Raw genomic sequence first — 57,671 nt, forward strand, 5'->3', positions numbered from 1 at the left:
ACTGGTCAGAGAAGCTCGTGAAGGACAACGTGGTGTCTGAGCTCAAGTCCAACCGGAGGCTCCTCAGGGTCGAGTCGGCCCGGGGGACCCTCGAGGAGGTGGAGGGACACCTCCGAGTGGGAGACCTACCCCCCGGAGTCTACTACGCCGACCTGACCCTGGGAGGCCGAGTGGTTACTGTAAAATTGCTAGTCCAAGAATATAAAGGTGACTCCGGGACACACGTCAGATACCTCTACACGACCGATCTCTCGCTCGGCGAGGAGGAGATCGAGGAGGCATGGAGGATGAGGTGGGAGATCGAGAAGCTTCACAGGGACGCCAAGGCCCTTGGACTGGAGGACTCTTCGTTCTGGAGGAGAGAGAGGCTTCAGGGTTACCTCACGATCTTCACCATCATGGTCAACGTCGTCAGGGAGCTGATAGGGGAGCTGAACCTGAGGAGCGTGGAGGCGTTCCTCAGGTTCGTTGAACGTTATTTAGGTGGACCGCCGGGGCTGATGAAAATCTTTAAGTTACGTTAAAGTCCCATAACTGCTGTAAAGAAGTACATGAAGAGTTACACGCTGGTCTTACTGGCGTGAGTGTTGGTAAGTTTTCTCCCCTCTTGTCACTAAGGCATGTGGGTTTAGGCAGTTAGAGCGTGCTCAGGGTTTTACTCGGTTACGGCTTCTACCGCGGTTAGGAGTGCCAAATAGCAGTGGATTACGTCTTCCTCATTCAAATTACCATGTTTTCACTCCATTAATGCATCCGTTGAGGTATTTCTCTATTGATTCGCCGTCTCAAACGACTTACCAAGCCCACTAGGTTTGGCATTCATTATTACGGGTTCGTGTACGCGTGGTGTACAACCTAACATACGTAAAGGCAAAACGCCACTCCTGCCCGATTAAGGCACTCCTAAAATAGTTAATGCAGTGGTCTCAAGCTTTACTCCAGAGCCTAGCCCATCATCTATGTAATCCAAAGGCAGTGCTATTAGTCAGTCCAACACGTCATCAATTACTTGACGTTAATTTCTCACTATTCCTAAATCAAATCCCATTCTGTTAACCTCATTTAAAGTATCTTTTACGGTCTTTATAAGTGAGTTAAATGATGTTTCGTACTCATTCACTAGGCTTAATAATAATTCTTCGAATCTACTTCCCTTTATATCAAGAATAAGAGTCCCTACTATTTTTGTTGTTTTTTCTACTTCCTTTTCGGTGCTATTAATATATTCAAGGCTTGACCTTAAAGTCTTAATGTAATCACTCGCTATCTGTCTCTTAGTCTCGTCATCAAGACCTGAAGAAGATATGAGGGAGTAATAAAGTGTTTCTACTAACTTCTGAAACTTTTTGAAGTCTGAGATCTCCCTTAAGAGTTTTAATCCTAATCTATAGACAGATATTTCATCAGAAGTAGTAAGCTGGTTCACTATAATTACTCTTCTCTTTAAGGTATCTATGTTATTTACGGTTTCGGTTACTGAAATAGCTTCGTCAATCATGTGTTTGATTATCTTCATTAAACTCTTTAGTGAGGAATACATAGGGAAAACATTACCTATATCCTCTATTTTAAGTGTGTTCTTTACTGAATTTACGATCATTTCTATTTCATTCTCTAATTTTTCGTATTGTTGTTTTATCTTTAATATCTCCTCCTTTATATTCTCTATTGTGTGATAAAGTTTAACCAGAGTTTCGATGCTTCCCGAAAACTCGGGATACTGCATAAAAACTATAATACTGTAAAGCCTGCCTAGCAAAATTCCAGTAGAGGATAAGGTCTTATTATAGCTCACAAAAAGTTGTGTTAGTCTTTCGTTTATCTCTCTAACGAACTTAGTGTCGTCATCTCTCCAGCTCATAATATTAAATTATTAATCACGGAGATAATATTTGATAATTAGTGTTTTATCAATAGAGATTGTTGAAAATTATATTTAATTCTAGTAGATTATTAAGATTAAATTTTATTTATTTTACTGGAGTTATTAAAAATATTTTAATTCTATATCAATAATTAGTGAACATTTTATCAGCTGTAATTATATACACTCTATTTCCTGTTTCAGATATCTTCTTTATTTCATCGAGAATTTCTGCCTTTTTCTCCTCGGTTTGATACTCCTCCGGGTATTCAATGATCACTATAGCATTCTTAGCCTTGGAAATCAAAGCCTTCAGGACAGCAAACGATAACGTAGAAGGTTCCTTTACCTCCGTGTTGTTCTTCAGTACTCTACCCTCCTTAGTTAACTTTAATCCATCACCTAGGTCTCTATCACCTAGCTTCTTCAATTTATGTATTGTCATCCTACATTTCTCTGAGAACAGTTGAGCTTCTTCCTCGTTATTGAGAGCGGAAAAAGAGGCTGAAAGAATAAAAGGTCTAGCATAAGGCACATAAATCAGTTCACTCACTCCCTCTTTCTTTATGAACTCCTCTCTGACGTCATATAGGATCGGTTCTAGAATACTTTCAATGAGGGATTGGGATATGTCGGTGAGTTGTTGATGAATACCAATGGCTTTTTGATTTGTCTCCCTAGCTGTGACTACCAGTACTTTATTCAGTTCGTCCGCACTTATCTCTCTGTTGAAGCCCTTATTTTCCAATGGCAGTTTTATGTTTACTTCTGTATGTAAATTGCCACTGCTCACTTCCATTTTTGCGTCGAGGAAGAAGTTCTTTACACTTGTATACCGTGATAAATCAATGGAAATCGAGTTACTTGAGACATTTTCCAATTCGAAACCAGCGAACCGTCTGATCACATCCGATACTCTAATATCAAACAGTAAAGACTCTTTTAGCCTGATTACTCCATCTACAACAGTTAACTTTAAGGTCGTGTTTAATGAAGGTATTACAGACGGTAAGATGTAGGAAGGATTAGCATTTCTGAACGCTAATTCTCTGTAAACTGATGCTACCTCAAATATCGTAAAGTAAAGCTTCCTTATTAAGTCTTCATACGCTCTTTCAAGTCTGAAATTCAACTCCCACGATACTTTCTTTTTGATATTCTCTAAGCCTTCATCATCAAGTATTTTATACTTCTCGATTAAATCACTTAAGTCCTTATATCCGTAGAATATATGACATGTCATAAAAGCTAGTTGTAATCATTAAAAATAAAAAAGTGTTATGAAGTTTCTAACTCTTTGAAATAAGAATAAAACTGTCAAATAGAATTGAGTAAGTATGTGGTGGTGGAAATATTACTTTATGTCTTTCATGGTTATCCTACTGACTGAAACGCTGATATCGTTGATAGTTCCTTCAACAGTTGTTAATACTCTCGCTGAACTAGTTTTAGCATTTTTAATATGGTATCTGCTATCTCCCTATATAATGATATCGGCACTCAGAATTAAAGAGGTAAAGGATGAAAACTTGTTAAGGTTAGCAAGCTATTCAGCCGCTCTCTTAGGTGTTAAACGCGTAAAGGTTTACGAAATTCAGTCAAGTTATCTGAACGCTCTGGCTTTTGGTAACGTGTTCTTCAACGCCGTAGCATTGACTAAACCTTTAATTGAGGGTTTAAATGATAAAGAACTTGTTGCCGTTCTAGCTCATGAGTTCGCACATATAAAGAACAAAGATACGGAGATCCAGTGGTTTTACATCCTAGCAGTTAACATTGTGTACGCTTTACTATCATTTTATATGCTTCCCTTAGGGCTATTTGCACTCGCTTTAGGTATAATAAGTATGTTCTATTTTCATAGATATTTGGAGAAAAAAGCTGATATCACCGCTGCGAGTACAACCCAGTGGATATCGGAGTACTTATCATATGCTTTAATTAAGATCGCGTATCTCTCCAATACTCTACCGACGTCGATGCTTAAATATTTTCCCGAATTTCAGTTACTCTTTATTAAACAAAGCCTGCTCGGAAGTAAGGAGAGGGAGAAATTCTTTTCCACTCATCCCAGTTTGAATGAAAGGTTAAGATATCTAGAGGACATATCGCGACGTTGGGGTAAAAACTATTTTATGTGAGCGTATCTACTCCAGTAAAGCTTACCCTCCTTTCTGATCTCTATAACCCTGTGTAATGGTATGACGTCCTCAGTGTCCCTTAGGTAAATGTATGTGTTGTCAACCCTCTGTATTCTTTCAAAAGGTATTTCAGAACTTCCTTTAGCCCTATCCCTTATTACTAGGATGAACTTCGACTTTTCCTTCTCGCTCCATAGTACTCTGTTTATAGCGTCCTTTATTCTCAAGCTAGACCACTAGAGAGTTCTTTACTTATGCTTATAGCTTCAAGCTTAGAGTCGTGTAGGACAGTTATAAAGTCCTTTAACACGTTAAATGATATGTAGAATAGACCTTTCGTCACTCTTTTTGAGTAGTTATCTACTATCGAAATGTATGTTGGTAATATATCGCTTGTAATGCTACTAAATATCACTCCTATCGAAGTATCTAAAACCGTTAGACTCGTGCTCTCAACCCTGAAAAAGCTCTGCACTTCACCAGGTATTTTGAGAATAGCATAATACGCATACCTTGTAGGTAGGTCTTTTGGTGCCAGTACTACTTGGTCGATATCTTCTCTCTTGACGTCAATTTCGCTCTTTATCTCTAAAGGTCCTATAAGGCAGAGACCTATTACGGAACCGCAGTGCGTTTCTGAGATGAGTTCTAGTATTTCTGCGTCAGATAAGTCAGGGACACCGGTAGATCCTATTAATTTTGTTAAGCAAGGAATCCTCCTTAACTTTCTAGAATTCTCCAACCTCTTGACTACTCCTACTACGTCTTTTCCCTTTGTCAAGTCCAGTCTTTCTTTAATTAGTGTTGCATATGCCCATCTGTGGGTTATTCTCCCCCAGTGCTTGATCTTGTCCTTTTCTTCTGGTACTCCGAACTGGAATGAATAGCTCAACTCTATAGGAGTCGGGAAAAGGGGACCATCTAAGACTAGTAATTTCTCTTTACTGACTTGCCGTATGAGTATGTTTTCAGCCTCAAGCCTTAATTCATCTGCAACGTCGTCCAAGTGGTACAAGCTTTCCCTCTTAACCCCTTCTTTTGTCTCCACGTTGACTTCATCTAGTGCAAACTCGTAACCTACTACATTATGAAAAGCTAAACTTGGAGAATGTAGGGAGTTCTTCAGTGTCCTAATAAGCTCAAGGTAAGATGCGATACCCAAATATCTCCCGCCCGTGTCGAATGGAAAGACTATCTTGTCCCTTTCCGTGGAGTAAAGGGCACCTCCTACAACGACCAGATCTAGGAAAGTAGTCCTAAGAATTTTACTAGAAGTGTCAATTGAAGCAACCGAGTATTCTGAACCACTAGGAGAGAATACGTCCACCCTCTTTATCTTGTCATCTATAAGCTGTAAACTCTCTTTACTGTCTCCCAGTGATTCCTTAGGAGTATAATTGGGCATAATGTTCTTTATTTTTCCCTTGAACTTACTTACTTCAATTCCCAACCTCAGTAACTCTAATTGAATGTCGGCCTCACTTTTAGACATTATTTCTACTATCTCGAGTAGGTTTTTAATTAATATTACGACATGTTGGTCTGAGAAGCTGAGGATAATTTAAGCTTTCCGCAAACGTCCATCTCCCTTATGTCGTTTGCACTGAGCTTTCCTATTTCTTCGCTCTTTCTTATTTCTGGTCTACTCCCCGTATATTCGGACTTGAGAATAACCCACGCGTTTATCAGAGTTCTGTTTATCCAGTTGTCCAAGTTTATATCAAACGGGAAATGGGTTTGCTCTAGAAATACTAACAAACTTTCTATTTCCTCGTTGTTAGCACTCCTTACGTGCCACTTTATTTTCCTACTTCCCACGTACTTTTCCCCTTTTCCGGGGATCAGTATCATTCCCATGGCCCCTTTTACCCTATAAGTCGACGTATCTACACTGTCTGCGTTGTAGAACACTCTCCTCATAAAGGGTGATCCGGCTCCCATAACGTGTAAGTTCTTTATCTTATTCCTAAGGTAATGGTAAATTGCTATTACTGTAGCCCTACCAATTCCCCTATGGAGGAGGGGTGGAACTACACCACCATAGGCGATTAGCTTCGGGGGATGGGAACTGTAAAAGTCTAAGGCTTTGTCAATATGATCGAAAGGATAAGCGTGAATAACGGGGATCACATCAAGTTCAGCCTCGTAAAGTTTAAGGTAATAGTCGAAGGTCTCCTTCGCAGGCGGTGAACAAACTGGTGTAGGGATGTCAAGAGATATAAAGTAGTCTCCTTTTACTTGTTTATACTTGTTAATTACTTCTTTCACGTCAATTTTGATCCCCTTCTTCATTATTTGATATCCACCGCTGTCAACCCAAGTTTCATTCTCCCAAGTCCTCTCAATCGTCCGTAACTGGTTAATCATAATTGGTGAGCCTAATTTCCAGATAGGGATTCTATCGTCAGGCATGCCCAGTATTACTTTCATTAAGAGAAATAATAGTAATACCAGGTTATAAAGTACTACTGAAGGTATTATAAAACCAAATAACTTAGTATTATTTTAAAACCTCTATATAGTACGACGACGTCTCAACCATAGAAGTATACGACTGAGTGTTAAATTCACTGGTATTATAATAAAACTAAACTGAGTAGCCTAACTATTCCTCTAGTCATAATCCCTCAGATAGTTTAAGAGCCTTTAGAGACGCCTCCTTTATACTCCTGAAAGCTAGTCTTCCGTAAGGCAGTAGTTCGATCTTAACTCCAGATAATTTAGACGCTTCGCTTAAAACGCTAAAGTGGTGTTTGGGCAAAACTGCTATTATATGTTGGTGGTATGACTCTAATACTTTTAATGCAGTAGTCAACAGTCGAACGAATTCTTCCCTCTCCTCTCTAGTCATCTTCGAAGGAGGGTAATCATAATCACTAAATGGGTAACAGTCTTCAAATTCCCTGGGTACTAAAAGCATGGGTTCCGAAACACTGTACAACTGTACTTTGTCCTTGACTATACTCTCAGCTATTATATGCGTAGGGGAATTATGGTAAGGTTTTTTCTCAGTACATGGTAGGAGTAAAGCTACTCTCTTTTTCGACCTCCACTTTGTGAACAAGTAGTTATGCCATTCTATGACAGAAGGGTGTTTAAAAGGGTCGATGCCGTCCTCCTTAACTACTCTCCCGCGATAGGTTATCGGCGGACAGATCACATTCTAGTCATTATACAAATAAGGTTAAAAAATGATAGTCTAGGTAGAGAACATCTGGATCTCGTCAAAACTAGCACTCTCTAGCAGTATCCCGGAGTGGAACTTCGCCAATAAATACCTCATAAACTCCAATGAGCCGTAAGGTATTATAAACTCCTCTCCTCCCCTAACGAAAATTCTTATGGTCTTCTTTACGTGATCTACAAAGAGAATGAAATCTCTCCAGTCCAATTTGCTGACTAACTCCCTTAGCTTCATTGTACCTAGTAACAACGTTCCATAATTATCCACTAATTCCGATAGGGTGAACCCTTCTACGTCGTAAACTATCATAGGTTTTGCAAAACGTAACTCTGCATTTTCAGGGATATCCTTGTCCTTTTTAACTTCCTTAATTCTCTTACCGTCGTAAAGGAATTTCTTATCTGGAGTGATGAACAGTATTGTGACCATAGGATAACATTTTAAAAATATGAAATTTAAGCATTACTTATGAAAAATAGTGAATATAGATTATCTACATATTCTATTTTACTATATAATGTCTATATAGTTATATATAGTATATATAATGAAGTGTGTAATAATCATCGCTTAAATACAAAAAGTATGATTAGAAGTGACATATTTTCACATATACTATTCATTCATGAAGGGTAAGAAATTATTTCTGTTTAATTTGTTACTGCGTTTTATAACGCTTCGATTTTTATTCTCACATTTATCGTTTGATTTGCAACTAGATTTACTTAATTATGTTGAATCAACTTTAATTGTAATGAGCCTAAAATCATTCTATGAAGATATTAGAACCGTTGAGAGTGCGTGATGTCACCTTAAACAACAGAGTAGTAATGGCTCCTATGATTACAAATCTGGCTACACCAGAAGGTTATCCCAGTGAAGAAATGATCGCTTATTTTGTGAGGAGGAGAAGCGTAGGTCTAATGATTACAGAGTACACTTACGTTAACAAGATGGACGCTAGAGGTTCTCCTAATCAATTAGGTTTATATCATGACGAACTTATCCTAAAGTTCGCAAGGCTGACAGAGGCAGTGCATAATGTAGGATCCAAGATATTCGTCCAGTTAGTTCATGTAGGAAGAAAAACGAGGAGGAACTTAATATGGGGGAATGAAGTTATAGCACCTTCAGATATTCCTTTGATAGATCCCGTTAAGGTGATGACAAAGGACGATATAAATAGGGTTATAGATGACTTCGTTAAAGCTTCAGAGAGGGCCGAGAAAAGTGGGTTTGACGGTATTGAACTGCATGGTGCTCACGGTTATTTGATAGCACAATTCCTCTCTCCAGCAACAAACAAGAGAGACGACGAGTATAGGGACGGTGTTCTCTTTCTAGAGGAAATTCTTACCGAGATTAGAAGGGTAGTCAGCATTCCGGTAGGGTTAAGAATATCTGCTACAGAATTCGACCCTTTAGGACTGACTCCAGATCTTGTAGGCAAGGTTATAAGCAGGGTCAAAGACAAGTTAGATTATGTTCATATATCGGCTGGGAGGGATGGACCACTTGGCGGGTCTTCAAGCTTTTACTATAAGAGGCCAAGCTACTTAAAGGAAGCTAGGATAATAAGAGATTACGTTAAGGACTTACCCTTATTCCTCGTAGGATCTGTTACGACTGTTGAAGAAGCAGACAAGGTATTGGAAATAGCCGACGCTGTGGTCTTAGGGAGACAGATCCTCGCAGACCCAGATTGGGTGGTAAAGGTAAAAGAGGGGAAGCCCATTAGGTATTGTATAAGATGTAATCAACTGTGTAGGTTACTTTCTACAAGAGAGGTTCGTTGTGATGTAAACCCAGAATTAGGTTGGGAAATTTTACCTCCTATGGAGAAAGGAGAAGGACTTGTGAGGGTAGTAGGCGGGGGGTTAGCAGGACTTGAGGCTTCAAGAGTTTTGTCCCTGAGAGGTTTCGAGGTCGAGCTTTATGAAATAAGCGATAAACTGGGTGGGGAGGTGAACGAGTATAGAGACCCTTATAAAAAGATGGAGTTCGGTAGAATTCTTCAATATTACGAAAGGGAATTGAAAAGACTAGGAGTCAAGGTTAGGTTATCTTCTACTACAGAGGATGCAGATTTGGTCATGATTCCCACTGAGTCGCAACCGAAGTTTACGCAATATAAAGGAGTCAGGATTCTTGTCGACTCCAACGTGTACGCTTATCAAGACTATGTATTCGAATGGGTCAAGTATAACGAGGTATACGTAACTGATAATATATTTAAGGGTCTAGACAGAAATAGAGCCTACTTACTTAGAGAGAAATACAAGGAATTAGGAGTTAGGTTTGAGAAACCTGACAAAGTAGAAGTAATAATTAGGGATATAAGAAGAGAACAACCTTCAATAGGTAAAGCTATATCAAAAGGGTATTGGAATGCGAGGTCGTTTAAGAAATAGGGGAAGACTAGGCTTTACAAAGAAAGGGGGGTTAAGGGGATGGAAAGCCTCGCCAGCGGGGATGGATAGCCCCCTTATATTTAAATACTTCTTTGTTAAAATTTCTCTTAGTGATGCTAACGACGCTCTTCCCCAGCTTGATTGAGGGCTTAATGGGACTGTGGGAGGAGCAATCATCATTTTCCTTCTCCTTCAAGGGACTAGAGCTCGGCAATGAAAGTCCCATCTTCAAATGGGAGTGGTTCTCTGAGCCATTCGACTGCCCACCAAATGAGAGATGTAAACCCGAATCGATGGTGGGAACGATGAGCCCTCTGGAAGGGAGCCCTCGACCCTTCCAGAAAGGAGAGGAAGTCAGAAGAGTGTTGATAATCCTTCCGAATACCTGATATACAGTGAATGGGATAGTCTCGAGGCCTTTAGAAAATTCATAGATAGTCAAGCTTATAGAGAGACTGTAAATTACGGAAAGAGTATAATTGAAGGTAGGCCTCATCACAAGGTCTTCCAAGAAGTAAATAGCTAATTTTTAAAACATTTTTTCGAAAGTAATTTATCTTATGACTCAAGTTATACACTAGCATTTTAATACCTTTAGTTTAAAACTTCTTTTTACTTAATTCAATTTAAATTGTGAGTTTGTGGATAATTTGAAATTTTTTAATAATAATAATGATAAACTCTTTAGAGTTCTCTTGCTATCTAGTTGAAAGATTTTCAATCTTCTAACTAAAAGATTTTACGAAAGTTGAAGTTATAAAAAAAGTTTACCTTGAGATAATAATTAAATCTGTGATCTCATTATTTCTTTTGGCTACCAGACTGACCTGATTGGCCTGATTGACCTTGTGTCTTCTTCTCTTTCTTAGCCATATGGGTCTATTATATTTCTTGATAGACCAGTTATTAAGCTAATCTACCGTTAAACTTGGTAAATGTTTACGCAAAGAATAACATAAATTATAAGATATTGATGTAAATTCTATTCATTAAGAATTAAACATTTGATGAAATATATCCGTTCAATAAATGTAAAATGTTTTCATATCCCTTAAAATTCGAGGTAGGTGTTACCGAATCATCCCTAGCATCTACCTTGTTCTCTATATAAAGAAACAATTTTGCAAAATCTACATTTATTTTTTTGATTAGTAGTATTTAGAACCTATCTTTATTAGTCTAATGTCGCAGTATATGTTTTAAATAATTTTTAATGAGAATTTTTAACAATGAGATGTTTTTAAATATTTTGTTTAATATTATTCATAAAATACGACTATAATTTTAGAATAAAAACAGAGAAAGTAGGAAAAACCTTTATCTCTATAAACTAATATAGGCTTTGCAGCGGCTATTGCAAACCTAATACTATCATCTATACTTTTAACTTCTACGACTCTGTCTACACTGGGTTTCTTGTTAACTTCAACAACTAATTTTCTTACTTTCTTAAGCTTTGAAAGTGTTTTTTCTATCTCAGAAGGTATTTTGGATCTTGTAAATAATAGTATAAGAAATGTTATGGATAGTGGAATTTCCAAATAAGTGAGGTTAAAAGGTTTATATAAGGTGATATAGCCAATGTAAACTGGAGATGTAATCGTATTAATATAAATGGAGTTTATAAATAACGGTATTAGATCAACGTGTATTTTCTCTTCCTTTTATTATTAAAAAAGTTATTCTCATAGAATATATATAGAATAGAACTATAACTATAGAGAGTGTTAATTCTAAGTATTTAAAAAAGGTAATAGAGGTCAATTGATATAAAAGAAAATCAGAAAATGAGGAGATAGCTAAAGGAAAAATATAAGCCCATACAGCCAGGTTAGGTTTCAAATTTCTTCTAGATATAGCTATTATTAACCCTACTGTTAAATTCCAAAGTTCAAATCCGAACAGAATAATACCAAGTGTAATAGATACTTTTTCAGGGAAATATAAGAAGTCTAGGAAATTATAAGAAGGGAAAGTAAGAATATTCATTGCTAAGATACTTGATGCACCCACTGGGATCATTACCACGGAAGGATGTCCTTTAAATGTTAAGTGAGAAACTAGTGCAATTGAACCTAAAAACATAAATTGAAAGAATGCTATTCCAAAACTTATTAACATAATGAAATAAACCACCTTAGTATAGAATAAGGATATGTAAGGAAGATGAGGTGGGAGAAGACGTGCACTAAGTAAAACATTAGCAGAGAGAGCTAAAGAAGGAACTAAAATGGTGTAGTTCAAGTCTTCTTGCCTTAAGGTCCGAGTAAATAATATATACCCAGTGAATACGTTCACCGCGAAGACTTCCGAGTAACCTATAAAATATAGGATTAGCAAGACATAAGCCGTGTTCGCGTTAACTCCTATATAGACCGTAAAAAAGGCACCAAAGATGAAAAGGATTACTCCTAGAAATGCTGAAAGTGCTATGCGTGTAAGGTTTTTCAGGTCTTCTTGTACAGATTGTCTGTTCTCGATATAACCCTTAACCCATAGTATTAGGATCGATAAAAAGGCAAAAATAGCAAGAAAGTATATTACTTTCCCTATTTCGAAAAGTAGCACGTTATTAAATAATATTGAGTTCATCCATGAGATAAGAGATAAGGCGAAAATTCCTATCACGAACGGAAACCATTCCAAGCTCACACGCATAGCATAGTGGTCATTATTAGATTATTTAGATTTTACGTAGTTATAAATTAAGCAATAAAGTTAATAGTTTGAAATCCAAATGTTTGGCTTAAAATTTTCCTCTTGTAAATAATTTATTATAAAATAAAATTAACTTTTACTTGTTAGTTAAATTTTGAACGTTAAAGTTGCTGCAAACATCGGCTTTGCAACTAACTTCCTCCCTGCCCTGAAAGGGTCGAGGGTTCCCTCCCGAAGGGCTCATCATTCCTCTCATCGATTCGGGACTACATTTCTCATATGGTGGACAGCCGGGTGGCTCAGAGATCTCCACTCCCATTTGAAAAGGGGGACTTTCATCCAAATTACGTCTAGTCCTTGAAGGAAAGGAGATAACGGTTACTCCTCCTACAGTCCCATTAAACTGGGGAGAAGCGCCGTTAGCATCACTAAGAGAAATTTTAGAGAAATGAGGTATTTAAACACGGGGCTATCCATCTGGCGAGGCTTTCCGCCCCCTTAACCCCCAACTTTGTAATTGATTTGCCGTTTTCGTTTCAGGGGTTGTGTGTTTTTAAATATTATTTTTAGTTTAGATTCTTTGGTGGTAGTGGTGAAATTAGTAGATCTTCATGAGGATTTAGCTTATTCAAATCAGAGGGAAGTTGATGTAGCCAATGGTAATGATCAGTTCAGCATTAAGAAGCTCAAGGAATTTGACTCTTTAGTTTTTACTTCTATTTTTCCTTATGTAGAAGCTTTAGATGAGAGAAGTGAGTTATTGACTTCACTTTACGGTACTCCTACGCGCAGTACATATTTCTCATTTGACTTAATTTATTGATCAGGTTAAGTTTTATTATTATTTGGACAGAAGAGGCTTCACTAAAGTTATTAGGGGTGAGAACGATTTATCTATAAGGATATCAACTTTTACTATCTCTCGAGGGTGCTGATGCCTTAAGAGATTACACTGATATTTACTTATTAAAGGAGCTTCATGTTTATAATTTAGGTTTAACTTGAATTGTGATAATAAATTTGCTTCCTCTTGTATGTCTAAGAAGGATTATGGTTCAACGTCAGAGGGTGAGGAATTAGTTAAACTGGCTAATTCTTTGGGTATTATAATTGATTTAGCTCACGCAGGTAAGAAAGCAATTATCGACGTATGTAATTTGAGTAAAAAGCCAGTTATAGCATCTCATGCTAATGTGAAGAGATTAAAAGATCATAGGAGGAACTTAGATGATGAGGAAATAGAGGCTATTGTTAGAACTAATGGAGTTATAGGAATTACTGCTACAGTTTCCACTTTAAGGGAAGGCAATTTAAATTCCATCATAGATAACATAAAATGTCTTGGGGAATCTTACGGTTGGGAACACGTGACAATAGGAACGGACTCCCTGGGGATTCGTGAAGTTCCTAGAGGCTTTGAGAATATATTAAAAGTTAAGGATTTAGTTAGGGCTATCGAAGGTCATGAGGAAGAAGTTATGTGGAAGAACTCTTATAGAGTCATAATGGATAATTTAGGCGCATAATGTATATAGCTGTATCAGAAAAATTATTGGTAGAGGAAATATAATAAAGAAAAAATTTGTCTTTCTTGTCTTAATTACTTATTGAAAATAAGTTACTGTATAAAACAATCTAAGGTCGTATACCATTCCATATGCATTATAAGTCCCTGGACCAGTGACAAAATTCCATCCGTAATGAGCTGGCAACGGATTATTACCTGAGGTTATAGGTATCCATGCATTCATTCCCGTAATTTCCCCTTTAGGTGTTAATATAGTTCCTGAGTAAGATATGTGATAGAGTATAGTGTTTAGATCTCCTAGTTTGACTCCGGTCAATGCTATCATGGCAGCAGTCATAGGTGCTGCTCCACTAGTTCCGTACCACATTAACAGTTGTCCTTGATATATTAACGGTAATCCGAAACCATACTCTACTATATTGTATCCGCCCGCTGATACGAAAGCTATATCGGGATAAGTCCTTTGATTAATCGGAGTGAAAGGTATGAAGGATGTTAGTTCGAAGTTCTGGACAGGGAATACTACACTACTTCCTCCAGTACTATAATCCCAGCCAGAAATGGATAGCACTTGACCGGTAGGTGTAACATTAACGAAAATTCCACCCACAGACGTGACATACGGATCGCTCTCAGGATACCATATAGTATTGTAGAGTCCTATAATGAAATTAGGCGGGGGATTATCACTTTCAAATCCCCAGTCTCCTGATGCAGCTACTACAGAAATCCCTTCATCAATTGCTTGAATCATAATATTATGTATCATCCATAACATAGCAGGATAATAAGCGGCTAAAAATGACTCTGGTACTGATACAGAGATTGAGATCACGTTAGGGTCAATATAGTTAACCATATAGTAATATTCATAGTAGTAGTTAAGTAAATTACCGACTAGGGCTGATCCTCCCACGTATCCGTTACTGAACACAACGTATACGTTAGATGCCGGGGCAAACACACCAGACCACTCTGCATCTAGTTCGTTTTCTCCGGATGGACCTGAGGTGACTACATTCCCTAAGTATATTACGTTTAACCCTCCAGTTCTCGGTACTATATAAAATTCTTTCCAGAAGGTATAAATGTCGTCCGCATTGACAAATGATTCAGGGACTCCTTCTATTGCTATCTTTGTACCTTGTCCAAGGTATCCTTTATAATATACCTCAGTGAAATTAAAGTAATCCGCTATTGCTTTGGGCGTCACCAAAACGCTGGAGACTAGAGATAAGTTTTGTAAATTTGCACTATTAATTTCTAAGTTCCAAGCCTCTTTAATTACTGGATAAACCTTGGGGTCTATACTGTCAATGCCTACAATACCTACTATGTATTTACCTACATTATAAGGTAGAGACGGGGTCACATTATTAGAGAAATAATAGAAGGGTCCCACATTTACAATTCCCGGTAATCCGAACCAGTAGATATTCTTTAGAGGATAGTAATATATGTTTATGTAAGTGTTAAACGCTTTCTCTATTTCCCCTACAGTTCCTTGGAAGGTGAGAATTAGCCCGTAATCGCCGGTAAAATTAATTCCGTAAGACTCTAAATAATTTATTAGTTCTTCTTTATACGACTGAGGAGGATAAAATTCATTTCTAAACTGTGAAGGTGATAGGTAACCTGCTTCATGGTTAGAGATTTCGTTAGTAATAGAAGTTAATTTCTGATAATTAGTGAAGTTTAACAAGATTGCGATAGGGAGTGTGTAATTCTGTGGTACTGGTTGAACATATATTGAACCTGGTAGTATCGAATATTGTGGAGAATTGTTATAGATATAATAGACAGAACCACCATTGTCTGCAGTTGATAACAGTGGCGTTACAAGTAAAATTACAGCTAAAAAAGATAGAAAATATTTCCTCCTTAGAGTAGTAATATTTACTTTCATCACTAGCCATATTGGAATTCTCTTTTTTAATACTTTACGTATTAATTAATAATCTTAGAATATAAAATATTTATGAAGGACTTAAGAAAATTAAAAATCGTTTAGGTAAAATAGTATCGATAAAATTTCCACCATAAATAAAAATTCACAATTGTCATTTAAAACTTAATTAAGGAAAAGTTGAGCAATTGAGAAAATTATTTAAGGTTTTAACACATTAATTACATAAATAAGGTTTGGCAAAAGGAATTAGGAATATTAAAGGCATTAAATTTAGCTTCAAGTGGTTAAAATAAAAACAAGCTTTAGTTTTTTTGATTTATTCTAATAAAAATATCAGCTAACGACAGCCTTTACAAGACCTAGTGGAGTATCTATCGGCGAAGAAATTGAGGTATCTACACACTGAGCCTTTTGACCTTAAACATTTTTCAAAAAAGCGTTGCAATGGTTACATAGCTAGTTATACGGGATTATAACTCGTTAAACGAATATAAATAGCATAATGACGATACTATGGATATACTCTAGACACCTTACGTATTAGGCTGAAACAAGGAAGGAGCTGAAATCTTAATTTAAGTATAACAAGGACGCGTAAAACTTTTATGATAATTTTTATTAATGTCTACGGGAAGTAGACATATATGTCAACGGTCATTAGTATAAGGATAAGGAAGGAGATAAAGGAGGAATTAGAAAAGCAAGGTATAGATATTGACCAAGAAGTAAGAAAATTTTTGGAGGAACTTTATATAAAGGTTAAGGCTAAAGAGTATGTAAATAAATGGGTTGAAGACCTAAAGGACGTTAAACCTAGTGAAGAAGGCTTCTCTGTAGAATCTGTGAGGGAAGACCGTGAGAGTCATTGACTCATCTTCCTTGGTAAAATTTTTCTCAAAGGAGAAGGGTTGGGAAAAGGTTGCGGAAATAATAACTGAAGGAGTAATGACGCTTGACTTATCGATTAAAGAAGTTGCCAACGCCTTGTGGAAAAAGACCCTTACAAGTGAAACAAAGGAGGACGTTGCGATTAAAGTACTTTCCGACTTAGTAAAACATGAGGCTATGTTGGTTGTAAACCAAGATAAGTACTTGATTGAAGCATTTAAGATATCTATTAGGAATAAAATAACTATTTATGACTCCTTATTCATCGCATTAGCTAAGTTAAACAACCTTGAGTTAGTAACGTCTGATAGAAAGCAATATGAAATAGCTATGAAAGAAGGAGTTAATGCACAATTAATATAAATTGAAAAGAAATAACGTTTCTTTCCTCACTTATTTCATTCATCTCAGAACCAATTTCTTCTCGTTTTAAATGGCAACAGTTGCACCTCATCGATTTATGTTTGCACATCTCCCATTAGAGTACTGTTAAGGATTCAGAGAACCTCTTTCATCGAGATTTACAGAAAAGGGAAGTAAAGGGGCATAAAGGCTCGCCCCTTCTAAGGCGGGGAGACGTCAGTATTGTCCCAAACTAGATAGTTAACGTGGATATAAAAACGTACTTAAGCGAAGGCTCATAATGGTTCTTAAAGGTAATTGTCGGCTTGATATCAAACACTCAGATCTAAGGATCTTACACTAGCAATAACAGTATGGCAACTGCGTTAAGAATGGATACAGCCAGCTCAACACCTATTTTAAAATTAAATAGCGCTATCGCAATTGTAGGTCCCACTGAAATCCCCACAACACCTTCAAGAGACTTAATCGCAGACCCTACCACCCTATCTTTTAGACCTAAGTTTTGCATAGTGTAGACAGTGTTAGACACTGTAGCTATTCCAGTCCCTATACCTAATATTACCGTTCCAATCACTTTGTTAAAGAGCAATAACCAACTTAGTAACATTATCGAGAAACCTAATATTGCAATAGTCCTACTTCTTTCTCCAATTACTTTTCCCAGCGGTGCTGATATAAGCGCCATTGGTAATGGGAAGAGTAATACTAGTATTATAGCGAGAAGAGGTTCTACGTGGAAAAGCTGAGTGTAGCTCAAGACTAGAAATTCCACAACAGCATATCTAGAGAGGGAGTGTAAGAAACCTGCAACTAATGGTTTGAGAAACCTCTTTTCTAAGCTCCATTTACTTAGGGAATACAAGCCGGCTAAAGCTGTTACTATTCCTATGTAAAAAGAATAGATTGATATTAAGACTCCATTGAATAGTAGCATAGGCCCTACTGCTGACCTTGGGTTTCCGAAATTCCCTTTGAGGTCTGACAGATGTGACGTTAAAAAGAGTGATGTAAATACCATTAAAGACGGTAGGAGGAACAAATACTTCCAGTCGATCTTGCCGAGAGCATAGCCTAATGGGACTCCGATAATGTAAGCTAAGGCTAACATGGAGTAATTGAAACCTATGTTCCTACCTTCACTTCCTTTGTAAGAGGAAGCATATGCAAGTTGTGCTGGGTACATCATGGACGCACCGAGACCTTGTAAAGACCTTAGAACAAGGGCCACGGTGAAGGAGTTCGTTATGAGGATTGCTATACCGGATAGGGAAAAAATGAGTGCACCCAAAAAAAGTAATTTCTTAATTCCCCTCTTTTCCCCGACAAGGTAGAACGGGACGAAAAGGAGGGAAGAAATGACGGCGAAAAGCGTAAGGAATAGCGAAGAGTCAAGATAACTTACGCTCAGTTGAGAGGAAATGTACGGGATAGATGCTGTTATCATAGCACCTTCTAAGGACGCAGCTGAACCTATAACTGATGTTATCATTACTTCTTTCTTCGTGTTATCCACCTCTTTTAATAAGCTGTTGTTTTATTGAACAGATATCGTATCATTCTTATTAAATTATCTTCTCCAAGTTCTAACACATCGACTCCTTCGGAATCGACTTTAGTACCATCGTTCGTTATATTGTATCTTTGGCCGGAAAAGACTGAAGTAACTTTCCACTCTACCATTATAGTCTTATTGTTGAATGCAAATGATACCAGAAACAGCTTATGATAAGGATATGTATCAAATAGTTTCTGCAAATATTTTCTGAAATTATCTTTTCCCTTAATTATCTTCGGTTCTTCTCCGGGATGAATATAAATAGTATCATCTGAATAAAGTGCTAATATGTTATCAATACTATAATCATTCCACACTTTCATATATTTCTCAATAAATTTTTCACAATCAAATTTCTCAGTTCTTTCAGAGTTCATAAGATACACTGCTTTTTTTTTAAAAAAACTATTTTATATAAATACTACAGCTTAACTTAAACTTATAATAATCATATTATATACCTTATTAAGACCTATTAAATAGATAAGATTTCATAAAAGTGAAAATTAATTTTTTAATAAAAATTTATATTGTAAAATGAAGAGAAATCTTTATAACTAGTAAGCAAACTAAGTTATTTTATCGAGAAATCATTCATCAATATCATTATCTAGGCATGAACATAGGCGTTATTATGAAAATGGAGATATAAAGCCTTGCCAGCGGTAATAGCTAGCACCTTACATTTAAATACTTCTTTTCCTAAAAATTAACAGTAATATTAGCGACGCTCTCCTCCAACTAAACTAGGGCTTAATGGGACTGTAGGACGGGCTAAAAAATATGTCATTCCTCTTAAGGGGCTAGAACGTAATGCGTGAAAGTTCTCTCAAAATAGGAGGGTTCTCTGAACCTCTCGACAGCTATCAAATGTAGTCTCAAATTGCTGGTGGGAACGATATCTGGAAGGAAACTCTCGTCCTTTCAAGGTGGGTAAACGTCGATAAAAAGGTAGAAGAACTGTAAATGGAAATTAAATACTGTTTAAAATTCACGTCACTTTAACGCTTATTATTTGATAGTTACGGTAATCAAATTTCAGCTTCTCTCCTTCAACTCTGATGTCTTCCAGGATATTATTTTCGAGTATATTGACAAGCTGAGCTTCTCTGGGTTTAAACCACAAACTCACCTCTCCTTTTCCTCTTTTATTTAGTACGTTATGAAGCCTCAACACTAAACCTTTACCGTCCTCAGATTTCTTCATTGCCTCTAATATCAGGTTATCTGGACTAACCTTAATAAAGCTCTTTTCACCACCTTTACCTTTTACAGCCCTCAATGGATAATTAAGTTCGTAAGCTCTCTGATATACCTTAGCTTCTTTCCAATCTCCCTTATGAGGATAGACAGAGTAAATAAAAGTGTTGATTTCAGTGTCGGTAGCGTAGCCATGGTAAATAGAAGTCTTAGCTAATGAAATTCCCACATTAGCACCTTCTACCGCTGTACCGTATTTTCCGTTGTTTAAAATGGCTACACCGAAGCCGTCCTCAGATAGGTCTAACCACTTCATGAAGGGTACTTCGAACTTTGCTCTCTCTCAGCTGATGTTTTTAGTTGTGGGTCTCTTTAGTATCCCATAAGGTATTTCGAAGGTGGCTTCTGTTACGTTTAAATCGAAGAAGAACCAGTATTTCAGTATTAACTCCCTATCGAGCATTTGAACAGTAGTCTTAAAGTCCACTCTCCTGCTTTTTGCGTATAGGCAAGTATCTTGCGTTACTGTGGAGTTTCTGAAAGTATAATAAAATCTTATACACGCTCTTAAGGGCCCCTTTTCCCTGACTTTATATTTCTCGGCATTAAGTTCGAATTGTGTATCTTTATAAGAAGGTTCAATATCCCATGCGTCAGCCCAACCCGGTATATTTTCGTAGATCATGAGTCTATTAGAAGATGCTTTCAGTACCTCTCTTTGTCATAAAGCGAGACAACTTTACCTTTTTCGTCTAAGACCACTCTAAGGTATTCGTTTTCCATCGTAAGTCCATCCACTTTTACTGGGTTTGCAATAATAATCTTTATCTCCGAATAACCTACAGAGGGTACCTTAACCCTCACAAGATAACCATCGTTTGTCTTTTGTGATCCTTCTATGTAAGTGTTTAAAAACACATAATCTTCTCTATCCCACGATATGGAATTGAAGATAGTTTATTTTTCTCCCTCATCGATGAGTCTTTTTATAGAGCTAAAGGATATTTCCTCCACTTCCCTGATCAACCCTTCAAGTTCGGTAATCTTAAAAAAATAGAATTGAATTATAATTGCATGCCGTTTGCAAGATGCTACATGTGTAAGAACGCTTGCGGAATTATAACATCAATTGAAGGAAAGACAGTGAGAGTTGCTCCAAACAAAAACCATCCACAGCCTGGAATTTGTGGTAGGGGTGCCGCTGGACCTTTCCTTCTAACGCATCCTGATAGGCTTAAATCACCTTTGATAAGACAAGGTGACACCTTAGTCCCAACAACATGGGATAAGGCACTGGATATCGTGGTTAATTATCTGAAGGAATTATTAGATGAAGATCATCCTGAATATCTTGCTATAACTTTTCATGATTATGGGAAAGAACTCTTAGAAAGATTTGCAGCTCTTTATGGGACTCCTAATTTAATTGGACATGAGTCCGTATGCCATGGCCCAAGAACTGTAGCTTCAGAATTAGTACTCGGCACCGAAGGACCTAGGAGTGTTGACCCCGATTACCCTAACGCCAAGTTCATAGTCTTTATCGGGAGAAATCCGTTGGAAGGTATAGTACCGGACATTGTTAGAAGAATAGACGAAGGTAGGAAGAAAGGGTTAAGAATAGCTGTATTAGATCCCAGAAAGTCTGCTATAGTAGAAAGGTATGCTGAGAGGTGGATACCCATCAGACCCGGAACTGATACAGCTTTTTTACTAAGTGTAATATATTACATGGTCAAAAACGATATGTATGATAAGGACTTTTTGTTAAAGTACACTAATGCGTCCTTGTTAGTATATGAAGACGATCTGACTTCTACCGGCGTTTACTCCGAGAGACTTCTCGACGAAAAAGTGATAAATGGGAAAAAGGCAGTTACAGTATTCTCCTTACTTGAAAGGGAAGGTGAGAAAGTGTATCCGAGGCTTCAGCAGATTACTGGAGTGAGTTACGACGACGTTAAGTATGTGGCAGAAAATCTATGGTTAAATAGACCTGCTGCAGCTATAGACGACGGTTGGCACACCTCATTCTCTAATGACTCGACTTATACGTGGATGGCGGCTTTTACAATTAATGCTATGATTGGTAATATTGATAAGAAGGGGGGATTAATTATAGCTAAGAAAGCCAAGGTCAAGGTTTACGAGAAGAGTAACGTTAAAGCTCCTAGAATAGATAGGATCAGGTACCCACTAACTTATGCGGCGTTTCAGGAAGTGTATAGGGCAATTCTTACTGGTAGTCCTTATCCTATTAAAGCACTAATGGTAGTCGGAACCAACCTAGACGGTAGAGATCCCAACTCGGAGTTCGTAAGGAGAGCGTTAAAAGCTGTGGACTTTTTAGTCGTTGTCGATGTAATGCCATCTGACGTTACTGAATACGCGGATGTAGTATTGGCGGAGTCAACGTATTTTGAGCGGGATGAATTGCCTTTACCGGTAGGTTGGACTTTAGATAATTGGATCGATATCCATCAAAAGACAGTAGATCCTTTATATGACACTAAACCACTATGGTGGATTCTACTCGAATTAGAACACAGATTAGGCTTGTCAAATGCAACTTTTGAGGATCTAGAGGAGATGATTCTAAAACAGTTAAACGTGGATCGGAAGGAGTTGAGTGAAAAAGGATGTGTGAGGATTCCAGAAGAGATATACGAGGTTTATCCTTACAAAAAACCGTTGAGAACGCCTTCAGGTAAAATCGAGATCTTCTCTGAGACTCTCAGGAAATATGGTTATTATCCTATACCCACCTATATTGAAAAGAATATTATGCCTAGAGCTACTGATGAGTTCTTCTTAACTACTGGTCATACATTATACCACACGCAGGATAGTATAACTTTTGACATTCCAACGCTTATTAAACTAGCTCCCGATAATCCAGTAATGATAAGTAAGAATAAAGCCCTACAGCTAGGAATTAGAGATGGAGATGAAGTAGAGGTGATATCCTTAACTACAGGGGAAAGGGTTAGGTGTAAGGTGAAAGTAAGTGATGGCATAAGGGACGATACTGTGTTTACTTATTTTGGTTTCGGTAGGCACTCAAAAGGGGAAAGAATTGCTTACGGTCACGGCTTCGATGTTAACAGTTTGATAAGTGAGCAGATCACAGACCCTGTTTCAGGGAGTGTTGCCCAGTCGTTGAATATCGTGAAAATAAGGCCTTTAAGGTAATTCGTTATTACGAGAAATTTTCTCCTCCTTTAACTTGCTTATTACTTCTTCGAATAGTTTTAACATCTGTTTCTCGTTTTTCCCGTGTACGTGAAATAAACAATTTCTGTGTTCTTTTGGTGTTGATAAAGTAGGGAACACGAAAGTCGTAAACCCCGGTAGTGAATATAAGGACGGAATCCTTGACTACGCTCTGATCGTAATAAAAAGAGACATAAAAAGATTCGGAAAGTTTTACGCTAAGAAATACGACGTGAAGACTGTTCATCTCGGAAGGGGATATAACAAGATCTTGTATATTATACATTTTATTAATAATTTTTTATTACAAGAATTAATTAAACATAATTGGATGGTACCTTATGATTACAGTAAATAATCGATGTGAATCAATATGAACTATCTTTATCACTTTTTAATTCAATAGCGTAAAATGATAAATCGATCTTTTTAAGACACAAGGTAAAATTAAACTCTTAATTAAATTTTTCATTAGAATTTTGTGTATTTTCTATGTGTATAACTTTTGGATAAAAAGTTTAAGCGTGGTTAAACATTATGTAAACAGTTTACGATACTCGTCATTATTGAAATGTCTTTACGTGTTCAATTCAAAGTTTTTAGTTATTATTCTTGCCTCCAGCGGTTAGGTCGAAAATTAGAAGGTCAGTTGAGAATTAGCCTTTTTTAAATGTTAGTTGGCTTAACCCCGTGAACTTATTCTATCTAGTATTGAGATATCTAAATCGGTATATTCAAATAAGGAATTTAAAACTGATAGCTCTTAACAGCTATTTGATCAAAACCGAACGTTTACTTAAGCGAATTCTCAAATATATCAATTTAAACTTAAAAATACGAAATAATTTAGGGAAAAGTTTTTATCTGTAACGAGTATTTAAGGTTATGGATCTGAAAGTAACATTAAATAAAGTTACTGCACGTGCCTTACTATTCCTAATTTTCGCATCTCTAAGATTGCTTAGCCTTGAGAAACTAGCAATACTATTCTTACCATTTACTCTTATTAATGATTCGACATCATTTCTCCTTAACATAGGTCTCATACCCATTGCATTCTTATTACTTGTGATGGTTTCCCTAATAAAGTTCTGGATATTCGTAAGGGACAAGATCTATTATCTCTTCGAAAGGCCGAGAAGTAGAGATTATAATGCATAGAGATGAGGTGTTGGAAAAAAGTAGACCCATTGTTAAGGATAATCAGTTTTTAATGAAAGTTGACGGTGATTTATGAGTTTGGTGAAAAACTCTTATCCAAGGCAGACTTTATTCATAGTGCTTAACTTTAACAACTGAATTCCTCTTGCCATAAAGGTCGAGGCTTTCAATCGGTTAATGAATAGGCAACAACTTAGGAAAAAATTCAGGAGTGCTGTAAGGAATAATCATATTAAAAAAGAGTAAGGAATAATGCTGCTATAACTTCAGGTTCCCTTCATACATCAGCTTGAGCTTTTCCCACATCTCGTTTACATATTCTTCGAGCTCTCTTATCTTCTGTTGGTCTACATGTTTAAATCTACCTTGTATTTTCAAGAACTCCTCTATAGGTTTTCTAGTCCTCTTATCTAGGCAATGTAAGCTTTCGTCGGAGATCTTCAATATACCGTTCTCACATTCGAATAGCGGCCAATAGCAGGTTTGTACGGCGAGCTTTGCTACTTCAGCGGTCTTTGAAGGTTCAAACATCCATCCGTAAGGATCAGGGCATAAAACTTGCACGTAGGAAAAACCGCGGATCTCCTTAGCCTTCCTTATCTTCTCCATTAAGTCGTGGGGATATCCTACACTCGCAGTCGCTACGTAAGGTACTCGATGTGCCATCATAATAAACGGTATGTTCTTTTTATTGTGCCGTTTACCCATAGGTGTGGTAGTTGTCGAAGCTCCTATTGGCGTCGAACCGCTCCTCTGCCCACCGGTATTCATGTAAGCCTCATTGTCTACACATACATATAGAATGTCCTCATTCCTCTCTGCAGCACCGCTTAGAGACGCCATCCCTATATCTGCAGTACCGCCATCCCCAGCCCATACAACTGCCTTGACATTCTTTCCCCTAGTCCTCATTGCTGCTGCAATACCTGAAGCTGCTGCGGGACCTGCAGCAAAGGCAACGTTTAGAACGGGATAATTATAGGCTGAGTTGGGTCCCATGCCCTGAATCACAGAGGAACAACCTGCAACCACTACAATCACGGCGTTTTCTCCTAATGCTGTGCTTATGATCCTCATCGCTATGTTCTCAGGACAGCCTGGACACGCCGATGTCCCAGGCATAAGTTTGTGCCTATTTAATATATCTCGGACTCCTAAGCTCAATTTTTCTCGCCTCCTCAGGATAGAACCACTCTATACCTTGCGGTTTCTCTACGAACTTACGGATTATCACTTTCATCTCGTTCTTTCCTATTGAAACCCCTCCTAACCCGGTTATTACACCCTTTATATCAGTATCTGGTAACGAAGCTTTTACTTCAGTGTACAACTGCCCTCCCCTACCAAAGCTAACGGATCTGTCAAGGACTAACACGCTCTTATCACTAAGTGCCTTAACCACCTCTTCTTCAGCCCAAGGTCTTACAAACCTTACTCTGTAAACCCCTACCTTAAGCCCTTCCTTTCTCAACTCGTCTACAGCTTGCATCGCGTCTAAAGACCAAGCTCCCATAATTACTACAGCGTAGTCAGCGTCTTCTAATTTGTAACTCTCGTTTAGCGTCGAGTAAGACCCTATAGGTACTACCCTCTTCATGTATTCCTTCCCAGCTTCTACAATGACTTCCTTAGAGGCAATCTGAGCTCTATGTATCGACTCTCGAAGCTTCATGTAATCCTCTGGCGAGAACATGTTACCCATAGCTATTGAGTCTTCTGGGTCTAACACGTAAGGCTGTCTTCTTGGAGGAAGATATGAGTCAACTTCTTCTTGCGAAGGTACGTAAACTCTGGTCTTAGTGTGAGATAGAATGAAACCGTCCATTCCGATCATCATTGGTAAGAACACTCTCTCGTCCTCAGTTATTCTGAAAGCCATTATAGTCAAGTCCATGGCCTCTTGAGGCGTAGAGGCGAAAGCCATTATCCATCCGCTGTCCCTCTCACTCATAAAGTCAGTATGTTCATTCCATATGTTCCATGGCGGACCTACAGCTCTGGTCCCAACAGTCATTACAACTGGGATCCTGCTCCCGGCGACCCACCATACCATCTCATGCATGTATAGTAGTCCCTGTGATGCAGTAGCAGTGTAAGCCCTCACACCGGCAGCTGCTGCACCGAAAGTCGCGGCCATTGCTGAATGTTCGCTTTCTACCCTGATTATTTCAGTCTCGAGTTCTCCTCTATCCTTCATTTCACTGAGCGACTCTATAATATAAGTCTGCGGAGTAATAGGGTAAATACCCGTGACTTTGACTCTCGACAGTTTTACAGCCAAAGCCACAGCATCGTTTCCTGAAATGACCTTTTCCATCATGACTCACTCACCATCTCAATTGCTTTGGCCGGACATACGTTGGAGCAAATACCACATCCTTTACAGTATTCGTAATCAACAGCAACTTTACCATCCTTGATGATTATGGTTCCTTCGGGACACCATATGTAACATGCCTTACATCCTACACACTTATCCTCATGTACTAAGGGTCTCACTATTCTCCAGTTACCTGTCTTTCCTCCTGCCCCTTTAGCAGGTTTGCTTATTGGGAATAATTGGTAATTAAGTGACAACTTGTGACACCTCCATTAACTCCTCGTAAGCTATCTCTACGGCTTTCTTGTTAACCTCAGCGATCCTTCCCTCAAACACCTCCTCTATTGCCTTCTTCAAAGAGTCTAGAGTAACTACCTTCAGTCTTGCTAGACTTCCAAGCATAACAATGTTGACTAAGGGCCATCCAGACTTCACTAAGTTAAGATTTAAAGCGATTTTCGTAGCGTTAACTACGAAAGTGCGGTAGGGGAGGGTTACGGGGGAGGGGGAATTAATGACGACATATCCTTCGTCTTTCAACCCTCGGAGTGGGTTAGAGATCTTTAACAAAGAAGGATCTAGGATAACAACAATATCCGGGTTTTCTATGGGGGAAGTAACCCTAATCGGATGGGAGTCAATTCTACAATAAGACTCTATCTCAGCCCCCCTTCTTTCGGCACCGTAGAAGGGGAATGCGGAGGACCAGTTCCCGTCTAGGTCTGCCGCAATTGCAAGTAAGTTAGCGGCTGTAACTACTCCTTGCCCTCCTCTCCCGTGAAATCTGATCTCGAGCAATAAGGCATCACTTCCGATTATATAATTTCTCTTGAACATTAAAAAAGTTTCGTATTAAGAAAGATTATTATTTGGGGAGTCCATAATATGAAATATTTTCATAAAACCTCCTTCTTTCAATAAACTCCGATAATATTGCTTCGGGAATTGCTATAAGACTAGTCAATGGAAATAGAATAGATAATAGCACCATAATAAGATAGAATGAATTTAAGGTTAACCTAAGCTTGTTATCCTTACGAGCTACAGATATCTCAGCGATACTAAAAGCTACTGCTACAAGCAAATACAAGTAGTTATGAGTGAGGAAATAGCCTAGTGGAAATACTGAGGTAAAGGCTGTTCCTAAGAACGATATAGCGGTATTGGGGGAATACCAAGACGGTATAGTCTTTAGTATATAAAGCATTATTGAAGATATGATCGCTAACGAAAGAAGGACAAGTGACGATGCAAAAGTGAACACAGATGGGTAGAGCGAATAAAATACTAGTGAAAGAACGGAAAGTGACGAAAAGAATACTTCTCTACTTAGCCAAGAAGTCCTTAAGTTCTTGATTACCTTGTAAAACCTTTCCCTTCTGTTTATATGCAAAATTGAGGGAATAAGTCCTATAAGCATCAAGAGCAAAGGTACTATGCCTTTAACTGGAATAAGAAGGGAACCTAAAGCAAATTCGGAGAATAAAGTGAAGATTAATAATTGCCAATAATTTTCTTCTTTCCTTGTCTTCAGTGGGGAAGCCTCGACTTTAACCTTGCTCTGTCTCACCACGAGGTTAGGTTTAGTAAGTTCGTACGGTGCTAAGAACGGAGCGTTGTACTCTTTCTTATCAACCCATCCGAAGGATAGGGCACCGGTAGGACACGCTTCTACGCACAACGGTAACCCCTGCTTATTCATAAGCCTTTGCCTACAGAAGTCACACTTGCTCATTACGCCGTCTTTATTAAATTTCGGCTCTTCATAAGGACAAGCCCAAGTGCAATAACCACACCCTATACACTCTTTAGGGTCTATATAAACAACGCTCATGTTATCTTTCTTTATCGCGTTTGAAGGACAGACCTTCATACATAAGGGATTCTCACAGTGGTTACAAGCTATGGAAACACCGATCTTCGTGTCTCCCTCATTAAAGACGAGTAAAGTTCTCCAATTTAGACCTCCGTAAGCTGAGTTACAAGCGTTGACGCAAGCATTACAGATAATACACTTATTAGGATCGAAAATGAACGCCAATTGGAGTTTATCGTCTTCAGTAGTTTTCAAAATCTCTTCCATACATTAAATAACGAATTTAAACTAAATAAAGCTGAATATAAACCGAATCTAATGTAGTAGTTCTGAGGACTCAACGAAAAAGAAATGTAAAAGATATAAATGTGCTTAATATACTCTCCATATGGCAAGGCTGATTGCTACGTTGGGTACTTCGCCGGGAGGAATATTTGAGAGTTATAAGAACTTAATTGAAGGCAGTTATGAAGGAGATAACGTAGAGAAGGTTAATATAGATGAGGTTTATATCATAAGGACATCCGATAAGGCTGTGGAATTCGCGTGGAAGTTAGTTAAGGCTATATTTGCCTGTTGTGGTGCTAAGGGTGTCCATGTTTATGATATTCCCTTAAGCATATCGGACATTAACAGTAGGCAAGACTTTTTGATGTTTAAGAGGGAAGTCGAGAGTAAAATAAACGAAGGGGACTTTGTGGACATAACTGGCGGTAGAAAATCTATGTCTGTAGCTGCTGCAATCTCAGCGATTAAGAGAAAGGCTAGAACTGTTACTACCATAGTCCCTCAAGCTGAGTATAACAAGGTTCAAAAGCTCATAAAAGAACTTGAACCGAGAGAGAAAGAAATACAGATGGTAGGGGAGGGAAAGTGCCAAACGATAGATATTTGTCAACTAGTGAGTAAATCAGCCCTAACTATTCTGTTATCGTAATGTATAAAATTCTACAACAGACTATTATTGCGTAATACCTTTTAAGCTTTCTCTGTCAGTATTACCTATGAAAAAAGTTATCACCTTTAAGGTCGAGGACGAACTGGTAAAAAATCTCGATACTTACGCTAGAAAACACGGGTTAAATAGGAGTCAAGTCATAAGGAAAGCGATATTAAAGTTGATAGAAGAAGAAAGAAACTGAGAAATAAAAGAAGAAAAAGTTTTTGACTTTTTTATGGCTGAATATACCACGTTAGTTGTTCTACGTTCATAGTGAACCGGATGAACGGCATTGAATAGTATAGATAAGTTAAGTTGTGTGAACTTAGGCCATATTCCATCATTATGTAACCCACTAGGGATGGTCCGTCGTTATAGGCTGCAGCGCTTTCGAGTATCTGAGTCTCGTTAGCCATGTATTGATAAATCGAGTTGAGCACTAAAGATAGATCTGTTGCGTTAAGTTGTTTTAGGAAGTAATCTCTGAATGTCATTGCCATCTGTGCATAATAGTTAGCGTAGAAACCATAATCATATATAACATTTGGATTTCTATATACTTGAAGTATCAGGGTTATGTTCCCGTAATTCCCGTTAGTAACTGAATCTAAATATTCGGCTGCATAAAGATCCGTTAAGAATTCATTATACAATCCTTGATAAAACCCTTGAGGAGTTATTATAGGCCCTGCGTTTATCGATAAGCTCAAGGCAGCCCATGAATTAGCTAGAATCTCATCAGATATGTTCCCTTGATTATATAAATAATCAGCCTCAGCTGCTGTCTCTATGGTCCATAAGTTAGTTAAGGTCTCAGCGTTATTAACTGCTTTCATTACTTCAGAACCTAAGTTCACCGAGTGATTAGTCTGGTAGAGGACTTCTATTGCCTCAACAGCAGGGTTAGGTAGGACATAAAAGGCTGTATAGTTACCCTCGCTTGCAAGCTTATGTGCCATAGACCAATACATAGCTGCCGTCTGTTTCGCCGAAGAATTGGTAGTTGAGTTGTATAATTTATTATAAAGTGTAGACAAGTAGTAATATCCTACAGAGAGGTTAACTGGAAAGTCCATATATCCCTTAGATTGAGGTAATGAAGATGAAGTAACGATTTGATACATTTGAGGAATTGATGATACAGTGTACAAAACCTCGCCGTGTTCTTTGGCAAATTGCTCAGCCATCTGGTAGTTTTGCCCCTCAGCTAGGGCCATCATTTGAGGGACTACTAAGTAATAAATACCGCCTTGATATAGCTGGACTATCCTTTGATAGACAACACCGGTTGAGTACATATATCCTTCCAGTCCTACATCACCTAAGAAATACAGTGACTTATTTAACATAGCTTGTTGCCCTAACATAGATGCCAAATACATTACTGTAGCTGAGTCCGTCTTCACTGCACCAGGAACGTTTATGTAGTTAGGGGCGTTTATGTATAAATAGTAATTATAGGCAGTCAAAGGTTGATAACCAAGCATCGACGCTACAACAGCGGCACCTTTTGCCCCGGCTAAGTACCCGTTACCACTGGAGAAGGGGTTTCCTATAAATACCAATCCGTCTCCAGGGGTTACATAGGCGTATTGAGAGGCTATTGTTTTATAGGGGAACACGGGGTTTATTAAGTAGTCCTCACCGTTTCCTATGCTAGCAGGGTCTCCAGAAGGAGAATATACTGTCTTTATCACTGTAGTTTCGTTTACTATCTCTTGTTTCATCGTTTGTGTTGACATAGGCTCAGTATAACTTGATTTTTGCCCCAGTAGATAACCTACTATACCAGCCAGTATAATTAAAATCACTAGTAGTATCCCAACTAAAAATTCTTTTTTCATTTTTTTTCAACGAAACTATAAATATTTCGGTTATATAAGAATTATCCCAAATCTTTATACGAATTAAAAAACGTTATTAGTTCTATCTAACCACACTGAAAGATAGTTTACGTCTAGAAGTCTCAGGTTTCTAAAGAGATAAATAGCCTTATCAATCTATGCTAAGGTTCGCAGAGCGGAAGAGTTAATAGTTTGTTTAGATAAAAAGTTAATAATTGGAGGAGGAAAAGCTTAAAAATAAGGGGGTTAAGGGGGCGAAAAGCCTCGCTGAGGAGATGGATAGTCCCGTGTTTAAATTCTTCTCTTTCTAATTTCTCTTAGTGACGCTAATGACACTCCTCCATGGCTTAATGGTACTGTGAGAGGAGCGATTAGTATCCCTCAGTAGGGGTGTCGTGGCGAAATAAAAAGTAATTAAAAGTAAGGATAAGTTACGTCACGGGTAAATACAAACTTTTTAATGAGCAGTATGTTTTTGTCGGTGAGTAGAAATATACACACAAAAATTCTCACTAATGTTTAAATATTTGTAAGGGATAAAGGAAGCAAGCACGGACTAAGTAGTTGTAAATCTCGTTTGAGGTTAATAAGTATGTTATTAAGTATGTTATGAAGAGTTAAGTATGTTATAACACCTATTCTTAAAATACCACTTTTATCTAGGTCTCGCTTTCTTGATCTCGTGATTTCACTAGCTGGTTTGCTATTTCTATCAACTCCTCAGGTCCTATACTTAAATCACCGTAATCCGGTGGTTTTTCCCTCAAACTCACTAATCCTACCTTCTCAGCTATTTTATCCATCCTTTTAACAACTTCTCTGGCTTCAGAACTCGAAAATTCACCCATTTTGATCTCAAAAGCCCAAATAGGTTTCTTCTTTTTTACAATAATTACGTCTATGTCTTCCTTCGGAGAATAATACTGTACCCCTCCGAAATATTTCGAAAGCATTTCTCCTATACTGAACTGAACCTCCCTACCAATAGGTAAGTCCTTGACTTCCAAATCCGTTTCACTTATAGCATATTTGGATTCAGCGTAAAGCGTGAGAGAAAGGGCAGGAGACCTGATTCTGTAATAATTTTCCCTAGACAGCGTGGGAATTTTTTGTACTAATCCCATCTTAGCTAACTTGTTGACCATTGAGGATATCGTTCCTTCCCCTCCTTTAGGTTGTATTATTCCGGCAATTTCAGACGTCTTCCATATTCCTTCCCCTAGAAGTAAAAGGATTTTATAATAGGTGTCTGTAAGTTGCCTTTCCTCTTCTTTGAACACCTCCCCTAACAGCCCCTTAGAAATTAACGAGAATTCCCTTATTCTACTAACGAATTCCTCATAACTATTTATGAAAGGAATTATCCAAGGGTCTCTGTATAAGGTTGAAAGTACGGGGTCTCTAATTTGAGTTAGCACATCTTCATAAGATATTATGTCTATTTCAAGGGGGGTGAATAAACCGAGTAATTGACTATTCCTATCAAATACTTTATTAACTATACCATAGCTAGAGCCTATTATTACTAGAATACCTTCCTTATCCCAATTGCTTATCATAGCCCAATAGATCTCAGGTAATCTTTGGAACTCGTCTATTACCGCCACGCCCCCTCTGCGCAGAATCCCTTTGACCTCTTTCATAGCCTCATCAATCTTTACCACTGTATCATCTAAGGTGATTGCATTATTTGAATCAGCTATTAAAACGTAATAATCCATCTTAAGGTTTCTCTTTACTAAGGTGCTTTTCCCTGTCTTCCTCCTGCCGTAAATTAAAGTCCAGTTTTTTATTCTTCTTATCTCCTCCTCTTCTCGCCTTTTAATATATAGTCCCACAGGACTAGTCTTATAGGACTAGTACTTAAAGATTAGCACTTAAGACAGTGAATAAGAAAACGGAGGTAGGACGAACTGTATTAAAGTACAAGCAAACTCATGGTGCGTGAGCTGGATCTCTCTAAGCGAGGTGTTAAGGGAATTAGAACCTCGTCCTTTCACAATTGAGAGGAATCAGTTTAAAAATTAAACGAAGAGAACGGTGTAAGAAACTTATATCGCCATCTAAAGCCATTACAAGGCTTCACTATATCCGGTACATCAGGATCCCACTTAGATAACTTGAGTCTCTCGCTGTTAAATGAGTTTTAAACAATGTCAGCTAGACGTATTTTAATTAAGTTTTAGATTTACGGAACTGTTAAACCCAATTCAAATTCTCTCGTTGCTAAAATTACACCTTGCTTGTTTTCCTACCAATAGATTTTTATAGTCCATTAGATACTTAGTGTTACGTGGAAAAGTTAAAATCAATTATTCTGATAATTACAATTATTTTTTTATTATTATCATCAGAATATCTGTTTTTGACTGAGTTTTACTTCGCTAAAACTTATTCAGTTCAAGAAAATCAAAAAGTAAACATAACAAGTTTACCTTCACTAACAAAATCTCCCACCCCTACATACTCCCTTATACAATCAATTCCGAACAAGCCTAAAGGTTATAAGCCTGCAAATTACATGTTTGAGGGTGATCCTCAGCACATATACTATGTGCCCATAAAGACCGGTTACTTTATGTTGAATTTGACTGGAGCTATTGTAGTTCCTCCTACTATATACGGGGACTTAATGTACGTAGTGACTTCAGGAGTAATGAACATGACAACGGGTGAATTGAATGAACTGTTAGGTTGTCTCTTCGCGATTAACATATCCGACGGGCAATTAGTGTGGCTAGACAAATTCCCAAATCAGATCATGACTGTGCCGTTGGTCTATAAGGACGAGGTTATCGTAGGTCTGGGAAACGCGTGTTTCCTCAACACCACCGTTAGGGGGACTGGAGAAAACGCAGTAATAGCCCTTAACGCAACAAATGGTAAAGTAATATGGAACTACACGACTCTCGGAGAGGATATGCCGACTCCGGTAATTTACAAAGGGATGGTAATTGAAGCAAACGGGAATCGTGAAGTCTTTGCACTAAACGTAGATAATGGTAAACTGATATGGCAAAGGTATCTAGGGTCTTACGACAGTATGTCTTCACTTCTTCTAGCAGGAAACATAATATATTTCGGAACGGCAAACCCTTACGTGTTCTGGGCTATAGATGCGGATGACGGCCAGGTAATTTGGGATTATAACTTCTCGACTACTGGATTGACTTTTGGTGGACTTGACGACTCATCGCCAGCCTATTATGACGGGATAGTTGTAACTTCTTATACCGTTCATATATCTAACATAACCATGAGTGAGTTCCTTGTAGCGTTTAACGCGTCTAACGGTAGAATGTTATGGTACTTAAACGAAGGAAATGCTCCAATACCCAAATACCTCGAATCTCCAGCACCAGTAATTTATCACGGGGTAGTTTATCATGATTCTCCGGTAGGAATACTATACGCATTAAATGTTACTAACGGAAAAGTTATCTGGGAATTCTTGACGGGTCCAACAGTTAGCAACGTGGACATAGCCTACAATTCTTATATACTTATACAATCCAGAGGGGGTACTTTATATGTGCTAAAGCTAAATGGCCAAATGGTAAAGTCGGTATTAACTCCGGTTATGCCTGGGCCAGGTAACTTACTAGTAACACAAAACTCAGTAATAATGGTAGGAATAAATGGTGTTGTAGACGTAATACCAATCTACGCCTTAACAGGTTCGTGAAGCCTTAAGTAAAATAATGAAGCTAATATCCTTAATACAGCAATTGCTAACATCATATCCCTTATCCCCTGAACTACGCCGAAATAACTCGTAACTAGTTGTGCCGTAATACCACCGATACTTGATCCCGTAAGGTCTCCAAGGGCGGTTACCGCGTTATAAAGACCCACGCTTTTCCTCGTGTCCTTTGAACTGTCGTAAAGATAGGAAAGATAGGCTGTGGAATTAACAGAGTTAGTGAACCCGGCCACTACGTTAGCAAGATAAATCTCATATAAGGATGTAGATAAGGCATAAGCTAGAGGAAAGGTAGCTAAGGCTAGTCTACCGGTAAACATCACCAGTTTTCTGTTTTTGTCCACTAGTTTACCTACCCAGTTCTGCATCAAGAGTGTAGACACTCCTGATATTGTGTTGATAATAGCCACGTTCTCGAAGTTCATGTTGAAGACGTAAACCTGGGCCAAGGGGAATAAAGGCCAAGCTGATGACCATATTACGTTAAACGTAAAGGTGATCAAGAGAAAATCTCGAAATTCCTTAGTCACTTTTAACTCCTTTATTGGTGGTTTTTCATAGTCTACGTCAAACTTATAAGCTATGTAGGAATCACTCAAAATCAAAACTCCGGTCGTCAGGAAGAAAGGTCTTACCAGAGCTGTATCATCACCTACGAGAAAACCCGTGATCAGAGTAGCTATAAGTCCACCCAAGGTGGAATAAAATGAGTACTGAGCAAGTACCTTACCTCTAGAAGATGCGCTTACTGTGTCCATTATCAAATACCATCCGAAAAGTGAAACGCCTAAGCTAGCTTCTAAAAATACGTATAGAGGCACAAATATTATACTACTGAAAGGGATAAGTGAAAGTATAACCCAAAGTATCCCTACGATTGCAGAACCTATTACCACAAGCTGTTTCCCCCTAGCCCTTACGAAGCCTAAAACGAATTGTACTATTGAAGGTAAAACCGTCCCTGCTGAGGATATTATAGCTAACGCTTCTCCGTTTAATCCAGAGAGAGCTGAGAGAAAGGCTATAAAAGGTTGCGATAAGCTTAGTGCAAAGTTTCTGAGCAGGATATAAGTCCTTAAAGGTTTCACATACGAAACTAAATCGATATAACTTTAAAGTTTTCTAACGAGTGGAAGGACAATTAAAGCGTTTTACAAAGAAAGGGGTTAAGGGGGCGGAAATCCTCGCCAGATGCATAGCCCCGTGTTTAAATACTACTTTTTTCCAAATTTCATGATTTTAAGAGATTTTCCTTTATAAAATGATATAGAAAGATCTCCGTAGAATAAAAATGAGAATGAGAGAATATGGAATTTCATCATTTTAAATCTTGTTTTTGAACTCTTTGAAGTATGGATTTTATTTCATCAATAAGTATCTTTATGTTTTCCGCAGCAATTTCATCACTCCTAAAAGGGCTTAATATAGCTTCTTTATCCGGGCCATTATATTGGTATTCATGAATGGAGAGAGCTTTTTCTGTTAATAAATTTATCTCTTTCCCTAAGATTAATGAAAGTTCTTCCATGTAGGAAGTGGGAACTACAGCTATTATCCAATCTGCTAATTCTATCTTTCTCCTCCCTAATGACTTTTTTTTAGGATATTTCTTAACTAGAACATCTCTCTTATCCGTAAGTAATGCAGCCAATAGAGATTTCCACGCTTGGAATACCTTACCTGCTGCGTTTCTTACAAGTCCTTCCTGAAGAAATTTTTCTGCAATTTCGACCTCGAATCTTGCCTCCTCAAGCCTTATCTTTTTATAAGCCTCCAAGTTAAACCATGGCTTAGGTAACTCTTGCATATATAATAATAAAGTAAGAGAGTATTTAACCACGTTTAATCCTATTATGATTAAGATTTATTGAAAAAGATTAAAACTATATTAAAACTACAAAAAACAAAACAAGGCTGTGATGGAGGTAATAAATAGAATTAGTTAACATGTAGAGATTAAAAACTTTCTTTAATATCTTCAGGTCTTGTTAAGTTCTTTTATTATGTAAATAAGATAGAGAAGATAGGACCTTACAAGAAAGGGAGTTGGGGGCTCGCCAAGGCAATGGACAGCCCCTTATACTTCTTTTTCTAGTTTTTTAATGGCTAGGAGGGGTAAAAAACGATTAGAGCTACTGTTTTAATGAAGATCGCAGTCTCTGAACCCCTCCTAGCCCTCGTAAACAACTACGTAAAGGTACTCCGCTTCGTCCTCTTTTGGTTGAAAGAAAACGTTCCGAACTAAGAAGAGAAGGGAGTATTAGGAAAGGTTCACAAGGAGTTGTACACAAGACGTTATCCAGGGTGATAAAAATGGGAAATTGGGATGAGGTAATATTATGAAGTCACTTTCAACTAAGAAAGACCTTTTGCTCAAGGTCAATAAATTATTTCCTTAGGAAACGTTTAGGGGTGAACTTGAGTCACTTTACTCCAAGAAACCCAAGTGGGACGTTATATTACTCCTCAAAGTCCTATTAATCAAGTTCGTCTAGCATTTATTGGAAAATCCTTGCATTATAATATTCTTATAAAGGACTCCAATAATATTTATATTTAATTTTTTATGATATACCATAAAGATCTAATGTGTATATAATGGAACTTCGAAATTTATCTCCACATAATTTTGAAAATTATTTAACTCTAGATTTTCCCTAAAATGCTACTATAGATATGAATTAGATTGGCTATATTAGATCTTCGGTAGCGTCTCCTAAGAAAATTAACCTAGATTATGTCAAGGAATTTATAATGAAAAATGAATATATTCTTAATAAAAATAATGATTTGTTTAATATCATATATCTAATAGATAATGCTAGACAAATAGCGGAGGAATGTAGTACTAAATATATTTCTTGAATAGTATCTATTGAATAAAATGGTTGTTTGTAATTACTAAAATGATAAAATAATTTTTAATCTTTTTTAGTTATATAATATTAAATTATATACCTAATCTACTTGGGCATTTTAACGCATAAAGGATCAGTGAAGCTGCGCACAGAGTTTTTAGGTATTCATATTGTTTTGATAAGTTGTTTGTTTCCAGTAATCTTAGATCTTTTTGATCTTCCATAATTTTACTAGCTATCTTATTTATAATATCATCTTCGTTAGATGCACTGGTAATAATATTATTATATCGTGAAATTAACATTTCATATATGCGATTAGACCACATAAATCCTTCCTCGTAATACAATCTTAATTCATAGGGTAAAATGGAATATATTACCCATAAATCGTCTCCTAATTCTTCATTAAGTATCTTATTCTTCAGCGAAGAATATTTCTCTCCTAATATTTCTTTATAGAATTCTTCTCCTATCATAATTCTAAACTCAATTTTAATTTCATTTGTATAAAATACTAATCTCCTATATTCTTTTAAACACGATGCTAGATCTATGCATTCTGTTTTAAACTCCTTATTTGTCAGACGGGTAAAATAATCACCGAGATTTTCTACTATATATTCAATTAAACTATTCATTCTACCTCTGTTCACGTTTTGTTCAGTCAGTATCTCATGTTTTTCTGAATACGAAATAAATATAATTAAATATATTTCTCTTAAACCTTCCTTTATTAATGGATCAGCAGACTTTTCTATAATCCAATTCAGAAAGACTTTAAACTTATCTAATAGTGATTCTTGACCTGTTCTTCCACCAGAATGCTCACTTGTTCTTTGCTCTATTAAGTAAAGTTTATTATCTTTTCTCGCAATAAAATCTATTACTTTTTGTTGTTTGGAATACTTTTTTTGGTAATATTCACTAAATAGTGTATATTTAAATATATTTACCCTTTCATCTACTTGGTAGCCGAAATTTTCTAGAAAAGATTTAATAAGATCCTCATATATTGAGCCGAATCTAGGGCCAGATGAAGCAATAAAAAATCTATTTGAGATGTATAATTGGAGAGCTAGTTTTTCTGATATTGATGAAGGGATTAGCTTAAAGCCAAAATAGAAACTTTCTATATCTGTTATCTGAGACTTAATGATATCAATATTTTTATAATCACAAAGAATTGGAACCAATATATCTTGTAGTATTGAGTTAATGTACTTTAGCTGGATCTCTTGGAATTTTGTAAGTGATTGCTTAAACAAATACTTCTTAACTGTTAATAAGTTCATACATCATTATGAGTCTACTAATACTTAAGCGTTATTTACGTGATATAATCTTATCATGAGGTATAAAGCATCTTTTCTTTCTTATCATCAAACACTTCAATTAAGCATGCGTATTTCCATTTAGATTTTATTTCCTCTATATTTTCACATGTTTCTTCTGCAATTTTGATATGTAATGGGCCTATACATGAGTATATTATTGCTATCATATGATGTTGTAATTCCGTTTAAAATTAAGTGGGAGAAGGAAGAAATTAATTTTTCTTCATAATAAGTAAGTGCTCTGTTGGTGTGCGTTCATCTTCTAACTTTGTAGCAGGGTTCTTATTCACTTCCTTTATTCGTCTAGATACTATTTTGTCTATGAAAGTTACTTCATGCTTCCAGCCTAATGATTCTAAATGCTCCTTTAATATTTCGTCTATGGGTACTCTAAGCGTTCTTACTTTTACTGGTCCCACAAATATTCCTAAGGTTCTTGCATTAACCTTACCAAAGAAGTATGCCAGTGACCTAAAGTAGGTAATATAAATGTCGACCAGTTTCTTATTTCCGAATTCCTTTATTTTTTCTAGGTATTCCTTGAAGGTTTTACTCCTTATTTCTACATTAGGGGGTTTATTATAGGGAATTTCCTTTTTACTTAGCTGTCTTATTTTATTATCGTCATAGCCCAGCCAATATAGTTCAATTTTAAACGTCCTTATATATTCTTGGGCTTGTAGATAGGGGGGTGAAGTTATTACAGCGTCTACATTTGGAGGACTTTCGCTTAAAACGTCTACTCCTCCGTAAACTTTCCCGCTGGAAACACATTTACATAAAGATTGAAATTCCTTAACCTTCCTTATAATTCTTTCAACTTCTTTCCAATACATATCTCTCATTATTTCTTTCCAATTAGAATTTAACAGTCCGTTGACCCTTTCTATTGCAAATTTTGATTTATATAATTTTGGGAACTCCAGTTCAGCATAAGAGAAATATTTCGTAATTTTGAACAACGGTATTGCGACTAAAGGGTTCGGATGGTCGTGATAATATGCCCAAAGCCTTGATAACTGAGCTATAAATTCTTTAGGATACCAATAGCCTAAGTTTTTCCATTTAGGTATAAAACTTTTGTTATAATTAAAGTCTATCTCAAAAGTCTTTTCCGAAATTTCATCCTTCCACGTTTCTGCTTTAACCAAGATTTCTATTATTGGATTTAAATCCCATAGAATATAATTCCTGCCTGTCATCTCAGCCTCAATTGCCACGGTACCAGATCCAGCAAACGGGTCAAATAACGTTTCTCTAGGCTTGGTGTAAGCTTCTATGAAATACCTTACCACGTTAGGAATAAATTTTGCAGGATATGGATAGAGATCGTGTGTTACATAATTTGTCCTCAATTTCACTATATCTCTAAACAGCACGGAACGATACTTAATATTTAGAAAATCATCAATGCTAGTTTGCATCAATCTCACCTAAAAGTTTCTCTATTCTCCTACCAAGTTCATTATCTATTTTTTGTATTCCAGGTAAAATTTTAACTCCTATTTCCTTAAGTTTGTCTAAATCTATTATTTTCCATCTAGTTGTATCTGTCGTAGAAAGTACCGATTTAGGTATATATATAATCTTCAATGTCACATAATATTTCCATTCTCCTTCTGGCCAGTATTTTTCGCTTAATTCCGCAATATCTATTATCTCACCCTCCAAGACTATACCACCTTTTAAGCGTGACTCAGATTTATTAAGGTATAAAAATGCTCTTACTTGATTTTCTAAAAGTTTACTAGATCGGTTAAATCCCCAAATGAAAGAGCCTTGAGGATATTTTTGTATAAGTTTAGATTTTCTCGTTTTGTAATCATCAAGTGAGAAGAGGAAGTTTGTAAGTGTTCCCTTAAATAACACATACATAAGATAGTCTTTTTACTGATGACTTAAAACCTTTTGCCGCATTGGAACGTAATACCTAGAGCCATAAATATTAGAAGAATATTAGTTTAAGCTAATCATACTGTAAGATTTACCCTGGATGCTTTATTCCAAAACCACTCACTCAATTTTTAGTGTAGAAATTTTTTTCTGCTAAAATAGAGTGTGGAGATAGTGTCGTCGTTAAGTTATTTATATTTGTATAACGAGTATTACTTATGGGTAGGAAGCTTGTATTTAGGCAAGACGTTTCTTGTCCCTCTTGTGGTAGTCATCATGTTGTTAAGTGTGGTAGGCCTTTGGGTAGGCAGAAGTATTTGTGTAGGGATTGTGGTAAGTACTTCTTGGGTGATGCTAGTTATCATCATCATTCTAGGAAGTTGAGGGAGGAGGCTTTGAGAATGTATGCTAATGGTATGAGTATGAGGGCTATTTTTAGGCTTAACGTACCTCTTGGTACTGTTTTCACTTGATTAAGCGTTATGGTAGGAAAGAGCATGAGAAGTTGGTTGAGTTGTGGGGTAGGGCTGAGGAGCTGGTCAAGGGTAAGGTTGTTGCTAAGGTTGTTGATGAGATGTGGACTTACTTGTACAAGAATACTAGGGCTTTTTACAAGTGGGTTTTCACTTGTTACGTGTACACGGAGCTGGGAGTTTACCTCATTTACTCTGTGGGGGATAGGGGTGAGAGTACTTTCCTTGAGGTCAAAAAGTATTTGTCTGAAGAGGGTAGATGGGTGAGCGATGATTATAACTTGTACTACTGGTTGAAAGACCACACGGTTGTCTCGCCAGTTAACCCGAACGAATCCTTTCATTCCTCATTAAGGGATAGGCTAATTAGATTCAAGAGAGCAACAAAGGCAGTAAATAGGAGCATTCGTAGCATGATGTACTCCATAGCCCTAGTCTTAACGAAAAGAAGGTTAATCCCAGAATTTGTAGCTTAACGACGACACTATCACCACACTCTTCAAAATAAAACGTAGATTTAAAAATAAGTTTAACGTTGGTTCTGATAAAAATTGAAACTATTCACAACACGTGAATGAGGAAAAATTAAATGGAGAAAGGCTGAGAGTTTCATTAACAATTAAGGAATTCTTTAGCTGAGCTTAATTGTGATTTCATGGGTCTATAACTTCTATTTCATCCTTAACCCTTTCGAAATCCTTATCCGTCGTAATTATAGGCATCTTAAACCTCTTGCTTAAAACTGCAAGATAAGCATCGGTAGGGTCTAAACTTTTCTCAGTTACATAATACACTAGATCTCTTATTTCGTCACCCTTTATCTCGATTACTTCGTTCACAGTTAGCGGAAGTGAAGTTATAAGATTTAGGTAACCTAAAGCCCTCAATTTATCACCTTTTTTACTATGTTCGTTATACTTCCTTAAAGCCCATTCCATAATTTCTATTAGCGTTACTACACTAACTTTCCCCTTTCTTCTCTTATTCGATATAAACGCACTTGTATCTATTAGGACTTCGTCCTTTCCCATAAGGCTTCCCTAAAGGCTTCCTTTAACTCCTTAGGCGATATCGACTTAAGGAATTCCATTAACTCCTCTACATTCTTCACCTTTTCTAACTCCTCAGCAAAAGCAGTATAAGGAGTTAAAATTATAACTCCACCCAAATCCACAACATAAATTTTCTTATTAGCATACCATTTACCTAAATAAACCCTCCCTTTTGAGTCGGCAATTTTAACATCCATAGATGTAAGTGGGAATATAAAAAATAAAAATTTTTCCCACCCTTAACTTAATCCACGACAATTACCACTTCATATAGAAAATCATTACACTTATTAGATTTTCTAACGTTATAAGCTTAATTTTATACTTCTTGAGTGTGGACAACAATTTTGTTAATATAAAATGAATTATTTGAATTGTTTGTGCTTTATTAATAGAACGTTGATGATAATACTTTTTTAGGGTGAGCACGGGAGGTATTACCTGGAGGTGAGCACATGGAAACTAGATGGAAGGTTCCCGTGCTCACCCAAATTATACTAATTTTAATTGAGTATATTAACCTTAGCCCTAGGTTTTACTCTAGGGAGACCGTAGCCTCTGCATTGGCTAACTACGTTTCCGGGTTATCCTCATGGAGGGTCGTGTTACCCCATTCCACTCTGCTTTACTATCATAGGAGGTTGAGTTATGTTAAGTACGCTGTGCCATTGAGTGGTGTTTACGCTATTGACGAGACTAAGGTGAGGCTAATTAATGGTCAGTACTATTACGTGTGGATCGTTAGGGATGTAAAAACCAAGGGAATACCCTTCTTCATGGTTACTAGTGTTAGGAGTGGGGTACACGTCTTGGTAGTTCTTGCGAACATGAGTAGGGTTGAGGAAATAGCAATGAGGGTGTTTAGGAGAAGGATTGATAAGGTAATTTACTTGCACGATGGGGCAACAGCATACAACGCCTTCTCATGGTTAAACGTGGAACACGAGAAGTTCAACGAGAGGGATTATGCAAAACAAGGGTTCAGAAGCTTAAAACACTTGCATCAATGGACTTCCACTTCCCTTGGAATACTGACAATCACAATAACTAGGTGGTTATCAACATTCTTCCTGATATATCCTTTACACCCCAACGTACTTGTTAGATAAGGGGGTGATAATAAATGTAAATATTTCAAATAAATAAAATTATTGTCCACACTCGCAATTTTCACAAAAAAGTTTTTATATCAGAAGCTCCCCAAGTCGTGAAACTTGTTGTTACTCATTAGCGTAAAATTTTAAATATTAGTTTAGCCAGTTAAACTGTAGTAGAGTGAGTTTGACTCTAAGAGTGGAAGTAGGAAAGAAGGGTTATGTAATAATTCCTAAAAGTGTAAGGGATTTGGTGGGAATAAAAGAGGGGGATATCTTAATTTTGACAGTCGTTGGAGATAAGATAATCTTAGAACCTGAGAGGAGGGTTAACATACGAGAAGTTGTCAAAAAATTAGAAGAACATGAGAGGAAGATATCTTATGCTAAAAGGGCAAGCCTTGGGGAACTGGAGAACATAAGTCTTGAAGAGGAATTTGAAGATTGATTTTTCTTGATGCTAATTTCTTAATCTACTTAAACTCGGGAGTAAGTGAGGTAAAAGAGTATTATATAAAACTCCTCACATATGAAAGCTTGTTTTCAGATCCTTTAGTTATAGATGAGGTAATATACGTGTCTAAGAAGAAGTATGGAGTTAAGTATTGCGATACCATAGAATTCTTGGATGAAATAGTGCTCAAGTACTTAACAGTTTTACCAATTACGATAAAGGAATATGAGAGGGCTAAAGAGATTATGAGAAAATACTCAGTTAAGCCATCTGATGCCTTTCATATTGCCGTAATGTTAAACAATTCAATAAACGTGATCTTAAGTGAAGATAAAGAGTTAGATAAAGTTGCAGAATTAAGGAGAATATGGATTAAATGAAATTCACTAACCTTCTCAATTTGTCCCTGCATAATCGAGTTATGAGATAGGGATAAAAAAGGAGAAGGGATTTGATAGGCATACAGCCTCAGCTTACTTAATAGCACTAAAAGGATTAGGAATGTTGAATGATATCAAATGGCGTAAAATTCACGGTTTATCCGAAACTGTTGACAATGGCATTAATAGAGAAAGCCAGCCCTTCTTTCAACATTTTCTCCCTAGGCACGACTCTTCACGTATTGCTGACCAGGGAAATGGATAGGCCGGACTTAAAAGAAATGGAAGAAGCGTTTAACGGTGAGTTGTCTAAAGTTAAGATTGCGAGAGAAAAATTAAACGCGTAGAGTGAAAACCTTGAAGAGATAGTCAAGAAAGCGATAAGAATGGAATGCGGTATTAAAGATTTTAGATAATTGTGAATAACGTATGGCACATTTATTAATGCGGAGAGAAATTTAGGCCTTATGGCTGTACGCATAAGTAGATAATTGAAATCTACCATAGAGTAAATAATTGAGGTGATGATAAAGCTTTCATGAAAAGAATGGAGATAAACCTTTTTGTGTAGGTTATTTAATTTTATAAAAAAGGTAAAACTCTGAGTTGCTGAATTCCTACAAATCATGAGTTTGGGAATGAGGGTAAATAAGGAAGTTCTGTATCTCTTACCCGAGTAAATCCCTTGCAGTTAGACGAAAAACGTTTTTCCTTGTAGTTTTTAGATATCATTCTCAACTGTAAAGTTCGTTCTCACAGAGTAGTTTGAAAAATATAAAACAAGCCTTTTCTACTTATTTTTAATGAAGCTTATAATAAAGAACCTTGGCGTGCTCAAGGATACGTCAATAGAATTAGGAGACCTTACGGTTATATTTGGTAAACCTAATTCTGGTAAATCTTACATACTGAAAAGTATTTATTCTAATCTGGCCTTCTTTGACCAAGCTAATAATGTTGACTTAGCTACCATAGTTGCGGAAAGTCTCTACTCTACAATTGTTTCAATTTCAGAAAATGCGATAAAGGGAAGAAAATACACAACTTCCTTAAATATTTCGGAAAAATTTTTGGAATCTCTTACGATACTAAGAGAGAGAATTTCGAGATCTCTCCTTTCAGTTAACGAGACCGCAATTACCCGTGATGATTCTAATTTATTAAATAGAATAATGGAAATCACGAAAGAAGCTTTAACGTCTTTATCTATACCAGCAGTTACTTACACACCTTACTCGTCATACTGCGTGAATAAAATAGACATTGGATTCTCTAGAGGTGAACTAATTTTAAGGGTTGAAGTTTCATCAATTGGAGATAAAGAGCTGTGTAAGACAGTTCTTTCAAGTAATTTAATTTCAAATATAAGCTCTTACATGGCTTCATATTTAGTTCCAGCAATAATGAATAAGGTTAGCATAGCAGTAGAAATTCCTTCTGTAAGGTTCTTATCCTATGGGAGGTCTTTAATTTTACTTTATAGAGAGAATATAAAACCTCTGCCTTATACTAAGAGCCTAATATTCTGGATAAATAAAGGTAGTGAAAGAATCAGAAGCGGTAAAGGTAGTATTAATAATTTCTGGGACCTAAAAGTGAATGTAGAGAAAACTCTTTCTGTTAACGGCCTCGAAATTCCTTTCCTTTCTTCAAGCCTGCAGGAACTTACGGCTTTTTCCTTAGCTATTGCGGATGGGAGGAAAAGCTTATTACTTATTGAAGAGCCTGAATCCCAATTAAGTACTGATTATCAACTTAAGATGGGGTTATTTTTATACGAGTTATCTAAAAAGCATAAGGTTGTCATTACTACACACAGTGAAATTATCCTCATTATATTAGCGATTCTCTCCCATTTTAAGAAGGAAAAAGAGGTTGTTGAACTTTTTAACTTAGGGAAAGTTGAGGGCCAGGAAATGAACGTTAATGTTAAAATTTATCATGTGAGAGATGGAAAAATAGAGTTAATGGATCCGGAAAAAGTTCTGGAAAACATCCCTGGGATAACGGATATTTATTACTCTATTCTAAAAATAATTGCAAAACTAAGTGAGTAACCTTGAGAGCTATTAAAGTATGTGAAAACGACTGTTGTTTTTCTACGGAATGTTCGCTATTAATAGATATGGAAAGTGAAAAATTCAAAAGCAGTAATAAGCATGCAGATTTCCTATGCTTTAAGGATAATAAGATAATATTAATCGAACTAAAGGACATTAAGAGCTTTAATGACCCTAAGAAAATAGAAAATACGATAAAGGAGAAAATAAATCAAAGTCCAGTCTCAAAAAATCATATAGAAGATATTTATAAGAAAATTAAGGACATTTATTGCAATGGCCAGATGACGTATCACTTTTACATTGTTGTTCCTAAAGAGGTTAAAAGCGCATTAATCCACGTTCTACGCTGGAGTAAGAAGTTTGACAGTGTTGAAATCTTCAGCTGTACAGATAAATGAAAAGTCATCCCCTTTATCCTTACCTAAAATGTTCTTTACGTCGTGCCTATTTCTTGGGAAAATCCCCCTAGAGATTAAATAATAATAAGCTAGCGATATCCCGTTCTTTCCTTCTCTGCATTGCTTATCTACAAGTTGTCTCGCCTTACTTATAGCCTCTTCAATTATCTTGTTCATATTATCAATTTTCATTGCGTTGATAACATGCTCTCCGTTAATCAGGACGTTAACATAAAAGGGGTCTTCTTTTAAAAGCCTTAGGAAAGTAAGGTAATCTATGACGTGTAAATCTAGATTTTCATTAATTATAACAATTTCACTTAAAGCTTTAAATGCCTCCTTAATATCGTCTACAACAACTAAAATGTCCTCATCGCGTTCTTTACTGCCGAACTTCGTTATTAACCTTATCACATGAAAGACTAGAAAACTAAGTATATACGTTTTTCTACTTTCCTTCTCTTCCCCACCTATTCTAGAATTTTAAATTAAATTTCACCTTGACATAATTCAATATTATTTATAGGGTCGTCCACGTCTAGTATTGTTATAACTTTTCCTTACTTTTAATTACTTCTAATTCCACCACGGGGCACCCCTCTTAAGGGATCGTCCATAGTCACCTTCAGATCATTGAGACTAGTCGAGAGAAACACCCTACCTTCTCATGTAACATTTCACTCCTATCCTCATGATTAGATCCGTCATCAAGCAGAAGATCGTCAAAGGAAAAAAGTATAAGTAATAGTATATAAACGTAGTTTAATCAAAACTAATTTAGAAGTAATTAAAAATAACTAGTAGTTACGTAAAAGAGTTACAGCCTATCATGAAAATAGTGAACTTTAGAATCTTCGTTCTCCATGGAAGTTAAAGAAGATAGCTAACTAAACCTTTTAAAGAATTAATTTAATTTTATAAATAGTAAAAGTAATGAAGAACTTACTGATAATATGATAAAGGTTAGTATACCGTAAAATATACTTATATTTATAAATAAGCCTATTATTAAAGGTACTATTATAAATATTATATAGTGGAAGAATAAATTTACTGAGTTAACTAAATTCTTCTCCTTAACGTCTTTAAATTCTCTCGCTATAACTAAATTACAGCAGTTATGGGACTTTAACGTAACTTAAAGATTTTCATTAGCCCCGACGATCCACCTAAATAACGTTCAACAAACCTGAGGAACGCCTCCACGCTCCTCAGGTTAAGAGCCCCCACCAGCTCCCTGACAACGTTGGTCATGATGGTGAAGATCGTGAGGTACCCCTGAAGCCTCTCTCCTCCAGAACGAGGAGTCCTCCAGTCCCAAGGCCTTCACGTCCCTGTGGAGCTCCTCAATCTCCCACCTCATCCTCCATGCCTCCTCCATCTCCTCCTCGCCGAGCGAGAGATCGGTCGTGTAGAGGTACCTAACGTGTGTCCCGGAGTCACGTTCCCGGACTAACAATTTTACCGTAATCGCTTGACCTCCAAGGGTCAGGTCGGCGTAGTAGACTCCGGGGGTATCCCACTCGGAGGTATCCCTTCACCTCCTCGAGGGTCCCCCGGGCCGACTCGACCCTGAGTTTGGTTGGACTTGAGCTCAGACACCACGTTGTCCTTCACGAGCTTCTCCGACCAGTACCACGAGTCGAAGACTACTCTGGACACGCGGAAGTACCCCTTGAGCACGTCCAACATCTCCCTGGCCAAGTCGATCTTGGTCTTGAACTCGGTGACCATCCCCAAGTCCAACATCTTCCTCACGGCGTAGGGGAAACCATGAACGCCCTGCCCGTGGAGAGGTCCACTATGGCGACCGTGAGGAGCTTGACCCTCTCGAACCTCCCGTGGGTGTGGCAGTAGATCCAGTAGTTTCCGTGGGGGCTCACGTCCTTTCCTCTGGAGTACTCCTTGTGGTCCACGGTGTCGTCTATGATTACAGCTACCTCACCCTTCACTAGCCCCGACAGGACCTTCAAGTAGTCCCTCCACGCGTCGTGGAGCTCTCCCAACGCCTCCAGCAGGTTTGCGTAGTCCAACCCGAACGTCTCAGCAGCATTCTTCACGCTGGCCCTACCACCTAGCAGGACCATCAAAACGAGTGCTAACTCGACCTTCCTGCTCCTCCCGTTCCTCCTGATCACGCCCAGAACTTGGTTGACCGCCTTGACCAGCCTCTCCTTAGCTAACTCGATTTGTCCTTTTCCGTTTGTCATCTTTTCAGCAGGAAGATGTCTAAAATTATAAACTTCTCGCTAATACCGACTTCTTAGTATTACCTCCCTAAGATTCCCATAACTGCTGTTTATTACATATCCCTCTGCTAATAACAACCTAATATTCTGTATTACGGTCTGGTATGGGATTTGTGCACTTTCGGATATTTCGCTTGCTTTTGCCTTACCTACCTTTAGGAGGTAAATAACGATATATACCCCGGGAGTTAGGAAGATGTATTTATCTGTGGATATTTTTCCATGTTTGCTCTATGTTAATCATAGAGCATAATAATATTTAAATCTTCTCTTTACATATCGCATAAACCATAGATTACTCTTTTCATTATATGTATAACATCAACCATATGAAAGAGAGATATCGCGTTCTCGGTGAGACCGAGCAGTATATCTTACTATATTTAATTAGCATAAAGGAAGGGGTGGCGGTAAAGGAAATTTATGAGGAGATGAAACTGAGTCCTAACTCTGTTACCCAAGCTCTCAATAAGTTATTAAATGAAGGATTCTTAGTAGAGAAGAGAGAAGAGGTATTTTCTAGAAGGAAATTAATTTATCTGAGTGAGAAAGGGAGAAAAATAGCTCAGTTACTTCTTCAGATACAGGAAATTATAAAGTCAAATCAATGAATTAATCTTAACGAGTAACTTAACGTTCTTATCAAAGCATATTGTTACTCTAGAAAAGAAGTCGTCCCTACCTAAGATTAGGCTGGGATAAATCCCTCCGATTTCTCCGAAATCGGCTTCTGCAACTGGGATTTCGAAATCCTCATTAAGTTCCACGAAATGAAATTTTAGTTTGTACCTCATTGTATGCAGGTTCAGGTTGGTTAATACTACAGTGTCCAAATAACGTTCTTCTGGGTTGTTAAAGCACTCGTTTAAAGTTTTCCTATTTATTATAGAGAACCTACTACCGCTGTCCGGTAAAGCGTAAATTAATATGTTCCCTCCTATCCTGGGGCACTCCATCTCTGCTTTTAGTAAAGGTACCGCATAGCCTCTTAAACTGATGAAAGGGATTTCTATGTAGTTACTCATACATGTAATAGTTTTCAATAAGACAAATTTAAAGATGGACTTTCTATTTTAACGTTGGATTTCTATGTGGTTACTCATACTAACTCTTCTCTGCTTCCACTACCGTTAAAATGTCGTATTGACTTCTTTTGTATCCCTTCTTCTTCATAATCTCTTCCACTTCTTCCCAAGAATTACCCTCAGCTACTATATCCCTATTTTCGTCTATTGCATAATATTTCCTTACTATCCTTATGGTTTCGGGCATAATTCTCAAGATTAAATATGAACTTCTGAAGCTTATAACTTTACTTGCTTGTATTATGCTCTATTGTTTACGTAAAGCATAAAGCTTATACACTAACTATGCTCTATAATTAACATAGAGCAAACATGATTTTCATACAAATCCCCAAAAGTTACGTAAAAAGGTTAGATGTTTTTACGTATTATCTGAAGGCACAATCGTTTCAGCGGACATACAAAGTAAGTCCAAGGAGGATTAAACGCATTATACAAGGTTAGTTCGAGTGTGGACAATAATTTTGTTAATTTAATATAATTTTATTCAACAATCTTTTCTCGTTCTGTAAGAACTAATTTTCGCGTAATACTATTTAAGGGTGAGCACGGGGTTTTTATCTTGGTGAGCACATGGGAATCAAGTGGAGAGTTCCCGTGCTCACCCAAATTGTATTTGAGTATATTAATGTTAAGCCAAGGTTTTACACCAGAGAGCAAGTAGCCCAAGCGTTGGCAGAATACTTGTGTGGTTTGTCCTCTTGGAGGGGTGCCTCGTGGCGGAATTAAAAGTAAGGAAAAGTTGTGCCACGGGGTAAACACTCTACTAAAAGAAATTGTCTTAATATTTTCCAAGCTATAGGTAATAGGTTCGCTAATTGCTTTCAGCATCACAATGAGAAGTTTTCATTTATCACCAAGGTTCTTTGCTTTTGCTTTTTACGCATTGTATAACTTTATCTACATCTACATCAATTCCGTAAGTAGAAATAAATTTCTTAAACTTCTGTAGCACTTTTTCTAGTCTTTTTATAGCGGCGTCGCTTATTCCGGGCCAGTCTATGTATTCCGGTTTTATTCCCACAATATACGCCTCTTTAGGTCTGTTACTAGATCTTGCAGATAAAGATAATACTTGCAACGGAGTTAATCTATGCGGATCTGTTATCTCTACGAAATCAGCTTTGTCTAAATCGACTTTAAATATTCCTTCCTCCTCATCCATTTGCACAATGTCTATAAAAAATACTATGTCTCCGTTTTCTATTGCCGAGAGAGCTTGAAAGCCGTTAGCACCGGCATCAAATGCAGGCAAGCCAAGTTCTTCCATACAAGCCGCAGTTAGTGAACCAACCGCATCGTCTCCGTAAAGTCTATTTCCTAGACCTATGATTTTAATAGACAATTTACCTTCTCCTCTACCTTAGCATTAAGCTTTGCAATACTTTCGTCATTATAATCCCCCCTAAAATATAAGGCGTATACTTTGTTCACTACTGAGAAGATTAGAAGGCCGTAAGCTACGTCTTCTAAATAATACCTGCCATCTAATCCAGGTCTTAATAATTCTAACATTTCCCACCTATCTGTAGTCTCAAGAATTATTTCCTTCTCACTTATACCTTCTGGGGCATATCTACTACTTCCTACCAATAATACTTTTTCTGGAGATAACTTTCTTACCTCCTCTGCTGCGGCTATAGGATCCGTACCGAGGTCTAGGACAAAATCCTTGCCTTTCCACATCTCGTAAACTTTCTCTACAACTAACCCATCGGGTGTCGCAGAAAAAGGTATAAAACCCACAACTAACTTCATTTATTACCAGCCCGTATTTTTCTTATCAAATCTAAGAGGTCTTTTGCCTCATATTCCTTAAGCATTTTATCCAAATTAACCTCCTCAGGGGTTGTCTTTATGTCGTAAATTATTGAGAGTAATTCTTGTTTTATGGGCCTTGTCATTTCTTCTTTAATTGCGTCCTTAAAAGCTAACAATTCTAGGACAAGTTTTATTATTTCGCTCATTTTACATCACTAGCATATTCTAGGTACGATATCTCCTGTGGGCATTTCTAATATTTTTGCTCCCCCTACAGCAGTCTTTGCAACAACTATTCCTTTCTCGCTTTTAGGTTCAACTACATATCCAATGCTTGCAGGCTCAAATCCTAAGCTTTTTAGGGTTTCCAGAACGTCGTCCTCAACGTTACTATCTACTGCCAGTACGCCAACGCCTTCACTGGCTAGATTCAACGGATCCAGTCCGGTAACTTCAGTTATGGCTTTAACGTCCTCTAATACTGGGACTTTTGCTTCTTCAATTACTATTACGTTACCGGTTAACTGTGCCCACTCGTTTAATGTAGCAGCTAATCCACCTCTTGTAGGGTCTCTAGCAGCGTGAACATAGCCTTTAAACTTACTGAATACCTCAAGTAATTCGAACAATGGTCTTACGTCGCTTTTAAGGTTTGTAGATATGTTGTATTGCATTGCGGCAATTACTGCACCGTGAACTCCTACAGGCCCGGTAACTATTATTTTATCTCCAGGTTTTATAGCATCTACTATAGGACTTCCAGTTTCGACAACTCCTAAGCCGACTGTATTTATTATGATAGAATTCTTCATAGTCGTTTCTTCAATTACCTTAAAGTCTCCACCCACCAGAGGAATATTATATTTTTTTAATAATTCTATCATAGATCCAGTAATCTTTTCAAGGTCGTCAATCGGAAATCCTTCAGAAACTACAATTGAGTCCAACATGGCTATTGGCTTGGCTCCCATCATTATTACGTCATTTAAGGTACCAGAGACTGCAAGATATCCTATATCTCCACCTGGAAAGAAATAGGGATTTACAGTATGGGAATCTGTGGCAACTACTAGGTTATTTTGGAGAACTGCTCCGTCGTCTGGATAATCAATTCCCACCCCTCCTTTTACCCTCTTTAGCTCTAGTGGAAGTCTAGAAAAGAAGAGCCTCTGCAATAGTTGCTGAGTTTCTTTACCTCCATTACCATGAGAAATCTGTATCTTATTATATGACATAATTCATCAACTCTCTAAAATTTTCATAGCTTCTTTGAAGAACTCATCAGCGGCTTTTTTCGCTTCCTCTTCAGATTTGCCCATGATTTCCTCAGTTCTCTGAATTTCTTCCGCTATGAATTTTAAATTCTCTATAACTCCTTCCTTAGATAATTTTTCTATTATAACTCCAGCATGTACCATTACGTAATCTCCAGGTTTAACGTTATCCACACCTATTGCAACCTTCTTTATAGTCCCTCCGCCTAAATCTACTTCAGCTATCACGTCTGAATCAATAGCTACTACCTTTGCAGGAACTGCCCAACACATCTTATTTCACCTCCGAAACAATTTTAGTAATTCTTTCCGTAGAGCCGAATCTGGCCCAAACTGCACACGCTCCTTCCATGGACACCATACACGGCCCCCAAGGCATTGCAGGAGTACAAGCTTTCATAAACATAGGACAGTCTGTAGGGTAGGCAATACCTAAGGTTACCTCATTACATCTGCATCCAGGAGGCAAATCGTAATCCCACGGCTTTTCTTTTATTCCTAATTGTTCCCTTGCGTTATACATGGAATACTCCTCTCTTAAATCCAAACCGCTCTTCGGTACGGTACCTATACCTCTCCATATGGCATCGACTGGTTTGAAGACCTTATTTATTTCAACTTGCGCAAACACGTTTCCTTGATATTTTACTACTCTTTTGTATTCTAGGTTAGTGTAAGTTATATCTCCTGAATGCAAGTCTTGGAGTATTTTTAGAACTCCAGCTAAGACATCTATTGGTTCGAAACCAGTGACTACTGCTGGTATTTTATATTCCCTAGGGAAAAAGTCCCAGCTAATGGCACCAATTATGCTAGAAACATGACCTGGACCAATAACTCCAGAAACAGGTACTAGACCTTTGCTCTTGTGTGACCTAACAGCAAATTCAGCTGCCGGTGCTGTAAGTTTTAACGAAGAATAAAAGAGCAAGTTTTTAGGAACCTTTTCTTTCTCAAACAATACTGCATAGCTAGGAGTAGTAGTTTCGAATCCTATACCGAAAAATATTGATGGCTTTCCTGACTTTTTAGCATCTTCTATTGCGTCAACAAAGCTGTAAACTATTCTTACATCAGCCCCTAAAGCTCTGGCAGCTGCTAAACTCCCTACCTCATCTTTCTTATAATGTTTCACTGTAGGTAACTTGAAAACATCCCCAAAAGTATAAACTGTGTAACCCTCCATGGCCAATTTTATTACGTTCTCAATGTCACTGGACGGAGTAACACAAACTGGGCACCCCGGTCCTGGTATTAACTCTACTGTTTCCGGCATGAGAGCTCTTAACCCATAATGAGTTGTAACCCATTCGTGTGACCCACAAAAATTCATTATCTTAATTTTTTCTCTGCCAATTTCTTTGGAAACTATCGGAGCTAATTTATGAATTAGTTCTGTAATAGATTTTGCAAGTTCACCATTTTCTCTAAATAGAGCATCAATCTGTTTAGGTAACTCCATTTTTACCACCGAATTATTGATTTTCCATCTTTAAAAATCTTAATTATAAATGCATTTATACTCTCCATTTCAGCCCTTAATGACTGTACTGTTTTTGAGATCTCCTCATAACTGCCCCTATAGTAAATAGATATTAGAAATCTTGGATTTGCGTCATTAATTCTTGTAAAGCTGACCAGAGTATAGTTCCTATCTTCAACCCTACCTCTAGATATATTGAAACCTCTAACATCCCAATCTTCGATCTTTGGCAAATTCAAGTCTAAATTCTTTTCATAATTTACGTTTAATTCCGCATAATCGACTCCAATATTTCCACTCTCTCTTAAGGCTCTAACTAACTCTCCTGCAGACAACTGAAAGTTTCCGAACTCATGAGATACGACAGTAAAAGTCCTTGGTTGATAATATATGTCAGCAAAGTTCTTCTTAGCAAAACTGCCGTCTTCCAGCGGTATTATAACGTATCCAGTAGCACCGCTTAATCTTATCTGGCAGACTGAATATCCAAGTCCGGCTAACCTTCCTGCCATAGCGTATAAATCCGGTTCATTATTCAGCCTAACTGTAAAATATCCTGTAAATCCTGAAGCGCTTATTTCACTCATATATTATCACCTCATCACCTTTTACTTCTACATGACAAGTTTTCAAATCTCTCTTTGCAGGCCCGTCCACTACTTTCCCAGTTTTTATATCGAAAACACTACCGTGCCACGGACACACTACCTTACCGTCATCGGTAAGGAATCCATCTTCTAAGGACAAGCCCGCATGAGAACAAAAAGCTTCAATTGCAAAAAAAGATCCCTTATAATTTATGACTAATACGGGTTTTCTCTCCCAAGGTTTTTGAGCAGGAAAGTAGAATTCTACCATAGACATTGGCGGAATTTCGTCTTTTTTTATAACTATTTTTTGTTGTGTAAGCATTTTAATCATCAACTATTACACACCGGAGTTATTATATGTTCTAGCTTCTTATTCTTCCCTTTAATTTCGAAGTGAGCAGCACATACTAGACATGGGTCGAAACTTCTTATTGCTCTAAGGAAATCATATCCTACCCACTGATCTGGTGGAACTTCTTCCATTATTTTTGTGTTTATCACTGACATTTCGAAAGCTCCTATTGCCTGCCCGTTAATGCACCATGGGCCATTGCAATTATTATCTCTTGGACTCACGTTAGCCGTAGTTGGAGCGTGATACTGATAGTTGGCTATGGTGTAATCCTTAACCACCATCCAATGCCTCACCGTACCTCTGGGCACTTCGTATTGACCAACGCCTAAAGAGAATGACGGCTGTTTCCACGGCCTAGAAGTTTGAGGGTTAGATTGACTCTTCATATAAACTTCTAGAGCATACTCTAGATTGTCCCATGCAGTAAATATTGCAGCAGCCATATCTACAGCTCTACCAAGAATTCTGGACAACGTAGTGGACTCGTCTGGCGGTAGCCATTCTACAGTCCAGGCCGGTCCTGCACCACTTGGTAAATCTGAAGGTAATTCAGATATTGTAGGTAACTCTATGGTTATTTGACCGTTCTTTACAATAGGACTATTTGGATGGTGATGTGCTACAGCGTGTAATCTTGCCCAAGGCCCTGTCTCATAAGCCCACATAGTACCATCTTTCCACACAAGTCTTGGTTCCGCATCCCAGCTGTACTTATCCATAAAGTTCGGAGCCATGGGATTAGGTATTGTAGTCTTATTCCATGGATGATACATGTATAAATTAACTCCATCAGAGTCTTGAAGTCCCCAAGCTAACGTATTTCCTATAGGGTCTGTTTCTGTGAACGGCGAAGTTATCTTAGCCCAATCGTGATAGAATGAAGAGTTAACGAACTCCAACTGGGCTACATTAAGATCTATAAAGCTCTTGCTCATTAATTCTCCGTTCCTAACTATTGTAGCTCTGAATACAGTTTGAGGTCCTTCATCGGCGGTATTTGCTAAACTATCATAATTCTTGTATATGTCTTGGTAATTATCTCCTAGATTACTGTAGAGTACTGGACTTTCGTAACCGTAACTGCTTATATATGTGGGCTTTGCATAAGTTAATCCTTGCGTCTCGTAGTCACAATTATTTATTAAGAAGTTTGCTAGATCCATCCACGCTGCTATAACTACTTTAGTCCACGCTGTTAATTTAGTTAGCCTATACATGTACTGTGTGAATAACGATTCTCCCACTGATAAATCTGTTCCAATTCCACCTGGAATTAACATTGGCGGATGGGAATGTCTTCCGTATATTAGAACTCCCGCTTCTCTAGCTATTATCTGGTATTTTACAGACTTTTGCCATAACCAACCGGTGAATGGATTCAGCGCAGTCATTATATCCGCTATTGTAGAAAATCCGTGAATATCTGAGTATTCTGCTTGTGTCTGTTGTGCCGCCTGCCAGCAAGATGGATAGTATTGTTGCATTACCTCAGCAGAAAAGTCTGGTCCTTCTAGCACGTTCAATATGATAGAATGGTCATAAATCATATCTGTCATCGCATAAGCTAAGTTCCTTAGAGCTTGACCTAATGGATACGGTACTGCACCTAAAGCCATATCGTTTGCTCTAACTGACGCGTTAGCGTGTGCTGCACCACAGACTCCGCAACTTCTCGAAGTTATATGAACTGCATCTGGTGGTTGTCTTCCTCTTAGGAATACCTCGAATCCTCTGAACATTGTAGCGTATGTATATGCTTGATTATTTATGACTTGACGTGTGTTTGGATCTACAGTTGCAGTCAAACCTAAATGACCAGCAACCCTTGAAATTGGATCTATTTTCATATTTAAGGGATTAGACATGTGTATTCACCTTATTTATAAGATACGGGAAATAAGAAAGAAAAAACGTAAAATCACTTTTTAATCACCTTTATTCTATCTGCTAATAGCTCTATAATATGATTAATCTTAGCGTTAGCGTGGTAATAGTCTATGGAAAATCCTATACTCTCTATGCAAACAGGACAACCGGTTAGCACCTCCGAAGCTTTTACCTTATTTATTTCATCAACCTTGATCTTACCCGCCTTAATTAACGGCTCTAGAGTCGAGTCCAAGAACTTCTTGTCCTTCTCGCTTATTGGTATACCTATAGTCTTAGCCATA

At 37.5% G+C, this 57,671-nt stretch carries 60 protein-coding genes and 6 pseudogenes (1 of these 66 running past the window's edge); 22 read left to right on the forward strand and 44 right to left on the reverse strand.

Translation table 11 applies throughout. The features are described from left to right. Nucleotides 1-524: pseudogene (locus WIW72_RS04915) on the forward strand (IS701 family transposase); the annotation flags it as partial. Nucleotides 525-1,015: 491 nt separating this feature from the next. Here WIW72_RS04915 and WIW72_RS04920 read toward each other — a convergent pair. Both WIW72_RS04920 and WIW72_RS04925 read right to left on the reverse strand, forming a co-directional pair. After that, nucleotides 1,016-1,861 carry a hypothetical protein gene (locus WIW72_RS04920; RefSeq protein ID WP_337702233.1) on the reverse strand — a complete coding sequence of 282 codons (846 nt, stop codon included), beginning with the start codon at nt 1,859-1,861 and terminating at the stop codon, nt 1,016-1,018. 148 nt (nt 1,862-2,009) lie between these two features. Then, nucleotides 2,010-3,107 carry a hypothetical protein gene (locus WIW72_RS04925; RefSeq protein ID WP_337702231.1) on the reverse strand — a complete coding sequence of 366 codons (1,098 nt, stop codon included), beginning with the start codon at nt 3,105-3,107 and terminating at the stop codon, nt 2,010-2,012. Nucleotides 3,108-3,201: 94 nt separating this feature from the next. On the opposite strand from WIW72_RS04925, the gene WIW72_RS04930 reads away from it, so the two are divergent. Further along, nucleotides 3,202-4,005, forward strand: coding sequence for a M48 family metallopeptidase (locus tag WIW72_RS04930; protein ID WP_337702229.1), 804 nt, complete (start codon nt 3,202-3,204; stop codon nt 4,003-4,005). Here the strand turns inward: WIW72_RS04930 and WIW72_RS04935 are convergent. The 5 genes from WIW72_RS04935 to WIW72_RS04955 all read right to left on the reverse strand — a co-directional run bounded on the left by WIW72_RS04935 (nt 3,993) and on the right by WIW72_RS04955 (nt 7,618). Continuing rightward, complete coding sequence (locus WIW72_RS04935; protein ID WP_337702227.1) at nt 3,993-4,232, reverse strand: DUF504 domain-containing protein; 240 nt, start codon at nt 4,230-4,232, stop codon at nt 3,993-3,995. The genes WIW72_RS04930 and WIW72_RS04935 overlap by 13 nt on opposite strands. Then, nucleotides 4,229-5,497: a DNA double-strand break repair nuclease NurA gene (locus WIW72_RS04940; RefSeq protein ID WP_337702225.1), complete on the reverse strand. Its 1,269-nt coding sequence runs from the start codon at nt 5,495-5,497 to the stop codon at nt 4,229-4,231. Before WIW72_RS04940 ends, WIW72_RS04935 begins: the two co-directional genes overlap by 4 nt. Nucleotides 5,498-5,532: 35 nt before the next feature. Further along, entirely contained in the window at nt 5,533-6,435 is a 903-nt protein-coding gene (locus WIW72_RS04945) for a hypothetical protein (RefSeq protein ID WP_337702223.1), read from the reverse strand. A gap of 187 nt (nt 6,436-6,622) precedes the next feature. After that, nucleotides 6,623-7,165, reverse strand: coding sequence for a DUF5591 domain-containing protein (locus WIW72_RS04950; RefSeq protein WP_337702221.1), 543 nt, complete (start codon nt 7,163-7,165; stop codon nt 6,623-6,625). A 39-nt stretch (nt 7,166-7,204) separates the two neighbouring features. After that, the gene (locus WIW72_RS04955) at nt 7,205-7,618 is read right to left on the reverse strand and encodes a hypothetical protein (protein WP_337702219.1); all 414 of its coding nucleotides are present in this window, start codon (nt 7,616-7,618) and stop codon (nt 7,205-7,207) included. A 344-nt stretch (nt 7,619-7,962) separates the two neighbouring features. Between WIW72_RS04955 and WIW72_RS04960 the strand changes: the two genes are divergently transcribed. The 3 genes and pseudogenes from WIW72_RS04960 to WIW72_RS04970 form a co-directional block, all read left to right on the forward strand. Then, on the forward strand, nt 7,963-9,600 hold the full coding sequence (locus WIW72_RS04960) for an oxidoreductase (protein WP_337702218.1): 1,638 nt from the start codon (nt 7,963-7,965) through the stop codon (nt 9,598-9,600). Between the two features lie 110 nt (nt 9,601-9,710). Further along, nucleotides 9,711-9,989 carry a hypothetical protein gene (locus WIW72_RS04965; RefSeq protein ID WP_337702216.1) on the forward strand — a complete coding sequence of 93 codons (279 nt, stop codon included), beginning with the start codon at nt 9,711-9,713 and terminating at the stop codon, nt 9,987-9,989. Then, nucleotides 9,959-10,126, forward strand: a pseudogene (locus tag WIW72_RS04970) (antibiotic biosynthesis monooxygenase family protein); the annotation flags it as partial. The gene WIW72_RS04965 and the pseudogene WIW72_RS04970, both read left to right, overlap by 31 nt. Nucleotides 10,127-10,859: 733 nt before the next feature. Here the strand turns inward: WIW72_RS04970 and WIW72_RS04975 are convergent. Both WIW72_RS04975 and WIW72_RS04980 read right to left on the reverse strand, forming a co-directional pair. Then, entirely contained in the window at nt 10,860-11,141 is a 282-nt protein-coding gene (locus WIW72_RS04975; protein ID WP_337702214.1) for a hypothetical protein, read from the reverse strand. Between the two features lie 100 nt (nt 11,142-11,241). Next, on the reverse strand, nt 11,242-12,258 hold the full coding sequence (locus WIW72_RS04980; protein WP_337702212.1) for a hypothetical protein: 1,017 nt from the start codon (nt 12,256-12,258) through the stop codon (nt 11,242-11,244). Nucleotides 12,259-12,850: 592 nt separating this feature from the next. Here WIW72_RS04980 and WIW72_RS04985 point away from each other — a divergent pair. Beyond that, a pseudogene (locus tag WIW72_RS04985) lies at nt 12,851-13,784 on the forward strand (membrane dipeptidase). A 78-nt stretch (nt 13,785-13,862) separates the two neighbouring features. Here WIW72_RS04985 and WIW72_RS04990 read toward each other — a convergent pair. Then, the gene (locus tag WIW72_RS04990; protein WP_337702210.1) at nt 13,863-15,692 is read right to left on the reverse strand and encodes a S53 family peptidase; all 1,830 of its coding nucleotides are present in this window, start codon (nt 15,690-15,692) and stop codon (nt 13,863-13,865) included. Between the two features lie 647 nt (nt 15,693-16,339). Between WIW72_RS04990 and vapB the strand changes: the two genes are divergently transcribed. Together vapB and WIW72_RS05000 are read left to right on the forward strand one after the other, a co-directional pair. Further along, a complete protein-coding gene (vapB, locus tag WIW72_RS04995) occupies nt 16,340-16,564 on the forward strand; it encodes a type II toxin-antitoxin system VapB family antitoxin (RefSeq protein ID WP_337702208.1) in 225 nt (74 codons plus the stop codon). Further along, nucleotides 16,551-16,946, forward strand: coding sequence for a type II toxin-antitoxin system VapC family toxin (locus tag WIW72_RS05000; RefSeq protein ID WP_337702206.1), 396 nt, complete (start codon nt 16,551-16,553; stop codon nt 16,944-16,946). The genes vapB and WIW72_RS05000 overlap by 14 nt, the downstream gene beginning before the upstream one ends. A 334-nt stretch (nt 16,947-17,280) precedes the next feature. On the opposite strand, the gene WIW72_RS05005 is transcribed toward WIW72_RS05000, so the two are convergent. The 5 genes and pseudogenes from WIW72_RS05005 to WIW72_RS05025 all read right to left on the reverse strand — a co-directional run bounded on the left by WIW72_RS05005 (nt 17,281) and on the right by WIW72_RS05025 (nt 20,622). Further along, entirely contained in the window at nt 17,281-18,462 is a 1,182-nt protein-coding gene (locus WIW72_RS05005) for an MFS transporter (RefSeq protein WP_337702204.1), read from the reverse strand. 5 nt (nt 18,463-18,467) lie between these two features. Further along, nucleotides 18,468-18,881, reverse strand: a complete 414-nt coding sequence (locus WIW72_RS05010) for a nuclear transport factor 2 family protein (RefSeq protein WP_337702202.1) — start codon at nt 18,879-18,881, stop codon at nt 18,468-18,470. A 614-nt stretch (nt 18,882-19,495) separates the two neighbouring features. Further along, nucleotides 19,496-19,711, reverse strand: a complete 216-nt coding sequence (locus tag WIW72_RS05015) for a glycosyl hydrolase-related protein (RefSeq protein ID WP_337702246.1) — start codon at nt 19,709-19,711, stop codon at nt 19,496-19,498. A gap of 249 nt (nt 19,712-19,960) precedes the next feature. Further along, nucleotides 19,961-20,389, reverse strand: a pseudogene (locus WIW72_RS05020) (glycoside hydrolase family 38 C-terminal domain-containing protein); the annotation flags it as partial. A gap of 20 nt (nt 20,390-20,409) precedes the next feature. Further along, entirely contained in the window at nt 20,410-20,622 is a 213-nt protein-coding gene (locus WIW72_RS05025; protein ID WP_337702200.1) for a hypothetical protein, read from the reverse strand. A 156-nt stretch (nt 20,623-20,778) separates the two neighbouring features. On the opposite strand from WIW72_RS05025, the gene WIW72_RS05030 reads away from it, so the two are divergent. Both WIW72_RS05030 and WIW72_RS05035 read left to right on the forward strand, forming a co-directional pair. Further along, nucleotides 20,779-22,896: a molybdopterin-containing oxidoreductase family protein gene (locus tag WIW72_RS05030; RefSeq protein WP_337702198.1), complete on the forward strand. Its 2,118-nt coding sequence runs from the start codon at nt 20,779-20,781 to the stop codon at nt 22,894-22,896. A gap of 906 nt (nt 22,897-23,802) precedes the next feature. Continuing rightward, nucleotides 23,803-24,078, forward strand: a complete 276-nt coding sequence (locus WIW72_RS05035) for a hypothetical protein (protein WP_337702196.1) — start codon at nt 23,803-23,805, stop codon at nt 24,076-24,078. A gap of 258 nt (nt 24,079-24,336) precedes the next feature. Here WIW72_RS05035 and porB read toward each other — a convergent pair whose 3' ends face one another. The 5 genes from porB to WIW72_RS05060 all read right to left on the reverse strand — a co-directional run bounded on the left by porB (nt 24,337) and on the right by WIW72_RS05060 (nt 28,481). Further along, complete coding sequence (porB, locus tag WIW72_RS05040; RefSeq protein WP_337702195.1) at nt 24,337-25,242, reverse strand: pyruvate synthase subunit PorB; 906 nt, start codon at nt 25,240-25,242, stop codon at nt 24,337-24,339. Then, nucleotides 25,211-26,398 carry a transketolase C-terminal domain-containing protein gene (locus WIW72_RS05045; protein WP_337702193.1) on the reverse strand — a complete coding sequence of 396 codons (1,188 nt, stop codon included), beginning with the start codon at nt 26,396-26,398 and terminating at the stop codon, nt 25,211-25,213. The genes porB and WIW72_RS05045 overlap by 32 nt, the downstream gene beginning before the upstream one ends. Continuing rightward, on the reverse strand, nt 26,395-26,655 hold the full coding sequence (locus WIW72_RS05050; protein WP_337702190.1) for a 4Fe-4S dicluster-binding protein: 261 nt from the start codon (nt 26,653-26,655) through the stop codon (nt 26,395-26,397). Before WIW72_RS05050 ends, WIW72_RS05045 begins: the two co-directional genes overlap by 4 nt. Continuing rightward, a complete protein-coding gene (locus WIW72_RS05055) occupies nt 26,645-27,196 on the reverse strand; it encodes a 2-oxoacid:acceptor oxidoreductase family protein (protein WP_337702244.1) in 552 nt (183 codons plus the stop codon). Before WIW72_RS05055 ends, WIW72_RS05050 begins: the two co-directional genes overlap by 11 nt. 67 nt (nt 27,197-27,263) lie before the next feature. Beyond that, nucleotides 27,264-28,481 carry a DmsC/YnfH family molybdoenzyme membrane anchor subunit gene (locus tag WIW72_RS05060; protein WP_337702188.1) on the reverse strand — a complete coding sequence of 406 codons (1,218 nt, stop codon included), beginning with the start codon at nt 28,479-28,481 and terminating at the stop codon, nt 27,264-27,266. A 121-nt stretch (nt 28,482-28,602) separates the two neighbouring features. On the opposite strand from WIW72_RS05060, the gene crn1 reads away from it, so the two are divergent. Next, entirely contained in the window at nt 28,603-29,151 is a 549-nt protein-coding gene (gene crn1, locus WIW72_RS05065) for a CRISPR-associated ring nuclease Crn1 (RefSeq protein WP_337702186.1), read from the forward strand. Between the two features lie 67 nt (nt 29,152-29,218). Further along, nucleotides 29,219-29,356, forward strand: a complete 138-nt coding sequence (locus WIW72_RS05070; RefSeq protein ID WP_337720746.1) for a ribbon-helix-helix protein, CopG family — start codon at nt 29,219-29,221, stop codon at nt 29,354-29,356. A gap of 31 nt (nt 29,357-29,387) precedes the next feature. Here the strand turns inward: WIW72_RS05070 and WIW72_RS05075 are convergent, their stop codons facing one another. Beyond that, on the reverse strand, nt 29,388-30,998 hold the full coding sequence (locus tag WIW72_RS05075; RefSeq protein WP_337721258.1) for a serine protease: 1,611 nt from the start codon (nt 30,996-30,998) through the stop codon (nt 29,388-29,390). A gap of 659 nt (nt 30,999-31,657) precedes the next feature. Next, on the reverse strand, nt 31,658-32,836 hold the full coding sequence (locus WIW72_RS05080) for an AAA family ATPase (RefSeq protein WP_337721259.1): 1,179 nt from the start codon (nt 32,834-32,836) through the stop codon (nt 31,658-31,660). A 527-nt stretch (nt 32,837-33,363) separates the two neighbouring features. On the opposite strand from WIW72_RS05080, the gene WIW72_RS05085 reads away from it, so the two are divergent. Then, nucleotides 33,364-34,683 (forward strand): PQQ-binding-like beta-propeller repeat protein, encoded by a 1,320-nt coding sequence (locus WIW72_RS05085; protein WP_337721260.1) that lies wholly within the window; start codon nt 33,364-33,366, stop codon nt 34,681-34,683. On the opposite strand, the gene WIW72_RS05090 is transcribed toward WIW72_RS05085, so the two are convergent. The 6 genes from WIW72_RS05090 to WIW72_RS05115 all read right to left on the reverse strand — a co-directional run bounded on the left by WIW72_RS05090 (nt 34,662) and on the right by WIW72_RS05115 (nt 40,771). Beyond that, nucleotides 34,662-35,789: an MFS transporter gene (locus WIW72_RS05090; RefSeq protein ID WP_337720742.1), complete on the reverse strand. Its 1,128-nt coding sequence runs from the start codon at nt 35,787-35,789 to the stop codon at nt 34,662-34,664. The two genes, WIW72_RS05085 and WIW72_RS05090, sit on opposite strands and share 22 nt — an antisense overlap. Before the next feature lie 230 nt (nt 35,790-36,019). Then, entirely contained in the window at nt 36,020-36,478 is a 459-nt protein-coding gene (locus tag WIW72_RS05095) for a PaREP1 family protein (protein WP_337720741.1), read from the reverse strand. A gap of 1,173 nt (nt 36,479-37,651) precedes the next feature. Continuing rightward, nucleotides 37,652-38,854, reverse strand: a complete 1,203-nt coding sequence (locus tag WIW72_RS05100) for a hypothetical protein (RefSeq protein WP_337720740.1) — start codon at nt 38,852-38,854, stop codon at nt 37,652-37,654. Between the two features lie 53 nt (nt 38,855-38,907). Then, a complete protein-coding gene (locus tag WIW72_RS05105) occupies nt 38,908-39,063 on the reverse strand; it encodes a hypothetical protein (RefSeq protein ID WP_337720739.1) in 156 nt (51 codons plus the stop codon). A gap of 45 nt (nt 39,064-39,108) precedes the next feature. Beyond that, nucleotides 39,109-40,320, reverse strand: coding sequence for a DNA methyltransferase (locus tag WIW72_RS05110; protein ID WP_337720738.1), 1,212 nt, complete (start codon nt 40,318-40,320; stop codon nt 39,109-39,111). Further along, the gene (locus tag WIW72_RS05115; protein ID WP_013776555.1) at nt 40,310-40,771 is read right to left on the reverse strand and encodes a hypothetical protein; all 462 of its coding nucleotides are present in this window, start codon (nt 40,769-40,771) and stop codon (nt 40,310-40,312) included. The genes WIW72_RS05110 and WIW72_RS05115 overlap by 11 nt, the downstream gene beginning before the upstream one ends. A 236-nt stretch (nt 40,772-41,007) precedes the next feature. Between WIW72_RS05115 and WIW72_RS05120 the strand changes: the two genes are divergently transcribed. Continuing rightward, a protein-coding gene (locus WIW72_RS05120; RefSeq protein ID WP_443294849.1) for an IS1/IS1595 family N-terminal zinc-binding domain-containing protein occupies nt 41,008-41,738 on the forward strand; the annotation gives its coding sequence in 2 pieces (nt 41,008-41,260 and nt 41,260-41,738; 732 coding nt in all). 177 nt (nt 41,739-41,915) lie between these two features. On the opposite strand, the gene WIW72_RS05125 is transcribed toward WIW72_RS05120, so the two are convergent. Then, on the reverse strand, nt 41,916-42,293 hold the full coding sequence (locus WIW72_RS05125) for a type II toxin-antitoxin system VapC family toxin (RefSeq protein WP_012952631.1): 378 nt from the start codon (nt 42,291-42,293) through the stop codon (nt 41,916-41,918). Beyond that, nucleotides 42,272-42,511: a VapB-type antitoxin gene (locus WIW72_RS05130; RefSeq protein ID WP_337720737.1), complete on the reverse strand. Its 240-nt coding sequence runs from the start codon at nt 42,509-42,511 to the stop codon at nt 42,272-42,274. The genes WIW72_RS05125 and WIW72_RS05130 overlap by 22 nt, the downstream gene beginning before the upstream one ends. 258 nt (nt 42,512-42,769) lie before the next feature. On the opposite strand from WIW72_RS05130, the gene WIW72_RS05135 reads away from it, so the two are divergent. The 6 genes from WIW72_RS05135 (at nt 42,770) to WIW72_RS05160 (ending at nt 46,703) form a co-directional block, all read left to right on the forward strand. Continuing rightward, on the forward strand, nt 42,770-43,423 hold the full coding sequence (locus tag WIW72_RS05135; RefSeq protein WP_337720735.1) for an IS6 family transposase: 654 nt from the start codon (nt 42,770-42,772) through the stop codon (nt 43,421-43,423). Between the two features lie 172 nt (nt 43,424-43,595). Continuing rightward, a complete protein-coding gene (locus WIW72_RS05140) occupies nt 43,596-43,856 on the forward strand; it encodes an AbrB/MazE/SpoVT family DNA-binding domain-containing protein (protein ID WP_337720804.1) in 261 nt (86 codons plus the stop codon). Beyond that, entirely contained in the window at nt 43,853-44,242 is a 390-nt protein-coding gene (locus tag WIW72_RS05145) for a type II toxin-antitoxin system VapC family toxin (RefSeq protein ID WP_337720734.1), read from the forward strand. The genes WIW72_RS05140 and WIW72_RS05145 overlap by 4 nt, the downstream gene beginning before the upstream one ends. 128 nt (nt 44,243-44,370) lie before the next feature. Beyond that, nucleotides 44,371-44,589 (forward strand): hypothetical protein, encoded by a 219-nt coding sequence (locus WIW72_RS05150; RefSeq protein WP_337702250.1) that lies wholly within the window; start codon nt 44,371-44,373, stop codon nt 44,587-44,589. A 456-nt stretch (nt 44,590-45,045) separates the two neighbouring features. Beyond that, on the forward strand, nt 45,046-46,299 hold the full coding sequence (locus WIW72_RS05155; RefSeq protein WP_337720733.1) for an AAA family ATPase: 1,254 nt from the start codon (nt 45,046-45,048) through the stop codon (nt 46,297-46,299). Nucleotides 46,300-46,301: 2 nt separating this feature from the next. Next, complete coding sequence (locus WIW72_RS05160; protein WP_337702167.1) at nt 46,302-46,703, forward strand: hypothetical protein; 402 nt, start codon at nt 46,302-46,304, stop codon at nt 46,701-46,703. Here WIW72_RS05160 and WIW72_RS05165 read toward each other — a convergent pair. Both WIW72_RS05165 and WIW72_RS05170 read right to left on the reverse strand, forming a co-directional pair. Then, nucleotides 46,647-47,117: a hypothetical protein gene (locus tag WIW72_RS05165; RefSeq protein ID WP_337702165.1), complete on the reverse strand. Its 471-nt coding sequence runs from the start codon at nt 47,115-47,117 to the stop codon at nt 46,647-46,649. The two genes, WIW72_RS05160 and WIW72_RS05165, sit on opposite strands and share 57 nt — an antisense overlap. A gap of 714 nt (nt 47,118-47,831) precedes the next feature. Next, nucleotides 47,832-48,913, reverse strand: a pseudogene (locus WIW72_RS05170) (IS701 family transposase). A gap of 368 nt (nt 48,914-49,281) precedes the next feature. Between WIW72_RS05170 and WIW72_RS05175 the strand changes: the two are divergent. Continuing rightward, nucleotides 49,282-49,563 (forward strand): transcriptional regulator, SarA/Rot family, encoded by a 282-nt coding sequence (locus WIW72_RS05175; protein WP_337702163.1) that lies wholly within the window; start codon nt 49,282-49,284, stop codon nt 49,561-49,563. Here WIW72_RS05175 and WIW72_RS05180 read toward each other — a convergent pair. Next, complete coding sequence (locus WIW72_RS05180; RefSeq protein ID WP_337702161.1) at nt 49,552-49,977, reverse strand: conjugal transfer protein; 426 nt, start codon at nt 49,975-49,977, stop codon at nt 49,552-49,554. The two genes, WIW72_RS05175 and WIW72_RS05180, sit on opposite strands and share 12 nt — an antisense overlap. A gap of 79 nt (nt 49,978-50,056) precedes the next feature. Further along, nucleotides 50,057-50,224 (reverse strand): hypothetical protein, encoded by a 168-nt coding sequence (locus WIW72_RS05185; protein WP_337720732.1) that lies wholly within the window; start codon nt 50,222-50,224, stop codon nt 50,057-50,059. A gap of 386 nt (nt 50,225-50,610) precedes the next feature. Here WIW72_RS05185 and WIW72_RS05190 point away from each other — a divergent pair. Further along, nucleotides 50,611-50,745, forward strand: a pseudogene (locus WIW72_RS05190) (IS6 family transposase); the annotation flags it as partial. A 145-nt stretch (nt 50,746-50,890) separates the two neighbouring features. On the opposite strand, the gene WIW72_RS05195 reads toward WIW72_RS05190, so the two are convergent. The 10 genes in view from WIW72_RS05195 to WIW72_RS05240 are tightly spaced (at most 53 nt apart) and all read right to left on the reverse strand, a layout consistent with a single transcriptional unit that may run on beyond the window. After that, a complete protein-coding gene (locus WIW72_RS05195; protein WP_337702159.1) occupies nt 50,891-51,382 on the reverse strand; it encodes a hydrogenase maturation protease in 492 nt (163 codons plus the stop codon). Continuing rightward, nucleotides 51,364-51,795, reverse strand: coding sequence for a hypothetical protein (locus WIW72_RS05200; protein ID WP_337702157.1), 432 nt, complete (start codon nt 51,793-51,795; stop codon nt 51,364-51,366). The genes WIW72_RS05195 and WIW72_RS05200 overlap by 19 nt, the downstream gene beginning before the upstream one ends. Further along, a complete protein-coding gene (locus WIW72_RS05205; RefSeq protein ID WP_337702155.1) occupies nt 51,792-52,004 on the reverse strand; it encodes a hypothetical protein in 213 nt (70 codons plus the stop codon). Before WIW72_RS05205 ends, WIW72_RS05200 begins: the two co-directional genes overlap by 4 nt. A 9-nt stretch (nt 52,005-52,013) precedes the next feature. Next, nucleotides 52,014-53,033 carry a hydrogenase expression/formation protein HypE gene (gene hypE, locus WIW72_RS05210; protein WP_337702152.1) on the reverse strand — a complete coding sequence of 340 codons (1,020 nt, stop codon included), beginning with the start codon at nt 53,031-53,033 and terminating at the stop codon, nt 52,014-52,016. Between the two features lie 6 nt (nt 53,034-53,039). Next, entirely contained in the window at nt 53,040-53,345 is a 306-nt protein-coding gene (locus tag WIW72_RS05215; protein ID WP_337702149.1) for a HypC/HybG/HupF family hydrogenase formation chaperone, read from the reverse strand. A gap of 1 nt (nt 53,346) precedes the next feature. After that, nucleotides 53,347-54,534: a hydrogenase formation protein HypD gene (gene hypD / locus WIW72_RS05220; protein WP_337720731.1), complete on the reverse strand. Its 1,188-nt coding sequence runs from the start codon at nt 54,532-54,534 to the stop codon at nt 53,347-53,349. Nucleotides 54,535-54,536: 2 nt separating this feature from the next. Further along, on the reverse strand, nt 54,537-55,142 hold the full coding sequence (locus tag WIW72_RS05225; protein WP_337720730.1) for a hypothetical protein: 606 nt from the start codon (nt 55,140-55,142) through the stop codon (nt 54,537-54,539). After that, nucleotides 55,135-55,476, reverse strand: a complete 342-nt coding sequence (locus tag WIW72_RS05230) for a Rieske (2Fe-2S) protein (protein ID WP_337721261.1) — start codon at nt 55,474-55,476, stop codon at nt 55,135-55,137. The genes WIW72_RS05225 and WIW72_RS05230 overlap by 8 nt, the downstream gene beginning before the upstream one ends. Further along, entirely contained in the window at nt 55,476-57,365 is a 1,890-nt protein-coding gene (locus tag WIW72_RS05235) for a nickel-dependent hydrogenase large subunit (protein WP_337721262.1), read from the reverse strand. The genes WIW72_RS05230 and WIW72_RS05235 overlap by 1 nt, the downstream gene beginning before the upstream one ends. A gap of 53 nt (nt 57,366-57,418) precedes the next feature. After that, nucleotides 57,419-57,671 carry the 3' portion of a (Fe-S)-binding protein gene (locus WIW72_RS05240; protein ID WP_337720727.1) on the reverse strand. 1,112 nt of this gene lie beyond the right edge of the window, so only the last 253 of its 1,365 coding nucleotides appear in the window; its start codon lies off the right edge, out of view; the stop codon is at nt 57,419-57,421.

Source organism: Stygiolobus sp. CP859M (assembly GCF_037389975.1).
In the GTDB taxonomy this organism is placed as follows: Archaea; Thermoproteota; Thermoprotei_A; order Sulfolobales; family Sulfolobaceae; genus Stygiolobus.

Bases quoted from the DNA above. Each gene is read 5' to 3' on its own strand.
- crn1 (WP_337702186.1), top strand. From the start codon at position 28,603: ATGGCAAGGCTGATTGCTACGTTGGGTACTTCGCCGGGAGGAATATTT.
- hypD (WP_337720731.1), bottom strand. From the start codon at position 54,534: ATGGAGTTACCTAAACAGATTGATGCTCTATTTAGAGAAAATGGTGAA.
- WIW72_RS05045 (WP_337702193.1), bottom strand. From the start codon at position 26,398: ATGATGGAAAAGGTCATTTCAGGAAACGATGCTGTGGCTTTGGCTGTA.
- WIW72_RS05110 (WP_337720738.1), bottom strand. From the start codon at position 40,320: ATGCAAACTAGCATTGATGATTTTCTAAATATTAAGTATCGTTCCGTG.
- WIW72_RS05015 (WP_337702246.1), bottom strand. From the start codon at position 19,711: ATGAAGAAATCTGAGGACGGTAAAGGTTTAGTGTTGAGGCTTCATAAC.
- WIW72_RS05135 (WP_337720735.1), top strand. From the start codon at position 42,770: ATGGAAACTAGATGGAAGGTTCCCGTGCTCACCCAAATTATACTAATT.
- WIW72_RS05155 (WP_337720733.1), top strand. From the start codon at position 45,046: ATGAAGCTTATAATAAAGAACCTTGGCGTGCTCAAGGATACGTCAATA.
- WIW72_RS05205 (WP_337702155.1), bottom strand. From the start codon at position 52,004: ATGAGCGAAATAATAAAACTTGTCCTAGAATTGTTAGCTTTTAAGGAC.
- WIW72_RS04930 (WP_337702229.1), top strand. From the start codon at position 3,202: ATGTGGTGGTGGAAATATTACTTTATGTCTTTCATGGTTATCCTACTG.
- WIW72_RS05105 (WP_337720739.1), bottom strand. From the start codon at position 39,063: ATGATAGCAATAATATACTCATGTATAGGCCCATTACATATCAAAATT.
- WIW72_RS05200 (WP_337702157.1), bottom strand. From the start codon at position 51,795: ATGAAGTTAGTTGTGGGTTTTATACCTTTTTCTGCGACACCCGATGGG.
- WIW72_RS04980 (WP_337702212.1), bottom strand. From the start codon at position 12,258: ATGCGTGTGAGCTTGGAATGGTTTCCGTTCGTGATAGGAATTTTCGCC.
- hypE (WP_337702152.1), bottom strand. From the start codon at position 53,033: ATGTCATATAATAAGATACAGATTTCTCATGGTAATGGAGGTAAAGAA.
- WIW72_RS05150 (WP_337702250.1), top strand. From the start codon at position 44,371: ATGATATCAAATGGCGTAAAATTCACGGTTTATCCGAAACTGTTGACA.
- WIW72_RS05115 (WP_013776555.1), bottom strand. From the start codon at position 40,771: ATGTATGTGTTATTTAAGGGAACACTTACAAACTTCCTCTTCTCACTT.
- WIW72_RS05010 (WP_337702202.1), bottom strand. From the start codon at position 18,881: ATGAACTCTGAAAGAACTGAGAAATTTGATTGTGAAAAATTTATTGAG.
- WIW72_RS05060 (WP_337702188.1), bottom strand. From the start codon at position 28,481: ATGGAAGAGATTTTGAAAACTACTGAAGACGATAAACTCCAATTGGCG.
- WIW72_RS05035 (WP_337702196.1), top strand. From the start codon at position 23,803: ATGGATCTGAAAGTAACATTAAATAAAGTTACTGCACGTGCCTTACTA.
- WIW72_RS04925 (WP_337702231.1), bottom strand. From the start codon at position 3,107: ATGACATGTCATATATTCTACGGATATAAGGACTTAAGTGATTTAATC.
- WIW72_RS05225 (WP_337720730.1), bottom strand. From the start codon at position 55,142: ATGAGTGAAATAAGCGCTTCAGGATTTACAGGATATTTTACAGTTAGG.
- WIW72_RS04945 (WP_337702223.1), bottom strand. From the start codon at position 6,435: ATGAAAGTAATACTGGGCATGCCTGACGATAGAATCCCTATCTGGAAA.
- WIW72_RS04960 (WP_337702218.1), top strand. From the start codon at position 7,963: ATGAAGATATTAGAACCGTTGAGAGTGCGTGATGTCACCTTAAACAAC.
- WIW72_RS04940 (WP_337702225.1), bottom strand. From the start codon at position 5,497: ATGTCTAAAAGTGAGGCCGACATTCAATTAGAGTTACTGAGGTTGGGA.
- WIW72_RS04920 (WP_337702233.1), bottom strand. From the start codon at position 1,861: ATGAGCTGGAGAGATGACGACACTAAGTTCGTTAGAGAGATAAACGAA.
- vapB (WP_337702208.1), top strand. From the start codon at position 16,340: ATGTCAACGGTCATTAGTATAAGGATAAGGAAGGAGATAAAGGAGGAA.
- WIW72_RS04990 (WP_337702210.1), bottom strand. From the start codon at position 15,692: ATGAAAGTAAATATTACTACTCTAAGGAGGAAATATTTTCTATCTTTT.
- WIW72_RS05070 (WP_337720746.1), top strand. From the start codon at position 29,219: ATGAAAAAAGTTATCACCTTTAAGGTCGAGGACGAACTGGTAAAAAAT.
- WIW72_RS05215 (WP_337702149.1), bottom strand. From the start codon at position 53,345: ATGTGTTGGGCAGTTCCTGCAAAGGTAGTAGCTATTGATTCAGACGTG.
- WIW72_RS05230 (WP_337721261.1), bottom strand. From the start codon at position 55,476: ATGATTAAAATGCTTACACAACAAAAAATAGTTATAAAAAAAGACGAA.
- WIW72_RS05180 (WP_337702161.1), bottom strand. From the start codon at position 49,977: ATGAGTAACTACATAGAAATCCCTTTCATCAGTTTAAGAGGCTATGCG.
- WIW72_RS04955 (WP_337702219.1), bottom strand. From the start codon at position 7,618: ATGGTCACAATACTGTTCATCACTCCAGATAAGAAATTCCTTTACGAC.
- WIW72_RS05235 (WP_337721262.1), bottom strand. From the start codon at position 57,365: ATGTCTAATCCCTTAAATATGAAAATAGATCCAATTTCAAGGGTTGCT.
- WIW72_RS05125 (WP_012952631.1), bottom strand. From the start codon at position 42,293: ATGGGAAAGGACGAAGTCCTAATAGATACAAGTGCGTTTATATCGAAT.
- WIW72_RS05130 (WP_337720737.1), bottom strand. From the start codon at position 42,511: ATGGATGTTAAAATTGCCGACTCAAAAGGGAGGGTTTATTTAGGTAAA.
- WIW72_RS05030 (WP_337702198.1), top strand. From the start codon at position 20,779: ATGCCGTTTGCAAGATGCTACATGTGTAAGAACGCTTGCGGAATTATA.
- WIW72_RS05100 (WP_337720740.1), bottom strand. From the start codon at position 38,854: ATGAACTTATTAACAGTTAAGAAGTATTTGTTTAAGCAATCACTTACA.
- WIW72_RS05075 (WP_337721258.1), bottom strand. From the start codon at position 30,998: ATGAAAAAAGAATTTTTAGTTGGGATACTACTAGTGATTTTAATTATA.
- WIW72_RS05185 (WP_337720732.1), bottom strand. From the start codon at position 50,224: ATGCCCGAAACCATAAGGATAGTAAGGAAATATTATGCAATAGACGAA.
- WIW72_RS05175 (WP_337702163.1), top strand. From the start codon at position 49,282: ATGAAAGAGAGATATCGCGTTCTCGGTGAGACCGAGCAGTATATCTTA.